Source organism: Mycobacterium hackensackense (assembly GCF_025822555.1).
Classification (GTDB): domain Bacteria; phylum Actinomycetota; class Actinomycetes; order Mycobacteriales; family Mycobacteriaceae; genus Mycobacterium; species Mycobacterium fluoranthenivorans.
Genome location: NZ_JACKUC010000034.1, coordinates 51,340 through 106,095, shown reverse-complemented (window position 1 = coordinate 106,095; position 54,756 = coordinate 51,340). Strand labels below are relative to the sequence as shown.

The 54,756-nt window shown below is 66.9% G+C and carries 63 protein-coding genes (2 of these 63 cut by a window edge); 22 read left to right on the top strand and 41 right to left on the bottom strand.

Features of this window, described 5'->3' with window-relative positions; translation table 11 throughout:
- Together H7J86_RS26660 and H7J86_RS26655 are read right to left on the bottom strand one after the other, a co-directional pair.
- Positions 1–781: the 5' portion of an alpha/beta fold hydrolase gene (locus H7J86_RS26660; RefSeq protein ID WP_090363970.1), read on the bottom strand. The gene continues 47 nt to the left of window position 1, outside the view; 781 of the gene's 828 nt are visible here — the first part of the coding sequence; its start codon is at positions 779–781; its stop codon lies off the left edge, out of view.
- Positions 782–807: 26 nt separating this feature from the next.
- Positions 808–1,893: a cupin domain-containing protein gene (locus tag H7J86_RS26655; RefSeq protein WP_267294676.1), complete on the bottom strand. Its 1,086-nt coding sequence runs from the start codon at positions 1,891–1,893 to the stop codon at positions 808–810.
- Positions 1,894–2,170: 277 nt separating this feature from the next.
- Between H7J86_RS26655 and H7J86_RS26650 the strand changes: the two genes are divergently transcribed.
- Both H7J86_RS26650 and H7J86_RS26645 read left to right on the top strand, forming a co-directional pair.
- Positions 2,171–3,133, top strand: a complete 963-nt coding sequence (locus H7J86_RS26650; protein ID WP_267294674.1) for an alpha/beta hydrolase — start codon at positions 2,171–2,173, stop codon at positions 3,131–3,133.
- Positions 3,130–5,901: a helix-turn-helix transcriptional regulator gene (locus tag H7J86_RS26645; RefSeq protein WP_267294907.1), complete on the top strand. Its 2,772-nt coding sequence runs from the start codon at positions 3,130–3,132 to the stop codon at positions 5,899–5,901. Before H7J86_RS26650 ends, H7J86_RS26645 begins: the two co-directional genes overlap by 4 nt.
- On the opposite strand, the gene H7J86_RS26640 is transcribed toward H7J86_RS26645, so the two are convergent.
- On the bottom strand, positions 5,891–6,862 hold the full coding sequence (locus tag H7J86_RS26640) for an alpha/beta hydrolase (RefSeq protein ID WP_267294672.1): 972 nt from the start codon (positions 6,860–6,862) through the stop codon (positions 5,891–5,893). The two genes, H7J86_RS26645 and H7J86_RS26640, sit on opposite strands and share 11 nt — an antisense overlap.
- Before the next feature lie 200 nt (positions 6,863–7,062).
- Between H7J86_RS26640 and H7J86_RS26635 the strand changes: the two genes are divergently transcribed.
- The 6 genes from H7J86_RS26635 (at position 7,063) to H7J86_RS26610 (ending at position 12,784) form a co-directional block, all read left to right on the top strand.
- Positions 7,063–9,267, top strand: coding sequence for a xanthine dehydrogenase family protein molybdopterin-binding subunit (locus tag H7J86_RS26635; RefSeq protein ID WP_267294670.1), 2,205 nt, complete (start codon positions 7,063–7,065; stop codon positions 9,265–9,267).
- Complete coding sequence (locus H7J86_RS26630; protein WP_267294668.1) at positions 9,257–9,796, top strand: (2Fe-2S)-binding protein; 540 nt, start codon at positions 9,257–9,259, stop codon at positions 9,794–9,796. The genes H7J86_RS26635 and H7J86_RS26630 overlap by 11 nt, the downstream gene beginning before the upstream one ends.
- Positions 9,793–10,809, top strand: a complete 1,017-nt coding sequence (locus H7J86_RS26625; protein ID WP_267294666.1) for an FAD binding domain-containing protein — start codon at positions 9,793–9,795, stop codon at positions 10,807–10,809. The genes H7J86_RS26630 and H7J86_RS26625 overlap by 4 nt, the downstream gene beginning before the upstream one ends.
- A 102-nt stretch (positions 10,810–10,911) precedes the next feature.
- Positions 10,912–11,505: an isochorismatase family protein gene (locus H7J86_RS26620; protein WP_090363960.1), complete on the top strand. Its 594-nt coding sequence runs from the start codon at positions 10,912–10,914 to the stop codon at positions 11,503–11,505.
- Positions 11,506–11,597: 92 nt separating this feature from the next.
- Positions 11,598–12,287, top strand: a complete 690-nt coding sequence (locus tag H7J86_RS26615) for a pyridoxamine 5'-phosphate oxidase family protein (protein WP_090363959.1) — start codon at positions 11,598–11,600, stop codon at positions 12,285–12,287.
- 26 nt (positions 12,288–12,313) lie between these two features.
- Positions 12,314–12,784 carry an Rrf2 family transcriptional regulator gene (locus H7J86_RS26610; RefSeq protein WP_090363957.1) on the top strand — a complete coding sequence of 157 codons (471 nt, stop codon included), beginning with the start codon at positions 12,314–12,316 and terminating at the stop codon, positions 12,782–12,784.
- Here H7J86_RS26610 and H7J86_RS26605 read toward each other — a convergent pair.
- The gene (locus H7J86_RS26605; RefSeq protein ID WP_267294664.1) at positions 12,775–13,398 is read right to left on the bottom strand and encodes a TetR/AcrR family transcriptional regulator; all 624 of its coding nucleotides are present in this window, start codon (positions 13,396–13,398) and stop codon (positions 12,775–12,777) included. The genes H7J86_RS26610 and H7J86_RS26605 overlap by 10 nt on opposite strands.
- Before the next feature lie 79 nt (positions 13,399–13,477).
- Here H7J86_RS26605 and H7J86_RS26600 point away from each other — a divergent pair, with 79 nt between their 5' ends.
- From H7J86_RS26600 to H7J86_RS26590, 3 genes are all read left to right on the top strand, one after another.
- Positions 13,478–14,377 carry an alpha/beta hydrolase gene (locus tag H7J86_RS26600; RefSeq protein ID WP_372517334.1) on the top strand — a complete coding sequence of 300 codons (900 nt, stop codon included), beginning with the start codon at positions 13,478–13,480 and terminating at the stop codon, positions 14,375–14,377.
- Positions 14,364–15,014 carry a maleylpyruvate isomerase family mycothiol-dependent enzyme gene (locus H7J86_RS26595; RefSeq protein ID WP_090363952.1) on the top strand — a complete coding sequence of 217 codons (651 nt, stop codon included), beginning with the start codon at positions 14,364–14,366 and terminating at the stop codon, positions 15,012–15,014. Before H7J86_RS26600 ends, H7J86_RS26595 begins: the two co-directional genes overlap by 14 nt.
- Before the next feature lie 80 nt (positions 15,015–15,094).
- Positions 15,095–16,111, top strand: coding sequence for a nitronate monooxygenase (locus H7J86_RS26590; RefSeq protein WP_267294660.1), 1,017 nt, complete (start codon positions 15,095–15,097; stop codon positions 16,109–16,111).
- Here the strand turns inward: H7J86_RS26590 and H7J86_RS26585 are convergent.
- The 4 genes from H7J86_RS26585 to H7J86_RS26570 form a co-directional block, all read right to left on the bottom strand.
- Positions 16,092–16,976 (bottom strand): DUF4097 family beta strand repeat-containing protein, encoded by an 885-nt coding sequence (locus tag H7J86_RS26585; RefSeq protein WP_267294658.1) that lies wholly within the window; start codon positions 16,974–16,976, stop codon positions 16,092–16,094. The genes H7J86_RS26590 and H7J86_RS26585 overlap by 20 nt on opposite strands.
- Positions 16,977–16,989: 13 nt before the next feature.
- Entirely contained in the window at positions 16,990–17,634 is a 645-nt protein-coding gene (locus tag H7J86_RS26580; protein ID WP_090363948.1) for a response regulator transcription factor, read from the bottom strand.
- Positions 17,622–18,938, bottom strand: coding sequence for a sensor histidine kinase (locus H7J86_RS26575; protein ID WP_267294656.1), 1,317 nt, complete (start codon positions 18,936–18,938; stop codon positions 17,622–17,624). Before H7J86_RS26575 ends, H7J86_RS26580 begins: the two co-directional genes overlap by 13 nt.
- A 74-nt stretch (positions 18,939–19,012) precedes the next feature.
- The gene (locus tag H7J86_RS26570; RefSeq protein WP_187096516.1) at positions 19,013–19,426 is read right to left on the bottom strand and encodes a VOC family protein; all 414 of its coding nucleotides are present in this window, start codon (positions 19,424–19,426) and stop codon (positions 19,013–19,015) included.
- Between the two features lie 54 nt (positions 19,427–19,480).
- Here H7J86_RS26570 and H7J86_RS26565 point away from each other — a divergent pair, with 54 nt between their 5' ends.
- The gene (locus tag H7J86_RS26565; protein ID WP_267294905.1) at positions 19,481–20,362 is read left to right on the top strand and encodes an LLM class flavin-dependent oxidoreductase; all 882 of its coding nucleotides are present in this window, start codon (positions 19,481–19,483) and stop codon (positions 20,360–20,362) included.
- Here the strand turns inward: H7J86_RS26565 and H7J86_RS26560 are convergent.
- Positions 20,355–21,494 carry an acyltransferase family protein gene (locus H7J86_RS26560; protein ID WP_267294654.1) on the bottom strand — a complete coding sequence of 380 codons (1,140 nt, stop codon included), beginning with the start codon at positions 21,492–21,494 and terminating at the stop codon, positions 20,355–20,357. The two genes, H7J86_RS26565 and H7J86_RS26560, sit on opposite strands and share 8 nt — an antisense overlap.
- A gap of 258 nt (positions 21,495–21,752) precedes the next feature.
- On the opposite strand from H7J86_RS26560, the gene H7J86_RS26555 reads away from it, so the two are divergent.
- Both H7J86_RS26555 and H7J86_RS26550 read left to right on the top strand, forming a co-directional pair.
- Positions 21,753–25,982, top strand: coding sequence for a cadherin-like domain-containing protein (locus H7J86_RS26555; RefSeq protein ID WP_267294652.1), 4,230 nt, complete (start codon positions 21,753–21,755; stop codon positions 25,980–25,982).
- A 95-nt stretch (positions 25,983–26,077) separates the two neighbouring features.
- On the top strand, positions 26,078–26,413 hold the full coding sequence (locus H7J86_RS26550) for an RNA polymerase-binding protein RbpA (protein ID WP_090363941.1): 336 nt from the start codon (positions 26,078–26,080) through the stop codon (positions 26,411–26,413).
- 84 nt (positions 26,414–26,497) lie between these two features.
- On the opposite strand, the gene H7J86_RS26545 is transcribed toward H7J86_RS26550, so the two are convergent.
- Positions 26,498–26,791 carry a hypothetical protein gene (locus H7J86_RS26545; protein WP_090363939.1) on the bottom strand — a complete coding sequence of 98 codons (294 nt, stop codon included), beginning with the start codon at positions 26,789–26,791 and terminating at the stop codon, positions 26,498–26,500.
- Positions 26,792–26,995: 204 nt separating this feature from the next.
- Between H7J86_RS26545 and H7J86_RS26540 the strand changes: the two genes are divergently transcribed.
- The 3 genes from H7J86_RS26540 (at position 26,996) to H7J86_RS26530 (ending at position 29,318) form a co-directional block, all read left to right on the top strand.
- Positions 26,996–27,628 carry a GIY-YIG nuclease family protein gene (locus tag H7J86_RS26540; protein WP_267294650.1) on the top strand — a complete coding sequence of 211 codons (633 nt, stop codon included), beginning with the start codon at positions 26,996–26,998 and terminating at the stop codon, positions 27,626–27,628.
- Positions 27,629–27,852: 224 nt separating this feature from the next.
- Complete coding sequence (locus tag H7J86_RS33280) at positions 27,853–28,689, top strand: tyrosine-type recombinase/integrase (RefSeq protein ID WP_276065814.1); 837 nt, start codon at positions 27,853–27,855, stop codon at positions 28,687–28,689.
- Positions 28,690–28,730: 41 nt separating this feature from the next.
- Positions 28,731–29,318 carry a DUF2510 domain-containing protein gene (locus H7J86_RS26530; RefSeq protein WP_267294648.1) on the top strand — a complete coding sequence of 196 codons (588 nt, stop codon included), beginning with the start codon at positions 28,731–28,733 and terminating at the stop codon, positions 29,316–29,318.
- Here the strand turns inward: H7J86_RS26530 and H7J86_RS26525 are convergent.
- The 21 genes from H7J86_RS26525 to H7J86_RS26425 form a co-directional block, all read right to left on the bottom strand.
- Positions 29,315–29,527 carry a hypothetical protein gene (locus H7J86_RS26525; RefSeq protein ID WP_267294646.1) on the bottom strand — a complete coding sequence of 71 codons (213 nt, stop codon included), beginning with the start codon at positions 29,525–29,527 and terminating at the stop codon, positions 29,315–29,317. The two genes, H7J86_RS26530 and H7J86_RS26525, sit on opposite strands and share 4 nt — an antisense overlap.
- A gap of 12 nt (positions 29,528–29,539) precedes the next feature.
- Complete coding sequence (locus H7J86_RS26520) at positions 29,540–30,418, bottom strand: hypothetical protein (RefSeq protein ID WP_267294644.1); 879 nt, start codon at positions 30,416–30,418, stop codon at positions 29,540–29,542.
- Positions 30,419–30,421: 3 nt separating this feature from the next.
- A complete protein-coding gene (locus H7J86_RS26515; RefSeq protein WP_267294642.1) occupies positions 30,422–30,997 on the bottom strand; it encodes a hypothetical protein in 576 nt (191 codons plus the stop codon).
- A gap of 16 nt (positions 30,998–31,013) precedes the next feature.
- Positions 31,014–31,877 (bottom strand): hypothetical protein, encoded by an 864-nt coding sequence (locus H7J86_RS26510; protein WP_267294640.1) that lies wholly within the window; start codon positions 31,875–31,877, stop codon positions 31,014–31,016.
- Positions 31,878–31,880: 3 nt separating this feature from the next.
- Positions 31,881–32,621, bottom strand: a complete 741-nt coding sequence (locus H7J86_RS26505) for a hypothetical protein (RefSeq protein WP_267294638.1) — start codon at positions 32,619–32,621, stop codon at positions 31,881–31,883.
- Positions 32,614–33,012 carry a putative phage holin gene (locus tag H7J86_RS26500; RefSeq protein WP_267294636.1) on the bottom strand — a complete coding sequence of 133 codons (399 nt, stop codon included), beginning with the start codon at positions 33,010–33,012 and terminating at the stop codon, positions 32,614–32,616. The genes H7J86_RS26505 and H7J86_RS26500 overlap by 8 nt, the downstream gene beginning before the upstream one ends.
- Positions 33,013–33,195: a DUF7620 family protein gene (locus H7J86_RS26495; RefSeq protein ID WP_267294634.1), complete on the bottom strand. Its 183-nt coding sequence runs from the start codon at positions 33,193–33,195 to the stop codon at positions 33,013–33,015.
- Positions 33,195–33,461 carry a hypothetical protein gene (locus H7J86_RS26490; protein WP_267294632.1) on the bottom strand — a complete coding sequence of 89 codons (267 nt, stop codon included), beginning with the start codon at positions 33,459–33,461 and terminating at the stop codon, positions 33,195–33,197. The genes H7J86_RS26495 and H7J86_RS26490 overlap by 1 nt, the downstream gene beginning before the upstream one ends.
- A complete protein-coding gene (locus H7J86_RS26485; RefSeq protein ID WP_267294631.1) occupies positions 33,458–33,706 on the bottom strand; it encodes a hypothetical protein in 249 nt (82 codons plus the stop codon). Before H7J86_RS26485 ends, H7J86_RS26490 begins: the two co-directional genes overlap by 4 nt.
- 12 nt (positions 33,707–33,718) lie before the next feature.
- The gene (locus tag H7J86_RS26480; protein ID WP_267294629.1) at positions 33,719–34,825 is read right to left on the bottom strand and encodes a cutinase; all 1,107 of its coding nucleotides are present in this window, start codon (positions 34,823–34,825) and stop codon (positions 33,719–33,721) included.
- Positions 34,825–36,351 carry a peptidoglycan recognition protein family protein gene (locus tag H7J86_RS33450; protein ID WP_267294627.1) on the bottom strand — a complete coding sequence of 509 codons (1,527 nt, stop codon included), beginning with the start codon at positions 36,349–36,351 and terminating at the stop codon, positions 34,825–34,827. Before H7J86_RS33450 ends, H7J86_RS26480 begins: the two co-directional genes overlap by 1 nt.
- A gap of 48 nt (positions 36,352–36,399) precedes the next feature.
- Entirely contained in the window at positions 36,400–36,597 is a 198-nt protein-coding gene (locus H7J86_RS26470) for a hypothetical protein (protein WP_267294625.1), read from the bottom strand.
- Positions 36,597–36,932: a DUF7572 family protein gene (locus H7J86_RS26465; RefSeq protein ID WP_267294623.1), complete on the bottom strand. Its 336-nt coding sequence runs from the start codon at positions 36,930–36,932 to the stop codon at positions 36,597–36,599. Before H7J86_RS26465 ends, H7J86_RS26470 begins: the two co-directional genes overlap by 1 nt.
- A 5-nt stretch (positions 36,933–36,937) precedes the next feature.
- Positions 36,938–38,089 carry a glycine-rich domain-containing protein gene (locus tag H7J86_RS26460; protein WP_267294621.1) on the bottom strand — a complete coding sequence of 384 codons (1,152 nt, stop codon included), beginning with the start codon at positions 38,087–38,089 and terminating at the stop codon, positions 36,938–36,940.
- Positions 38,089–39,186 carry a hypothetical protein gene (locus H7J86_RS26455; protein ID WP_267294619.1) on the bottom strand — a complete coding sequence of 366 codons (1,098 nt, stop codon included), beginning with the start codon at positions 39,184–39,186 and terminating at the stop codon, positions 38,089–38,091. The genes H7J86_RS26460 and H7J86_RS26455 overlap by 1 nt, the downstream gene beginning before the upstream one ends.
- On the bottom strand, positions 39,183–39,767 hold the full coding sequence (locus H7J86_RS26450; protein ID WP_443677665.1) for a phage gene 29 protein family protein: 585 nt from the start codon (positions 39,765–39,767) through the stop codon (positions 39,183–39,185). Before H7J86_RS26450 ends, H7J86_RS26455 begins: the two co-directional genes overlap by 4 nt.
- The gene (locus H7J86_RS26445) at positions 39,767–41,482 is read right to left on the bottom strand and encodes a Gp37-like protein (protein ID WP_267294615.1); all 1,716 of its coding nucleotides are present in this window, start codon (positions 41,480–41,482) and stop codon (positions 39,767–39,769) included. The genes H7J86_RS26450 and H7J86_RS26445 overlap by 1 nt, the downstream gene beginning before the upstream one ends.
- Positions 41,479–42,594: a hypothetical protein gene (locus H7J86_RS26440; protein ID WP_267294613.1), complete on the bottom strand. Its 1,116-nt coding sequence runs from the start codon at positions 42,592–42,594 to the stop codon at positions 41,479–41,481. Before H7J86_RS26440 ends, H7J86_RS26445 begins: the two co-directional genes overlap by 4 nt.
- Before the next feature lie 3 nt (positions 42,595–42,597).
- Positions 42,598–45,717 carry a phage tail tape measure protein gene (locus H7J86_RS26435; RefSeq protein WP_267294612.1) on the bottom strand — a complete coding sequence of 1,040 codons (3,120 nt, stop codon included), beginning with the start codon at positions 45,715–45,717 and terminating at the stop codon, positions 42,598–42,600.
- A 534-nt stretch (positions 45,718–46,251) separates the two neighbouring features.
- A complete protein-coding gene (locus H7J86_RS26430; protein WP_267294610.1) occupies positions 46,252–46,653 on the bottom strand; it encodes a hypothetical protein in 402 nt (133 codons plus the stop codon).
- Positions 46,653–47,480: a hypothetical protein gene (locus tag H7J86_RS26425; RefSeq protein ID WP_267294608.1), complete on the bottom strand. Its 828-nt coding sequence runs from the start codon at positions 47,478–47,480 to the stop codon at positions 46,653–46,655. Before H7J86_RS26425 ends, H7J86_RS26430 begins: the two co-directional genes overlap by 1 nt.
- 271 nt (positions 47,481–47,751) lie before the next feature.
- Here H7J86_RS26425 and H7J86_RS26420 point away from each other — a divergent pair, with 271 nt between their 5' ends.
- The 5 genes from H7J86_RS26420 (at position 47,752) to H7J86_RS26400 (ending at position 49,436) form a co-directional block, all read left to right on the top strand.
- A complete protein-coding gene (locus tag H7J86_RS26420) occupies positions 47,752–48,189 on the top strand; it encodes a hypothetical protein (protein WP_267294606.1) in 438 nt (145 codons plus the stop codon).
- A gap of 35 nt (positions 48,190–48,224) precedes the next feature.
- Positions 48,225–48,458, top strand: a complete 234-nt coding sequence (locus H7J86_RS26415) for a hypothetical protein (protein ID WP_267294604.1) — start codon at positions 48,225–48,227, stop codon at positions 48,456–48,458.
- A gap of 86 nt (positions 48,459–48,544) precedes the next feature.
- Positions 48,545–48,799, top strand: a complete 255-nt coding sequence (locus tag H7J86_RS26410) for a hypothetical protein (protein ID WP_267294602.1) — start codon at positions 48,545–48,547, stop codon at positions 48,797–48,799.
- Complete coding sequence (locus H7J86_RS26405) at positions 48,796–49,128, top strand: hypothetical protein (RefSeq protein WP_267294600.1); 333 nt, start codon at positions 48,796–48,798, stop codon at positions 49,126–49,128. The genes H7J86_RS26410 and H7J86_RS26405 overlap by 4 nt, the downstream gene beginning before the upstream one ends.
- The gene (locus tag H7J86_RS26400; RefSeq protein WP_267294598.1) at positions 49,125–49,436 is read left to right on the top strand and encodes a hypothetical protein; all 312 of its coding nucleotides are present in this window, start codon (positions 49,125–49,127) and stop codon (positions 49,434–49,436) included. The genes H7J86_RS26405 and H7J86_RS26400 overlap by 4 nt, the downstream gene beginning before the upstream one ends.
- Positions 49,437–49,522: 86 nt before the next feature.
- Here H7J86_RS26400 and H7J86_RS26395 read toward each other — a convergent pair whose 3' ends face one another.
- The 10 genes in view from H7J86_RS26395 to H7J86_RS26350 are tightly spaced (at most 36 nt apart) and all read right to left on the bottom strand, a layout consistent with a single transcriptional unit that may run on beyond the window.
- Complete coding sequence (locus tag H7J86_RS26395; RefSeq protein ID WP_267294596.1) at positions 49,523–49,930, bottom strand: hypothetical protein; 408 nt, start codon at positions 49,928–49,930, stop codon at positions 49,523–49,525.
- Between the two features lie 32 nt (positions 49,931–49,962).
- Positions 49,963–50,532, bottom strand: coding sequence for a hypothetical protein (locus H7J86_RS26390; RefSeq protein ID WP_267294594.1), 570 nt, complete (start codon positions 50,530–50,532; stop codon positions 49,963–49,965).
- 19 nt (positions 50,533–50,551) lie between these two features.
- The gene (locus H7J86_RS26385) at positions 50,552–50,959 is read right to left on the bottom strand and encodes a hypothetical protein (RefSeq protein ID WP_267294593.1); all 408 of its coding nucleotides are present in this window, start codon (positions 50,957–50,959) and stop codon (positions 50,552–50,554) included.
- Positions 50,959–51,315 (bottom strand): hypothetical protein, encoded by a 357-nt coding sequence (locus H7J86_RS26380; protein ID WP_267294591.1) that lies wholly within the window; start codon positions 51,313–51,315, stop codon positions 50,959–50,961. The genes H7J86_RS26385 and H7J86_RS26380 overlap by 1 nt, the downstream gene beginning before the upstream one ends.
- The gene (locus H7J86_RS26375; RefSeq protein WP_267294589.1) at positions 51,315–52,016 is read right to left on the bottom strand and encodes a hypothetical protein; all 702 of its coding nucleotides are present in this window, start codon (positions 52,014–52,016) and stop codon (positions 51,315–51,317) included. Before H7J86_RS26375 ends, H7J86_RS26380 begins: the two co-directional genes overlap by 1 nt.
- Positions 52,016–52,402 carry a hypothetical protein gene (locus H7J86_RS26370; protein WP_267294587.1) on the bottom strand — a complete coding sequence of 129 codons (387 nt, stop codon included), beginning with the start codon at positions 52,400–52,402 and terminating at the stop codon, positions 52,016–52,018. Before H7J86_RS26370 ends, H7J86_RS26375 begins: the two co-directional genes overlap by 1 nt.
- A 4-nt stretch (positions 52,403–52,406) precedes the next feature.
- On the bottom strand, positions 52,407–52,892 hold the full coding sequence (locus H7J86_RS26365) for a hypothetical protein (RefSeq protein WP_267294585.1): 486 nt from the start codon (positions 52,890–52,892) through the stop codon (positions 52,407–52,409).
- A gap of 30 nt (positions 52,893–52,922) precedes the next feature.
- The gene (locus tag H7J86_RS26360; RefSeq protein ID WP_267294583.1) at positions 52,923–53,828 is read right to left on the bottom strand and encodes a major capsid protein; all 906 of its coding nucleotides are present in this window, start codon (positions 53,826–53,828) and stop codon (positions 52,923–52,925) included.
- A gap of 21 nt (positions 53,829–53,849) precedes the next feature.
- On the bottom strand, positions 53,850–54,224 hold the full coding sequence (locus H7J86_RS26355) for a capsid cement protein (protein WP_267294581.1): 375 nt from the start codon (positions 54,222–54,224) through the stop codon (positions 53,850–53,852).
- 36 nt (positions 54,225–54,260) lie between these two features.
- Positions 54,261–54,756, bottom strand: the 3' portion of a protein-coding gene (locus tag H7J86_RS26350; RefSeq protein ID WP_267294579.1) for a head maturation protease, ClpP-related. 935 nt of this gene lie beyond the right edge of the window; the window shows 496 of its 1,431 coding nt (coding positions 936–1,431); the start codon falls outside the window, past its right edge — the gene reads right to left on this strand; its stop codon occupies positions 54,261–54,263.

Genomic DNA, 54,756 nt, shown 5'->3' with positions numbered 1-54,756 from the left:
GGGTGGTGGGCATACCGTGCGGGAAGTTGTCGCGATAGGTCTTCAAGGTCCCGTTCTGCAGGAGCGCAGCGGATTTCGGCCCGGACGCGACGTAGGGCACGATCTGGTCGTCCACGCTGTGCATCACCAAGGTGGGGATGGTGATCTTCTTGAGATCCTCGGTGAAGTCGGTCTGCGAGAACGCGACGATCCCGTCATAGTGCGACAGTGCGTCACCCATCATGCCCTGGCGCCACCAGTTTTCGATGATGGCTTCCGACGACTGCACGCCCGGCTTGTCGTAGTTGTAGAACGGCCCTGACGGAAGCGCCCGGTAGAACTCCGAGCGGTTGGCGGCCAACTGGGCCTGCAGGTCGTCGAACACCGATTTGGGCAGGCCTTCGGGGTTGGCCTCGGTCTGCACCATGAGCGGTGGAACTGCACTGATGAGTGCGGCTTTCGCGGCGCGCTGGGCACCGTGGCGCGCCAGGAAGCGGACCACTTCACCACCGCCGGTGGAGTGGCCGACATGGATGGCATCGTGCAGGTCGAGTGCTTCCACCAGGGCAGCCAGGTCATCGGCGTAGTGGTCCAGATCGTGTCCGCCGGGTGTTTGGGTGGAGCGCCCGTGGCCGCGCCGGTCGTGCGCGATGACGCGGTAGCCGTGTGAGAGGAAGAACAACATCTGGTTGTCCCAGTCATCGGAGGACAGCGGCCAGCCGTGGCTGAAGACGATGGGTTGGCCCTGACCCCAGTCCTTGTAGAAGATCTCGGTGCCGTCGGTGGTGGTGATCGTGCTCATGGTCCTGCTCCTCGGTAGGTGGATGGTTACTGGTCGACCGGGTTGATACGGGAGACGATCAGTGGGTCGGCGGGAGTGAAGGGGAAATCCGGCAGGTCGTCGATATGGGTGTCGAAGGCGGCCGCGAGTACGGCGCGCGAGTATGCGCTGGCCGAGGCGCGGTAGCCGATATCCGCGGGGAACGGCTGGTCGAAGAAGATCAGGAAATGCCAGTCGCCCTGGGGGCCGGAGCGCAGCGACTCGGGGGGTTGCTTCAGCTGACCGATGTTCTCGATGTGGTGTGGATAGGCGCGCGGGATGAAGTACACGTCGCCGGTGGTCAGGTTCCAGGTGTCCAGTGTTCCGTCGGGGTTCATGACGGTCATCCGGGCCGCACCGTGTCGGACATACCCCATCTCGGCGGTGACGGGATGCCAGTGCGGTTCGCGCATACTGTCTTCGGTGACACGCAGCGAGTACATCGAGATGTCCTTGAGCGCCGGCCAGTACTGGTCGCGCGCGAAGCGCGCGTTACCGCTGACGTAGTTCAGCCCGGGTTGCTGGGCTTCGATATCGAACTTGTGCGGGTCCTTGAAGTACGCCCCCGACGGCACGACCGGGTCGCCCACGCGGGCGGCCAGTTTGCGGTCGACGGTGGTCCGGCGGATCGTGGCGAAATCCGCGGAAGGCAGGTCATAGGTGTTGCCCAGGACCGCGTCGGAGAAGGCGCCCAACGTGGCGCCGAAGCCGAAGTCCTCGGGGCGTTCGTGGCGGAAGGCGATGATGAATTCGGCCACGTCGTCGCCGATGTTCTCGATGTGGTGCAGGGAGCCGGAGGCGGCGTGGAACATCTGGCCCGCGGTGAGCACGAAGGTGGAGAATCTGCTGCCGTCGTCCAGGATGGAGACGAGGGCGGTACCCGAGACGCAGTAGGTGAGTTCGTCGGCGTTGGCGTGCCAGTGCGGCGTGCGCATGGCGCCGGGGTTCAGCAGCACTCGCTTGATCGACAGGTTCTTCAGGATGGGCAGGTTGTCGGCGGTGATCCGGCGCATCGAACCCAGGTCGTTCTCCTCGACGATCTCACCGTCGTGCAGCGAGGCCGTGTGGATACCGGGGGCGGCGAGCGAGGTCATGCGGTTTCCTCCTGCGTGGTGTTGTCGTTCACTCTCGTCGACCTACCGGCGGTCTGTCATGGATGCTGCCGGTAATCAAGGGGACCGCCAGTGGTACTCCGGTGCTTCCGGTCAGCCACCAATTGCTCGAGTGTCCGTCGGCACCCACGCTCTGGTCATCAGTCGGATGACTGAGGAGTCTCCCGCCTGCGGAAGCCGAGCCGGTGCAGGCGCCCGGGCCTATCATTCGAGGATCACGCGGTCACGATGACCGCGTCTTGGCGACAAGGCGCAACCAGTGAGCTCCCATCAGCACTCCGGCGGGGTGGTCCTCGATCCGGCGACCGCCCGTCTGCTGGCCGCGATGAGAACTCCGCCGACCATGCGTGATCTCGGCCCCGAAGACGGGCGGGTGGCGTTGCGGGAGGCTCAGCAGTCCGGCCTCGATCCGGTCGGCACGGTCGTGCGGTTCCATACCGCGCAGGTGGGACCGTCGGGGCTCACCGGGTTCTGGATCGTGCGCCCGCAGGGAGTGCATGGTCGGCTGCCCGCGGTCTTCTACCTGCACGGCGGCCAGTGGATGTTCGGCGATGCCGACACGCATGCCGACGTGATCGCCGAGTTCGCCCTCAGATGCCGGGTGTCGATGGTGGTACCCGAGTACAGCCGCACCCCGGAGGCGCGTTACCCGGTGGCGCTGGAGGAGTGCTACGCCATGCTGCGGTGGATCCACGCCCACGCCGACGATCTCGAACTGGACGCGAAGGAGTTCGCGATCGCCGGTGACTGTGCGGGCGCGACACTGGCGATCGCGGTGGCGATGTTGACCAAATCCCGCGGCGGGCCGCGCCTTCGGGCGCAACTCGTCTACTACCCGCCCACGGATGCACTGTGCCGCTCCGAATCCCACCGCACGTTCGGCGCGAACTATCTGGTCAGTAGCGACGAACAGGCCTGGTACTGGCAGCAGTATTGCGATGACGACCCCGAATGTCCCACCGTGTCACCGTTGTACGCCGCGGCCGAGGACCTGGCCGGTCTGCCGCCGACGATGGTCGTCACCGCAGAGGCCGATGTGGTTCGCGACGAAGGAGCGGATTTCGCGGCGAAGTTGCGCGCTGCGGGAGTCGACGTGACGGCGTTGCGTTACCTGGGTACCGTGCACGATTTCGTCGTACTCAAGCAGCTCGCCGACACGCCGCCCACCCGGGCTGCCATCGAACAGGGAGCCTGGTTCCTCACCGAGGCGTTGTGGCGATGACAGTGGTGCACAGTGCGCCGCGTCTCATCGGTCGAGACTGCGTCGTCGCCACACTTTCGGCGGTGGTGAATCACGCGCCCGGAGCGCCACCGGCGCTGCTGGTCATCGGGCAGGCGGGGATCGGCAAGACCGCGTTGCTGCGCCGCGCAGCTGCCGGCGCCGATGACGGTGTGCAGGTGCTGTGGCTTGCCGGGGCGTCGAGTTCGCCCGGGCATGTGCGGTTGGCCACGGTGCTGTGGCCGTTTCGCCACCACTGCGAGCAGTTGCCGTGGGGCCTGCAGCGGGTACTGCGCGATCTGTTCGACGGCGGCGGGACGCCACACGCCTATGCGGCGCCGCTGGCCGACGCGGTGGTGGCGTTGCTGGAGGCCGCCGCTGCGCCGATCGTGCTGCTGGTCGACGATATCGACCAATTGGGAAGCGACGCAGGCGAATTTCTCTTCGCCGTGGTCGCGCAGCTGGCGGGGACACGGGTCCGGGCACTGTTCACCGCGCGTCGCCGCGACGTGCTCGGCGGTGTGGCAAGGTCCATCGACAGCATCGACGTGCCACCGCTTTCGGCGGCGTCTTCGGCAGAACTCCTGGACGCGCAACCAGACCAACCGGATCGCAGCGTGCGCGGCGAGGTCATCCGCTGGTCGCGTGGCAATCCGCTGGCGTTGATCGAGTACGCCCGGGCCTATGGCCGCAACAAGACCAGGACGTTCCACGGCGCCACCATGAGCGAACTGGCCGGGTACCATCCGGTCTTCGTCAATCAAATCGCCGGGCTGCCCGCCGACACCCGAAAGCTGCTGCTGGTGGCGGCGGCGGCCACCGGGTACGAGAGCATCGATGCGATCACCCGGGCCGCCGGCCACGCCGACGACTTTGTCCACTGGCAACCCGCCCGCGCCGCCGGCATCGTCGAATTCACCGACGACCGGCGCGTGATCTTCGCCAACGCGATGATCCGGTCGGCGGCATACGCCGCCGGCGACCTGGGCATGCAGCGGGCCGCCCACGTGGCGCTGGCCGCCACCCCAGGGCTGACGGAGAGTCTGCGGGCGTGGCATCTCGCCGCCGCCGCACCCGGGCCGGATGAGGAGATTGCCCAGGCGCTGGAACAGTCGGCCACCATATCATCTTGTCCGGGAACGGAATTGGAGCTGGCACGCGCGCTGCAACGGGCGGCCGAGATGAGTCCGCAGCGCGGTGACGCGGCTCGCCGCTACGCGCAGGCCGCCAGTGCGGCCAACTTCGGGGGCGACCCCGGCTGGGCCATGGCGCTCACCGATGTGCCGCTGCGGGAGGCCCAGGATGCCGATGTCGCCGGGTTCGCCGCGCTGACTCGTGCCTCCACGCTGCTGCAATACGCGCGTCCCACCGAAGCGGTCGACACCGTGCGGTCCGTCCTCGATGGCCGGCGCCCCGTCGACCGGCACCTGGAGTTGGCGCTGCTGTACGCGGCGGCGGGCGCCGCGTACTACTCAGGGGAACTCGACCATCGCCGGGATCTCCGTCGCTGGTTGGAAACCCTCGAATTGCCCACCGCGGCAAGCCGGTTCTCGCTGCCGTTCCCGGTGGGAGTCGCGTCGTTGCAGCGGGCCCATATCGCGATGTACGCCGAGACGGCCGGCTCGGCCGGTGCCCGGCCTCGCGTGTTCGACCGTGCGCTGCTGCGACCGCAGCCCGGAACGCCGGCGGACATGGCACGACGGTTGATCGCCGGTGCGATGGCCTATTCCAGCGAAGACACGGCCGTCGCGGCGCGGGAGCTCGGCATCGTGGTCGGGGATACGGCGAATCTGGAAGGGCTGCGCGGGTTCACGTTCGCACTGGCGCCGCTGGCCTGGGCGCTGCTGGACACCGGTCGATGGGAGGAGTTGACGCACCTGCTCACCGCCGCCGCCTCGATCGGCGCCGTCCGGTCGATCACGTTGGTCGACCGCGAGATCAAGGCCTGCACCGCCGCGCTGCTCGCCTTCCGGGGTGACGTGGACGGTGCGAGCGCTGCCCTGAAGGAGGCCCGCGCCGTCGCCCCAGGGTCTGCAGCCCCGCCGCGGGCCACGGAAGTGGCCCTGATGCGCGCCTCGGGCTGGATCGCGGTCGCATCGGGGGATTTCGAGGAGGCCTACCGGCGCTTCGGGGCGATGTTCCTCAGCAATGCCGATCCTGCGCACTTCGTGATCTCCTACCGCGCGGTCGCCGACCTCGCCTGGGCCGCGACGCGGTGCGGTCGGACCGAGGAGGTGGCGCCGCTCATCGCCAGGATCGGCCGCCAGGTGATGGTCAAACCACCTGCACGCCTTCGCCTTCTGCAACATCAGGCCACCGCACTCGCGACGGCCGGGCACCGGGCCGAACGTCACTACAAGCTCGCGGTGTTCGACCCGGCGGGCGAACAATGGCCACTGGACCGGGCCCGGGCGCGGTTGCACTACGGCGAGTGGTTACGCCGGGCCCGTCGACCCGCTGAGGCCAAACTGTTGCTCAGTGCCGCGCTGGAGGTGTTCGAGCGACTCGGGGTGCAACCTCTGACCGAGATCGCGCGTGCCGAGTTGCGCGCAGCCGGGGTGCCGGATACCGCGTCGGTGGACCGAAATGCGCTGCACGCGTTGACGGCCCAGGAACGTCAGATCGTCGCGTTGGCCGCGTCGGGTCTGACCAATCGGGAGATTGCCGAGCGGCTGAAACTCTCGCCGCGCACCATTGCCTCCCACCTTTATCACGTATATCCGAAACTCGGTGTGACGCGCCGCCACGAACTTCGGGAGTTCACCAGCTGAGCGCGGCAGCCAGAGCGGCCGCCGCCTGTGCGGTGGCCGCTCTGGCCGCACCGGACTCCCGCAGTGCGTTCAACACCACGAAGTCGTGAATCGTGCCCTCGTACCGCACCGCGGCAGAGACAGCGCCGGCCGCGCGCAACCGCGCCGAGAAGGCTTCGCCTTCGTCACGGACGACATCGGCTTCGGCGGTGATGATCAACGACGGGGGAAAGCGGGCCAGGTCGCGGTCCTGGGCGCGTAGCGGGCAGACGGTGTCCAGCGTGCGGTCCTGGGGATTCGGGACGTACTGGTCCCAGTGCCATTGCATGGTGTCCCGGCGCAGGCCGTAGCCTTGCGCGAAGGTGAGGTAGGACGGCGTCGCGAAATCCACGTCCGTGACCGGCGTGAACGCCACCAGTTGGCGGAATTGAAAAGACTTGCGCTGCAATGCCAGCAGTATCACGGCGATCGCGAGGTTGGCGCCCTCGGAGTCGCCCGCGACAGCGAGCCGGGCGGAGTCCAGACCGTGCTCGGCGCCGCGGGTGATCACCCATTGCGCGGTGGCGTAGACCTGCTCCAGGGCGACGGGATAGCGCGCCTCTGGGCACAGCGCATATTCGGGGAAGATCACGGCGGCGCCCGACCTGATCGCCAACTCACGAACGATCCTGTCGTGGGTCGCTGCGTCTCCGCGGACCCAACCGCCGCCGTGCAGATACAGCACTGCCGCCGAGGGGGCGGTGCGATCCGATCGCTCGACGATGCGGACTCGCAGGGCCCCGTGATCGGGTGTCTCGACTGTGGTCCAGCGTTCGGAGATCGGTGCGGCGGTGTCCGTTGCGTGTGTATCCCGTTGCAGCTCGGCCCAGGCGGTACGCTGGGCGGCCGCGGCGTGGGTGTGCGTGAGCGGGTGGGATCCGGCGGACACCAGGAACGCCTGCGCGGCAGGATCGAGTGCGAGGCCATGCGGGTTCGCCGTCACGTCGCTGCCCTCCCCGGTTCGGACGCGGACCTCAGTGTGAGAGCACCATCGGACACCCGTCATCAGTCACATGACTGATGACGGCGCACCGCGCACCGGCGACCCTGGAGTGCGCAGACACGGAGGAGAGGTCACAGGATATGCCGACGGCGTCGGAAAGCGTGGGGCGACCGGTCAGCCGTGTCGAAGGCGTGGACAAAGTGACCGGTCGCGCCCACTACGCCGCCGACTTTGCCGTGCCCGGTCTGGTGCACGCGGTGCTGGTGCAATCGGAGATCCCGCACGGCCGGGTCACCGAGGATTCCCTGCGCTCCGGTGCCGACCGGGTCGGCCGGGCGCCCGGAGTGCTGCATGTGCTGACCCCACTGAACTGCCCTGCGCTCAAGGTGTTACCCGATGAGCTGACGTACGACCTGCCGCTGGAGCGTCGCCCGCCGTTGTCGGATCTGACGGTGCAGTATGTGGGTCAGCACATGGCCGTGGTGGTCGCCGACAGCCTGGAGAACGCCACCGGCGCCGCGTCGTTGTTCGAACTGGCCTATCAGGCCGCGCCCGCACTGCTGAACGCTGCCGCGGTGCTCGCCGAACCGGCGGCGCCGGACGAGAAGGGCGGCCAGATCAGGCACGGCAGTTATCGTCCCGACCATTTCGTGAAGCTGGAAGAAGAGAAACTCCAGGATCAGCGCGGTGTCGCACCGTTGCCGGAGAGCGCGGTCACGCGCGTCGATGCGCGCTACACCACACCGATGAACGCGCATTACCCCATCGAACTGTCGGCGACGATCGCGCAGTGGGACGGCGATCACCTGACGATCCACGACTCCACACGATGGATCGCCGGGGAACGGATGGCCCTGGCCGCCTACCTCGGGATACCGGAGGATCACATTCGCATCCTGTCGCCCTTGGTGGGTGGTGCTTTCGGGTCGAAGAGCTTCCTGTGGATGCATGTCGTCCTGTGCGCGGTGGTGGCCCGGGAGGTGCAACGGCCGGTCAAGCTGGTCCTCACCCGCGATCAGATGTTCACCTCGACAGGTCATCGCCCGCGCACCCACCAGGAGGTGACGCTGATCGCCGACGGCGACGGACATATCGGTAGTACCGAGCACCACACCGTGACCGAGACCTCGACCGTCGCGCATTTCTGCGAGCCGGCAGGATTGTCGACCCGGTTTCTCTACCAGTCCGAGCACCTGGTCGTGTCGCACCGGACGGCTCGGATCAACGCGCCGACACCATGTTTCATGCGTGGCCCGGGCGAGGCGCCCGGACTGTTCGCTCTCGAGGTGGCCATCGACGAACTCGCCGAGCGCGCGCACATCGATCCGCTCGACCTGCGGATCCGCAATCACGCCGATCTCGATCAGGCCAGCGGCAAGCCGTGGTCGGGTAAGCACCTGCTCGACTGCTACGCACAAGGGGCGCAGCGCTTCGGTTGGCGCGACCGGCCCGCGGCGCCGCGCTCACTACAGCGCGGCGGTGTCCAGGTCGGCTGGGGGATGGCCACCGCCACGTATCCCGGCCGGCGCATGCCCGCCGGCTGCCGGGTGCTGACGTCTGCCGATGGTCATGTCGAATTCTCCTCGGCCACACACGAAGTCGGTACCGGGGTGCGCACCGTGATGACGCAGGTCGCCGCGGATGCCACCGGACTGCCGATGCACCGGGTGAGTTTTCTGTCCGGCGATTCCGAATTCCCCGCCGCACCCTACAGCGGAGCCTCGCAGACCACCGCCACCGTCGGCTCCGCAGTCTTCGCCGCCGCCACCGAGTGGAAGCGCCGATTGCTGGTCCTGCTCACCGAGGACCCCGACTCGCCGTACTTCGGCGCCGACCCCGCCGGGGTGGATATCGCCGCCTGCGCACCCGCGGCGGTCGGCGCCTTCGCAGACCAGTTGACGTTCGTCGCCGGCAGCGACGCGGGGGACCAGAGCGCGCAGGCTTTTCAGTCCTTCGGCGTGCACTTCTGTGAGGTCGAGGTCGACGAGCACCTCGGCCGTGCCAGCGTGATCCGGTGGGTCGCGGTGATGGATTGCGGGCGGGTGCTCAACCCGAAACTCGCCCGCAATCAGGTGATGGGCGGTATCACCTTCGGACTCGGCATGGCCTTGCTCGAACAGGTGCCCTACGACGACCGGACGGCGCTGCCGATCGGTGAGTACTACGTGCCCACACAGGCCGACCGGCCCGAATTCGACATCTCCTTCGTCGACGCGCCCGACTACGGCCTCGATCCGATCGGCGTACGCGGCATCGGTGAGATCGGCACCTGCGGAGTCCCCGCCGCCATCGCCAACGCCATCCACCACGCCACCGGCAAGCGGTTGCGTGACCTGCCGATCACCTTGGAGGACCTGATGATCCCGTACCGGCCGGTGGACACGAGGTCACCCGATGAGCGGTGAGACCGAGGTGGAGCTGCACATCAACGGCCAAACCCACCGGATGACGGTCGATATCAGGTCGACGTTGCTGGACCTGCTCCGAGAGCGGTTGCACATGACCGGGACCAAGAAGGGGTGCGATCACGGTCTGTGCGGCGCGTGCACCGTGTCGCTGGACGGCGAACGTGTGCTCAGCTGCCTGACCTTGGCGGCTTCGGTCGACGGAAGCGATGTCCTCACCATCGAGGGCATCGCCGACGGCGTCGACCTGCACCCGCTGCAGCAGGCCTTTCTGGACTGTGACGGATTCCAGTGCGGGTATTGCACACCCGGGCAGATCTCCTCCGCCCACGCCATGCTCGCCGAGTACCAGCGAGGTGACCTGAGCATGGCCACCTTCGAGGGATCCCGGGCCGACGTGGTCACCGGCTGCCCCCGACTCACCGCACCCGAGATCCGGGAACGGATGGCGGGCAACATCTGTCGGTGCGGTGCCTACGCCAACATCGCCGAAGCGATCGAGAGCGTCGCCGGGGAGCGGCGTCCGTGAAAACCTTCGAGTTCCGGCACGCGTCCAGCATCGGGGACGCGATCGACGCGGCCACGACCACGGGAGCGAAGTACCTCGCCGGCGGGACCAACCTCATCGACCTGATGAAGGGGGGTGTCGAGCAGCCGTCCGGTGTGATCGATCTGCGGCGTCTGGGCCTGACGTCGATCACCTCGACCGAGAGCGGCGGGGTGTTCATCGAGGCCGGGGTGACCAACAGCGCACTCGCCAACCACCCACTGATCCGCACCCAGTACCCGGTGCTGTCACACGCGATCCTCAGCGGGGCCACCACACAGTTGCGCAACATGGCCACCGCGGGTGGAAATCTGTTGCAGCGCACCCGCTGCCCCTACTTCATGCAGACGGTGTTCGCCGCCTGCAACAAGCGCGACCCGGGTAGTGGCTGCGCCGCGCAGCACGGTTTCAACCGTGAGCACGCCATCTTCGGTGCGAGCGCCGACTGTGTCGCGATCAACCCGTCGGATATGGCCGTGGCGCTGGCCGTACTCGATGCCGTCGTGCATGTGCAGAACGAGACGGGGCGGCGCACCATCCCGATCGATCGGTTCTTCGTGCTGCCCGGCCGCACCCCGGACATCGACAACGCGCTGGACCCACACGATCTGATCGTCGGGATCGAACTGCCGCCCTCCGCTTTCGCCGAGCACTCCTGGTACCTGAAAGTCCGCGACCGCCACAGCTACGCGTTCGCCCTGGTATCGGTCGCGGCGGGACTCGTCATCGAGAACGGGGTCATCACCGCCGCCGCCCTGGCATTGGGGGCGGTGGCGGCCATGCCGTGGCGACTCCCCGAGGCCGAGGCAAGTCTCCTCGGCAAGACGCCCACGGCGGCCACGTTCGACACCGCAGCACAACTAGCGATGGTGAACGCACAACCCCTTTCCCAGAACGGCTTCAAAGTCGACCTGGGTCGCCACAGCGTGGTGCGCGCGCTCACCCTGGCCGCCGTCGACCGAGGGGCCGAGCCCGCCCCGGATACCTCCGGGTGATCCCGCTCTCGTCCATCGTGTCTTGGACAGGGCGACCGACTCGCCGGACCGGCGGCGCACCTGGTCACGCGGAATTCATCGAGGCCTGGCTACTGTGCAGGCATGACCCGACCGACCCTGCGTGAACTGGCCAGTCTGCCCGCCCGGCCGGCGGCCTTGTCCGAGTCCACCCTTGTCCTGATCGACTGCCAGAACACCTATACGCAGGGCGTGATGGAGTTGGACGGCGTGCAGGCGGCGCTGGACGAGGCCGCGGCACTGTTGGATCGCGCTCGCAGCGCCGGCATACCGGTCATCCACATCCAGCACGATGACGGCCCCGGCTCGCTGTATGACATCGCGGGGGAGTCGGGTGCGATCGCCGGCCAGGTCGCCCCGCGCGGCGGGGAGCCCGTGATCGTGAAGAATTTCCCGAACTCGTTCGTGCAGACCGACCTCGAGAACGAACTGAAGACCGTCGGGGCGACGAACCTCATCCTGGCCGGGTTCATGACACACATGTGCGTCAACTCGACCGCCCGTGGGGCCTTCAATCTGGGTTTCGCGCCGACGGTGGTCGCCGCGGCGACGGCCACCCGCTCGCTGCCCGGCCCCGACGGACCGGTGCCCGCGGCGGCCCTCCAGGCGGCCAGCCTGGCGGCGCTGTCCGACTTGTTCGCCGTGGTGGTCGCCGACGGCGCCGGCATCCCGGACTGAGTACCGGCCACGGCACGTCCATGACCGCGTCGTGACGGAGCGGACAGGAAAATGGCAGGCGCAGGCGTGCGTCATCGGCGAAGCTTGAGGGTGTGAACACCCAGTCGCCGACGTCCCCGCCCAGTACCCGCGTCACCCGGCTCCGCGAGAAACAGGACACCTCGCGAGACGGACTGGACGAACTGCTCGACAGCACACCACTGGCCACGGTCGCCCTGGTGCGCGACGGGCATCCCATCGCGTTCCCGATCGGATTCGCGCGTCTGGCAGACGAATTGGTGATCCACGGTTCCACGGGGTCGCCGTGGCTGCGCGCGCTGGCCGACGGGGCGGCTGCGGCGGTGTCGGTGACCACCCTGGACGGGGTGGTGGTGGCGCGCAGCGGTTTCGAATCCTCGTTCCGCTACCGCAGTGCCGTTCTGTTCGGGACCTTCGAGGCGATCCCCGAGACGGAGAAAGGCGACTACCTGAACGCCCTGACGGACACCTTCATCCCGGGACGGGTGGCCGAACTCCGACCGAGCACCCGTAGGGAGCTGGTCGCCAGCATGGTGCTGCGGATGCCGATCGGTGCCGACAACTGGTCGCTCAAGGTCAGCGCGGGCTGGTCGGAGGATCCCGAATCGGATGTCGAGGCCGGCGCCTGGGCGGGACTGGTACCGCTGTCGCTGTCCTACGGGACGCCCGAGGCGGCGCCGGACTGTGACCCGTCGATTCCGGTGCCCGACTCGGTGCGCGCCATGACCGGGACCGTGCGCAACGTCGCGCCGCCGCTGCGCTGATCGGCGCGCCTGGCAGAATCCGCAGTATGCGCATGTCGGCGAAGGCGGAGTACGCCGTGCGTGCCATGGTGCAGCTGGCCACCGTCGGCGACGGTGGCCTGGTCAAGACCGATGACCTGGCCAAGGCCCAGGGCATCCCGGCCCAGTTCCTCGTCGACATCCTCTCCGACCTGCGCACCGACCGGCTGGTGCGCAGTCATCGCGGCCGCGACGGCGGATACGAGCTGGCCCGCCCCGCCGCCGAGATCAGCATCGCCGATGTGCTGCGCTGTATCGACGGGCCGCTGGCCAGCGTGCGCGATATCGGCCTGGGCGACCTGCCGTACTCCGGTCCGACCGCGGCGCTCACCGATGTGTGGCGGGCGCTGCGCGCCAGCATGCGCTCGGTGCTGGAACAGACCACCCTCGCCGATGTGGCCACCGGTGAGCTGCCCGCCCATGTGGCGACCCTGGCCGCCGACTACCTCGGGCAGGAGACCGAACGCGGTCACGGCTGAACGTGACAGGCGATCCCGTCGATGAGCATGCGCAATCCGCGGGCGAAATCGTCCTCGACGGGGGTGGTGATCGCCACCTTCGCCAGCGCGGCGATGTGCGGATGCTCTGCGCCGGCCACCGAACCGATGCGATCAGCTGCTTCGGTCGCGCTCCCGGTCAGCGGCCCGGCCAGGGTGCTCTGGGCGCCACCGATGACGAAACCGAACACCCCGTGGAATGCGGCAAGCAGCCCGGTGTCGGTGAGGCCCGCACGCCCCAGCGCGGCGACCAGCGCATCGACGATGGCGAATCCGGTCGGCGAGGACATCCGGCGGGTGAGCACCAGCGGGACCGCAGCGGGATGCGCGCGTACGCCCTCCCACATGGCGTACGCGATGGCGTGCACGTCGTGGCGCCAGTCATCGGTCTGCGCGGGCAGCGGGATCTCGGCGACGACGGCCGCCACCACGAGTTCTTCCAGTCCGGCCTTGTCGGCCACATAGTTGTAGACGGTCATCGGACCGGTACCCAGGGCGGTCGCCAACGATCGCATGCTCAGCGCCGCCAAGCCCTGTTCGTCGACGATGCGCAGTGCGGCACCGGCGATTTCGTGCACCGTGAATCTTGCTCGCATCCGAATCCCCTTGACAAGTACGACGTACGTATTGCAGTCTAGCTCATACGTACATCGTACTTATGAAGGTGGTTCCCCCATGCAGACAATCCCTACCGAGCGCATCGACTTTCAGTCCGGAGGCACGCGTTGCGCGGCCTGGCTGACCCTGCCGGACGGGCCGGGACCGCATCCGGCCGTCGTGCTGGCCCACGGCCTGGGCGCGACCCACGACATGATGCTGGCGGTCTACGAGCAGCATTTCGCGGCGGCCGGTATCGCCACCCTGGCCTTTGACTACCGACACACTGGTGCCTCCGATGGTCAACCCCGGCAACGGATTTCCCTGCACGCTCAGGGTGAGGACGTGCACGCCGCACTGGCCCGTCTGCGCACCCACCCCGCGATCGACAGCACCCGTCTCGGGCTGTGGGGCACCAGTCTCGGCGCGATGAATGTGGTGCGGGTGGCCGCGCAGCGTGCCGATATCGCGGCCGCCGTCGTGCAGTGCCCGATCGTGCACGGGCCCGGTGCGGCACGCAGCCTGGGCATCCTCGGACCGTTGCGGCTGGTGCCGGCCGTCGTCGAGGACACGCTGCGGACGCTGATCCGCCGCGGTCGGCGGTACATCCCGATCGTCGGGCCGTCCGGCGGATTCGCGATGGTGACGGCCGACGGCGCTGAAGCGGGGTGGAACTCCACCGTGCCTGCTGACGCCGTCTTCGACAACCGCATTGCCGCTGGCGGAGCGGTCGCCATCGTCACCACCTCGGCGCTGCGGCATGCGGCTCGGGTGCGCGCGCCACTACTGGTCTGCGTCTGCGACCGGGAGAATCTGATGGACCCCCGCTATGGTGAACTCGTCGCACAGCGTGCTCCGAATGGTATTGCCCGCCACTATGATTCAGACCATTTTGCCATCTACCACCCGCCGCTGGTGGATCGGGTGCTGGCCGACCAAACGGCCTTCCTGAAGGAGCATCTGCGTGTCGGCGCGTGAACGGCTGCGGGTCAACGATGAACGGCTGCTCGCCGTCCTGGCAGAGCTGTCCGCCGACGACTGGGCCGCACCGAGTCTGTGCGCCGCATGGTCCAACCGCGATGTCCTGGCGCACCTGGTCGTCGGATATGGCTGCACCGTCGGCGGGTTCGCCGCCGAACTGCTCCGCCGTCGTAGTTTCGACCCGGCCAACACCGCGCTGGCCGTCCGGCTCAGCGTCCGCCGCTCGCCGCAGCAACTGCTCGACGACCTGGCCCGACTGATCGCCGTCCCGACCGGCACGGGCCGCGCTTTCCCCCGCCGGCTGCTGCTGGGTGACCACGTCACCCATGAACTCGACATCGTCTATGCGCTGGGCCGTGAACCGCAGATCCCCGCCGACATCCTGGCCGCCGTGCTCGACACTCAAGTGACACTGCCCAACCCGTTCGTTCCCGCCTATCGCCACAGCCGGGGGCTACGGCTGGAGGCCACCGACGCAGACTGGACGTACGGTCACGGGCCCGCGGTGTCGGGGCGCGCCGCGGAATTGGTCTCGGTGTTGGGCAACCGCCCGCGGATGCTGGGGGCGCTCAGCGGGGACGGCGTGGTGATCCTCGAAGCGCGCGTCAGCCAGTCGGCCAATCACCGTCCGTGAGCCGTGCCCAGGATGGGATGATCGCTACGCCCGGTGGTGTTCTTCGGATGCGATGACGCACGAAGCGAAGGCGGTGTGTGATGGGTGAGTTCAACCTGAACGACCTGGCGGTCCCGATTCTGGTGGCGCCGATGGCAGGTGGTCCGTCCACCCCGGCGCTTGCGGCGGCAGGGTCGGAGGCCGGTGGTCTGGGGTTCATCGCCGCCGGCTATCTCTCGGCCGACACGTTCGCCGAACGGCTGACTGCCGCCCGTAAGCTCACGACGCGACCTCTCGGGGTGAATCTCTTTGCGCCCCAGCCCAGCGCCGTGCAACCCGGCGATATCGATCGGTATATCGCGGAGTTGGCCGGTGAGGCGGCGCGCTATGGCGTGTCCCTGGGCGAGCCGAAGTTCAACGATGACGACTGGGCGGCAAAGCTCGAGGTCGTGCTCGACATCCGGCCGGAGGTGGTGTCGTTCACCTTCGGTTCGCCCAGCGCCGAGGAGTCCGCCCGGCTCCGCGCCGCGGGCATCACGACCGTCGCCACCGTCACCACACTCGCGGAGGCGCAGGAAGCGGTGAGCAAGGGTGTCGACGCGTTGGCGGTGCAGGGCCCGGCCGCCGGCGGACACCGCGGCACCTACGACCCCGCCGCCCGGCCGGCCGCTCAACCCCTCGATGAGCTGCTGGCCGAGGTACTCGCGGCGACGGGGGTGCCGGTGGTGGCCGCCGGTGGCCTGGTGACGGCGCAGGATGTGGGCCGGGTGCTGGACGCCGGTGCCGCCGCGGCCCAGCTGGGCACCGCCTTCCTGCTCGCCGACGAGGCCGGTAGCAGCCCGGTGCACCGTGCCGCGCTGCAGAACCCCGCATTCACCGAAACCGTTGTCACAAAGGCCTTCTCGGGACGATACGCGCGCGGCTTACGCAACAGGTTCATCGACGAGCATGACGAGAGGGCGCCGCTGGGATACCCGGAGGTGCACTACCTGACCAGCCCGGTACGCGCCGCATCGGTGCGGGCCGGGGACCCGCAGGCCACCAATATCTGGGCCGGCACCGGATTCCGGGGTATCACGACGGGCCCGGCCGCCCAGATCATCGGCGGGCTGATCTGAGCGTATCGACGGTCACGTCGCCGTCGTCGGAGCGGACGTTGATCTGGGCTGCGGCGCGTGCGGCATCGCTGGTCTCGGGTACCCGCACGGTGGCCGACCCGCCGGACTGGGCGTGTACCAGGTAGGGGCCGGGGGTGGGCAGCGAGAGCGAGATGTCACCGTCGCGGGTCACCGCGTCCACCCGCCGTGGCGCCACATCCGCGAATTTCACCGCGATCTCACCGTCGGTGGTGGCCGCATCGAAGGACTCACCGACCGAAATCGGTTCCCGCGCGGTGATATCCCCGTCCTGCGCGCGCACCTCGACGCGACGGACCGCGCCGCGCAGCACGACCGCGCCGTCCGAGGTGCTCGCGGTCAGCTGATCCAGGTCGGCCTGGGCGAGCAACACACCGGTGTTCTGGCGCACCGTCAGCGCGAGCCGGCGCCCGGTCTCGGGCGGCAGGGTGACCGTGACCTCGCCCGGATCGCCGAAGTCCAGGATCCCGTCGGCGGCTCCGTCCACGGTGACATGAGTGCCGTTGGCGTCATTGGTGACTCGCAGGTACTGATTGCTGTTGCGGCTGGAGGCCACCATGCGCAGATCGATGCGGGGTTCGGTGGCGTTGCGGTCGGCGGTGATGCGCACGGCCACCGGAGAATCAGCGGTGTCCAGGGTGAGCGACCGGATCGCGGCGGGCAGCGTCTGGTGGTCGGTCACCACCCGGAAGGCGCTGAGCCCCCAGGCCAGCGTCCCGAAGGAGGCGATCGCACCCGACATGACGACGACGGCGATGCCGACCAGCAGGACTCGGATGACGTTGCGCGCGCCGCCAGACACCGGGGGTGGTCCGGCGGGTGCCTGGGGCGGGGTGAGAATGCTCATGGGGCAGTACCTTTCAGGATTCGAGGTAGCGCAAGACGGCCAGCACCCGGCGGTTCTCGCTGTCATCGGGGGTCAGTTGCAATTTGGCGAAGATCGACGCGATGTGCTTCTCGGCCGACCCGACCGAGACATGCAGTGCGGCACTGATCGCCGAGTTCGACTTACCCTCGGCCATGAGCTGCAGCACCTCCCGTTCGCGTGGTGTCAGTTCGTCGAGCACGACACGGCGTCGCGAACGCACCAGGATCTGCGAGACCACTTCGGGGTCGAGGACGGTTCCGCCGCCGCCGACCACCTCGACCGCATCGAGGAAGGCGGGCACGTCGGCCACCCGATCCTTCAGCAGGTAGCCGAATCCCTTGGTATCCGAGGCGATCAGGTCGGCGGCGTAACGCTCTTCGACGTAGTGGGAGAGCACCAGAACCGCGGACTCCGGGTTCTGGGAGCGGAGCAGGGCGGCGGCGCGGATGCCCTCATCGGTGAACGTCGGCGGCATCCGGACGTCCACGATGGCCAGATCGGGGTGTTCGGAGTTGACGATGTTCAGCAGTCCGGTGGCATCTGGCACACCGGCGACGACCTGGTGTCCGGCGTCGGCGAGGATGCGTTCGATACCGGCGCGCAGCAGGGCCGAATCCTCGGCGATCACGATCCGCATGGCAGCACCGCCGTCACGATGGTGGGGCCGGTGGCCGGACTGGACACCGTGAACGTGCCGCCGGCGGCACGGACCCGCTCTGTGAGGCCGCGCAGGCCGGTGGCGTCGTTGTCGGCGCCGATCTCGGCGCCACCGCACCCGTCGTCGAACACCGATACGTGCAGCACCCGCGCCGCCTCGTCCAGGCGCACCGTCACCACCGCCTGACCGGCGCCGGCGTGTTTGGCCACATTGGTCAGTGCTTCCGCCACCACGAAATAGGCGACCGATTCGACCTCGTCGGGCAGCCTGACGGGCAAATGGACATCGAGAGTGGTCGGCACGCCCGAGATCTGGGTGCGCTGCACCACCGCCGAGAGCGCGGCATCGAGCCCGCGGTCGCTGAGGATGGTCGGGGCGATTCCGCGCACCACATTGCGCAGCTCGGCCAGCGCGCTCATCGCATCGGCGTGTGCCTCGCCGATGAGGGCTTTGGCCGAGGCCGGGTCTGTGTCCAGTTTGGTCTGCGCCAGCCCGATGGTCATCGCCAACGAGACCAGTCGCGGCTGGACACTGTCGTGCAGGTCCCGTTCGATGCGGTGGCGCTCGGTCTGCGCCGAGGACACCGCACCTTGCCGCGCGTCGGCCAGCGCGCTGACCTGGGACTGCAGCGCTGCTGTGGGGGAGGCGGCCAGCAGCCAGCGATCGATCTTCGCGTCGACTGCGGGGGCGAACACCAGGAGCGCGATCGCGGCGAGCAGTGCGACCACGGCCAGCAGCCAGGCCAGCGGTGGCGAGAGGAAGGACAGTCCGGAGTCGGCGTCGCTGCGCCGGATCGCCGAGGCGAACGCCGGGGCCAGGAAGGCGAAGGCCAGCAGCGCCAGGGCGAGTCCACAGACCAGCAGGTCGTATGTCATCCGCAGGTAGTGCTGGCCCACCGCTTTCCAGAACCGGCTGCCGCTGATGTCGAGCCACAGCTGGTGTGCCCAGCGCTGGAATCCGGTGTAGGGCGACATGGCGCGGGGCGGCACGGGGATGTGCAGGCCGAACACCGCCTCGCTGCGCACCCGTTCGACCCACTCCACGCCCCGCATCAGGTAGACGAACACCACTGCGGACAGTGCGAATCCGATCACCGACGGGATGGAGGAGATGCCGATCACCAAGATGGACAACGGAATCCACAACCACACGGTGGCGAGCGCGGCGCCGGTGATCATCGACGCGGTGGGGATCACCCCGAGATCACGCCACCGGTGGACCGCCGTGGTGTCATCGACGGTGTCGACGGTGTCGTTTGCAGTGCCGGACCAGATTGCGACCATGGGTCCAACCTATGGACAGTCGACGTCCGGCGACACCACGTTTTCCGCCGAACCGGGCGGGGGATAACCCCCGGTTACTTGGGCGCGGTGAGTTCCAGCGCGATGTTGTCGGGATCGCGGAACTCCAGGATGTAGGCCGGCCCGATGTCCTTGACCGGCCCGTGCTCGATACCGAGTGCGTCCAGGTGTGCGCCCGCCGCGTCCAGGGCGGCCCGGTCGGCCAGCCGGAACGCCAGATGATCCAGGCCGGTGCGGTCCTCGTGGAAGTCGCCGTCGCCGACGGGCCGCAACCCGATCAGGGCGCCACCCAGGTCGTAGATGACCCCGCCGTAGAGAAACGCCAGCGCCTCTCGTGTCGCGGTATCGGCCCCTGGCGGCAATTCCACCAGCACGGGCCAACCGAAGACACCCTCGTAGAACTGCCGCGAGCGTTCGATATCGGTGACCGTGAGCCGCACATGTGCGATGGATGTCGTGGAGATCGCCATGACCACATACTGGCAGTCCGCGCCCGTGCCAGAATCCCCGACGTGCATGTGGGAATGACGATGCCGGTGATGGAACCGGATCTGAACGCGGCGGTGCTCAAAGAGTGGGCGAAGGTCATCGACGAAGGACCGTTCTCGTCGCTGTGCTGGGGTGAGCGCATCGCGTTCGACAACCCGGACTCACTGACCCTGCTCGGGGCGTTGTCGGCCTGGACCGAGCGGGTACGCCTGGTGACCACGGTGGTGGTACCCCAGCTGCACGACCCCGTGCTGCTGGCCAAAGGACTCGCGACCGGCGACCTGCTCAGTGGTGGCCGGCTCACCGTCGGTCTGGGGGTCGGTGGGCGAAACGAGGACTATGTCGCCGCCGGTGCGGACCCGGCGACCCAGACCATGCGGCAGATGGCCGACCGGGTCGCGGTGATGAAGCGGGTGTGGAACGGCGAGAAGGTGACCGATTCGGTGCTGCCGGTGGGGCCCGCGCCGGTGCAACCCGGTGGCCCGGAGCTTCTGGTCGGCACGATCGGCCCCAAGACGGTGCGCAGCGCCGCGCCGTGGGCGGCCGGATTGGCCGGTATCACCATGGATCTCGACGTGGACAAACAGAACGAGCTCTTCGATGTCGCCCGGGCTGCGTGGGCGCAGGCCGGACGGCCGGCGCCGCACCTGGCCACCTCGTTCTGGTTCGCACTCGGCGACCAGGACACCGCCCGCGCCCAGGTACACCACCACCTGCGGCGGTACATGAACTGGATCCCGGCCGAGTACGTCGACGCCATGGCGCCGACGACCGGGTGGGCCGGGACCGAGGACGAATTGGTCGAGGTGCTGCACCGGTTCGCCGAGATCGGCACCGACGAAGTGCATCTCATCCCGACGTCCTCGGATATCGGACAGCTGCGCCGCGTCGCCGAGGCGGTGCGGGAGTTCAGCTAGATCCGTGCCGGCCGATGTTGGCGTCCAACGGCTTTCGGGTCCCGGTGACTTCGCGCAGCAGCCACGCCAGCGGCACGGTGGTGGCCAGTGTCGCGATGACGAGCACCGGTGTCGAGCCGGTGAAGAGTTGCCAGCCCAGCACCAGGTGCATCGTGATCGCCATCATCACCACGTGCAGCAGGAACAGCTCGTAGGAGATGTTGCCGATCCACACCATCGGCCGGCTGCCGAGCAGCCGTGTCCACCGTCCGGTATCGCCGAGCGCAAGTGGAGCCGTGACCAGCATCGCGACCGCCGCGTACAACAGCGCCCTGGACACCGGATGCGCACCGGCCGGCGTGGCGGCGACCAGATAGGCCACTGCCGCAGCCGGGAGGGTGGCCACCGCGCGTACCCGGATCCCGTTCTCCTGCAGCACCGCAAGTGCCATTCCGGCCGCGAACGCGGCGAGATGGGCGGGCAGCCACATGCCTGCGGAGTTGGGCAGCCAGTCGGTGTGCGATGCCAGGAGCAGCCACAGGGGTGCGATCGCGGCGAGCGCGCCGAGGCCGGCCAGCACCGGACCGGGCCGCCACCGCCGTCCCATGAGCAGGTGGGCCAGCAGTGGTAGGACGGCGTAGAAGGAGGCTTCCACGGCCAGGCTCCACATCTGCGACAGGCCCGGATGCAGATAGGTCACCAGGAAGTTGTCGGTGTAGATCTGGGTCAGCGTCAGGTGGCGCAGCAAGCCCAGCCACGTCTGGCCGGGATTCGGTTCCGGGGTGAAGTAGAGGAAGACCACATAGGTGAACAGCACGGCGGTCACATAGCCCGGCATGATGCGCCGGATCCGGGCCCGGGCGTAGCGACCCGGCCGGGGCGCCGGGGCACCGGCGGCCGCCGATCGGACGTACGGCCGGAACAACAGCAAGCCCGACAACGCGAAGAAGATCGGCACCCCGATGTCCAGATGGCCCAGCAGCGAGCCGAGGTAACCGAGGTTCAGGGCGCCTGTGGCGAACGCGGCGTGCGTGGCGACCACCATCAGGGCGGCAAGCGCTCGCAAGCCCGTGAGCGAGGCCTGCCGAGGTACGGGTTCGAGGGCCGGCAGGGTGTCCGGCCCGCGCAGCGGTGTGGACGGCCCGGCAGACATCTCGTCAAGGGTAGTGAGTCATCTGTCTGAGCGCCCGGGACCAGATGCGCCGGCAACCTCGCTTCCCGGGCTTGCGGGGCGCGGCCCATCCGGTCGAACCGGCTGGTGAAACTCGCCGGGTAAACCGTTTACAGCAAATGCGCAAAGCGAACTCGAGGGTGGAAAGCCGGAGTTACACTCGCGACACTTGCTGTCGTTTCGCAGAGTCAAGCCAACGCTCGCGCTCAACAGTACGGCCACCGAGCAGTGGGAGAGATGATGCAACTGCGCTATGGCAAACACGTCGGCAGGGTCGGCGCATTGGCCGTGGCGTTGGGCATCGGATCGGCGATCGGGGTGCCGGTGGGCATCGCCTCCGCTACTCCCGACGACTCGACCGTCTCCGCTCCGGCGGATACCGGGGCGACCACCGGATCCGGATCCACCGGGTCCTCGGGTTCGGGTGGCAGCACGCCGGCAGGTGGAGCCGTCACCACCGCACCGACGACGACAGGTGAACCCACCGGTTCGGTCACCGAAGAGGTGGCCCCCGGTGCGGTCGTATCCGGTTCGGGCGGTGCCCACGCCCGTGCCGACGATTCGGTGCCCACTCCCAAGCCCACTCCGAAGCCCAAGGCCAAGAAGAAGCAGACACCCACGCCGCGCCCCTCTGTCGCCGAATCCGCCAAGGTGACAAGCCGGTCCGTCGCGCAGGCGGCTACCGGTGGCTCCGCCGCGGAGAATGAGCCGCCGTCGACCGCCAGAGTCGCCGCCGCCGTGGCGCAACAGGCGGTCACCGAGGCCCCGGCGGCACTCGCGGTGACGCGACCGGTCGTACCGAACCCGATACAGACCTTCGGCACGTTGGTCAGCGGTATCGCTCATCAGGTGGCCTCGTCGTTCCTGGGCGCGCTGCGTGGCGCGCTGGCGGACTCACCGCTGGGGTGGGTGATGCTCGGTGCGGCACGACGTGAAGTAGGGACGACCGAGGACACGACCACCGAAGTCGCCGCACGGGCGATGGCGGCCACCCAAACCGTCGCCGCGGCCAACCAGCCGCCGACCGCGTCGGTCACCTGGGGCCGGCCCGACGCGACCACCGGCACCGTCCTCGGGAAACTGACCACGAGCGACCCCGAGGGGAAGGCGGTCACCGTCGGACTCGGGAACGCGCCGGCCACGGGCACGTTGACCTACAACGCCAAGACGGCCACGCTCACCTACACCCCCACCACGGCCCAGCGGTTCAACGCTTCCGCCACACCCGCCGACGACATCGTGGGGATGACGCTCACCGTGACCGACGGCGTCAACACCGTGGCGGTGCCGGTGAACATCCCGGTGAGTCCGTCGCCGTTCTACACGGCGGCCACCGTCACGAACATCACCGACCCCAGTGCGGTCGTCACCTCGGGCACCCGGGCCTATGTCGCCGATCGCAGCACCGGGAAGATCACCGTCTTCGACACGACCACGAACACCGTCATCACCACGTTCGCGGCGGGAACCGGTCCCGACGGTCTTGCCGTCAAGGCCGACGGCACCCGGTTGTACGTGTCCAGTTCGACCGGTAACACCGTCACCGTCATCGACACCAAGACCAATACGGTGAAGGCCACCGTCGCGGTCACCAATCCCACTGCCCTCACCATCAACCCCGGCAGCAGCACGGTGTACGTGGCCAACGGCGCCACCGGCACGGTGACCAAGATCAGCACGTCCACCAACAAGACCGCCGGTACCGTCGCCCTCGCCGGGGGCCTGACACCCGGTGAACTCGCGGTGAGTGCCGACGGTAAGACGATCTTCGTCGTGAGCGCGAAAGCGACTGGCGGCGGCACCATCTCGTCGTTCTCGTCCACCGGTTCGGCGGCCACGTCGATCGCCGATATCGGCGGCACCCCCGTCGGGCTGGCCGTCGACTCGGTCTACAAGTTGGTCTACGTCGCCGATGCGAGCGGTGGCCTCACCGTCGTCGATCTCGGCGCACACACCACGGGCACACTGGATCTCGGCCAGCCACTGTCCGGTATCGCGCTCACCAAAGACCGCAGCGCCTTGATGGTCACCACCTCGACCGGCCTGGTGGCGGCGCTGCGCACCAGCGACGGCGCGGTCGTCGGCGTCGCCGACAGCGGCGTCGCCGCGACATCGACGCAATCCGGCACGGTGCTCACCCCGGACGGGACGCAGATGTGGGTGACCGATCCCCTCAACGGCACCGTCCGCGTGGTGTCCCTGGTTCCGCAGAACAAGGCGCCCTTCCTCAACGATCCGGTTGCGGCCGTGTCGAATCCGGCCACCGGCGCGCTCGCCGGACGCGTCGGTGTCGTCGACTTCGACGGTGATCCACTGACCTACGCGGTGACCGCCAAGCCCACCAAGGGCACCTTGGTGCTCAACGCCGACGGGACCTACACCTACACGCCCACCGCCGCCGCCCGGCACGCGGCAGCCGTGCCCGGTGCGCCCGATTCGGTGACCAAGGATTCGTTCACCGTGACGGTCTCCGACGGTCGGTACGGCACGATGACCACCATCGTCGCGCTGGCCATCGCCCCCGAGAACAAGATCCCGACCGTCACCACGACCATCGGCAACCCGAACGCATCGACCGGTGTGGTCAAGGGCACGATCGCGACCGCCGACGGCAACAAGGACAAGCTCACCTACACGGTGAGCGGGCAGCCGGCGAAGGGCACCGTCGGCGTCACGACGGCCGGGGCGTTCACCTACACACCCACGGCGACGGCCCGTACCGCGGCGCTGGCGCCCGGCGCCACCCACGACCAGAAGATGGACACCTTCACGGTCACCGTGGACGACGGCCACGGCGGTGTCGTGCCGGTCACGGTGAACGTCAAGATCGGCGCGGCCAACGTCAAACCCGGTGGGGCCAAAGCCGTCATCGCGGAGACGAACCCTCGTTCGGGCCTCGTCACCGGATCGGTCACCGCGACCGACTCCGACGGCGACACGCTCACCTACACCGCGGGCAAGACCACCAAGGGCGCCGTCGTCGTCAACGCCGACGGATCGTTCACCTACACGCCGACGGCCGCTGCCCGGTTGGCGGCCTCGAAAGCCGGAGCCAGTGCGGCGACCAAGACCGAGACCGTCACCTTCACCATCGGTGACGGATTCGGAGGCACCACAACGACATCCGTGAAGGTGTCCATCGCCCCGAACCCGACCACGAACAACGCGCCGACCAACGGCCAAGCGACCGTGGACGACACGTCGAGCGCCATCGGCACCGTGACCGGCACGGTCACCGCCGGCGATCCGGACGGCGACACGCTGACCTACAGCCTGGGCAGCGGTCCGGCATTCGGTGCGGCCACGGTGACGTCCGACGGAAAGTTCACCTACACCCCGGATGTCGACGCCCGGTATCGCGCCCTGGTGACCCCCGGGGACGATACGGACACGTTCACCGTCACGGTCACCGATGCGTTCGGCGCGACCACCACGGCCACGGTCGGGGTCACGATTGCGCCGCCGTCGGCCACCGCCGTTGATCAGCGGCCCACCGAGATCGCCGTCAATGCCCAGCAGATGTACTTCTATTCGCAGACCGACACCGACAAGGCCATGGGGTTGCTCAAGGATGCCGGTATCACCACCATTCGGATCATGTTGCCCTGGGCGGGAATCGAGCCCGCCGACGGTACGTATGACTGGACCGCCGTGGACCGCGTCGTCGACAGCGCCCAGAGCAACGGCATCACGGTGCTCGGTGTGCTGGGTACGACTCCGGACTGGGCTGCGGTTCCCGGTCAAGCGCAGTACCAAGGCCGCCCGGCAGACCTGGACGCATTCGCGGAGTTCGTCACCGAGGTGGCGACCCACTTTCAGGGCCGGGTCTCCGACTACGAGGTCTGGAATGAGCCCAATGCCGGCATCTTCTGGGCGCCGGCTCCCGACGCCGCGCAGTACACCGCGCTGTTGAAGGTGGCCTACACCGCCATCAAGGGTGCCGACCCGGATGCCGTCGTGATCGCGGCGTCGGTCGGCGCCGGGCCGGAGGACCCGGGAGTGGCGATCAACCCGGTGACGTTCCTGGCCCAGATGTACGCGGCCGGTGCGGGCGGATACTTCGACGCGGTGTCGTTCCACCCCTATCAGTACGCGCTGTTGTTCTCGGTGGGGGAGGGCCATGCCGGCACGCCGATCACTCAGGCCGAGCAGATGTACGCGGTCATGGTGGCCAACGGTGACGGGAACAAGAAGATCTGGGCCACCGAGTACGGCGAGCCGACCTCGGATGTCTCCGAGACCGCGCAGGCCGCCTACATCGGTGACTTCCTGCGCACCTGGCGCACCCTGGAGTTCGCCGGGCCGGCGTTCCTGCACACCTTCGCGGACTACCCCGACCCCGACCCGACCCAGGCCTCGTTCGGCTTGTTCCGGCAGGACTGGACGCCCAAACCGGCGGTCGCCACCGTCGAGCAGGTGATCGCGGAGAACCAGGCGATCGAGGCCGCCGCCGCGGCGAGCGTCCTGTAGCGCATCGCTGCTGAGGTCGTCGCGGGAACGGGAGCGCCGTATCAGGGCGTAGTCTTGCGGGGAAGCCCCGTTACGTGAAATGAGGATTGTTGGCTATGTCGAATCGCGTGATGAAGGGCAGCCGCCTCGGCGGAGTCAGCTACGAGACCGACCGTGACCACAACCTGGCACCGCGCCAGGTGGCGCGTTACCGCACCGACAACGGCGAAGAATTCGATGTGCCGTTCGCCGACGACGCCGACCTTCCGGGTACCTGGGCATGCCGCAACGGGCAGGAGGGCATCCTCATCAACGGTGAGGCCGCCGAGCAGAAGCCGGTGAAGGCCGTGCGCACCCACTGGGACATGCTGCTGGAGCGCCGCTCGGTGGAAGAACTCGAAGACCTGCTCAAAGAACGTCTGGAAGTCATCAAGACCCGTCGCCGCGGCTAGCTCGGCGACCCGCAACGTTGTCCGCGCCACGGCGGTTCGACGTACTGCTTTTGGTGCCGAACAGTCATCGATGATCGCCCTGCGCTAAGACGTGGCGCGGACCCGAGCGGCATCGAGTTCGGCCAGGAGCGCGTCGACTTCGGCGCGTTTCTCGGCGGGCACCATCAGCGAGTAGAAGGTGCCGACTCCGATGGTGAGTTGAAGCAGGTGCTCGCGTTCGCCGCCGAACAGCTTCTTGCGCCGGCTGATCTCCTTGACGTCGGTGCCCGAGTATTTGTCGGCGGGGTTGCGCCCTATCGAGTTGTTGGTTCTCAGCTTCTCCACCCACACGCCGTCGACCACGATGCTCTCGCCGTTGATCCCGTCGATGCGAAACATCAGCAGATCCTAGCCGGGGCCCGCGTCCACCGAGAAAGGTACGGGACCTGGTCATAGTGACATCAGATGCACCACGTGCGCGTCGCCTTCGGCACCGGTCGAGATGTGGCGTGGTAGCCGTGGGCGGTGACGTTCGTGATGGTGTCGCACGGTCACCGCGCGACAGTGCGCAACGTCAGTGCAACCGCGACTACGCTGGGCGATATGGCTGAGTCGATGTCCGAGAAGCGCCGCGCCAACGCGGTCGTGAATTTCCTTGCTGCTCAGCGGTATACACGTGCCGAGGTGTTCGCCGACCCGTGCCCGGTGCCGAGTGCGGCGGGCGCGTACGGCTGGTGGTTCCGGGATATCCCGGGCGGTATCGATGTCTCCGGCTGTGAACAACGCGACGGCTGGACATTGCTCTACGTCGGTATCAGCCCCGGGCCGCCTCGGACAGACGGCAAACCGTACGTCCCGCAGGATCTGCGCAAACGTGTCCGGTACCACTTCGGTGCGGGCAATGCGGGCGCGGACGGCTCCACGCTGCGCAAGTCGCTGGGCGTGCTTCTCGGTGATCAGCTGGGCTTCGCCCTGCGCCGCATCGGGTCGGGCAAGCGGCAGACCTTCGCCGGCGGGGAAGCCGTCCTGACCCAGTGGATGGCCGAGAATGCCGCGGTGTCCTGGGTGCTGCACCCCGAGCCCTGGTATCTCGAACCCAAGCTGATCGATGCCCTGAATCTGCCGCTGAACTTCCAGGAGAACGGGCGGAACGCCTTCGCGCCCGAGCTGAAGCGGCGGCGCCGAGAGGCGGCGGTGAAGGCCGGCAAGATGCGCGTGCTCGCCGAGTGGTCGTAGGCGGCCGCGGGAAGCCCGCGCAAACCTGCCTGAACTGCTAGAACAAGGGTGCCCCCGGCAGGATTCGAACCTGCGGCCTTCTGCTCCGAAGAACTACAGCCCGAAAACGTTATCAACCTGCGTGAATGGGCACAAGGGCCTATGGCGTGTCCCACAAAGAAGACGGCCTAACTTTGAACAGGTTCACAGCAACGCGACAGCCGCCTAGCAACGAACTACCAAGTATGGACATCGCACACTTGGAAAACTGGATCCTGGCCATGCACGGCGAACACCGCTCGTTCACCGTGATCTCAGAACGCGCGCGAATCGTCACGCAGTTCGCCCACGAGACAGGCGTCCAGCCTTGCCAAGCGAAGCCGATGGACATCGTTGCGTGGATGGCTTCACACCGTCTCGACTGGTCCCCGGGCACGGCGTGCACCTATCACGGCTACCTCAAAGCGTGGTTCCACTGGTTGCAATTCACGGACTTGCGCCACGACAACCCCATGATTAAGGTCCGCCGCCCGAAAGAACCGGACCGTGAGCCGCGCCCCGTCTCCGACAACGGTCTGCTGCGTCTGCTCACGGTCCGTATGCATCACCGCACCCGCGTGATGATTCTGCTGATGACACTGGCTGGCATGCGGTGCGCCGAGGTCGCGGGCGTCCGTGGCGAGCACGTAGACGCGTCCGTGCCGTCGATATGGGTCGACGGAAAGAACCGGAAGTCGCGAACGATCCCTCTGCATCCGCTCCTAATCGAAGCTGCCGCCACGATGCCGACACACGGGATCTGGTTTCCCGGGAACTCGATGCGTCCGGGTGAACCGATCTTGCCGAAATCGGTATCGCATGTGGTCAGCTTGGCGATGCGGCGGGCCGACGTGGCGGGCACGCCGCACAAGCTGCGCCATTGGTTTGGCACGACGCTGCTCGATGACGGGACCGACATCCGTACCGTGCAAGATCTGCTTCGACATGCGTCGCTGTCGACCACCCAGGGTTACCTCAAGGTGCCCGACCGGAAGCGACACGCGGCGATCAACCGACTTGATCCGTTCCGCGCCGCTGCCTAACTGCTGCGGAGTCCCTGTGGGTCGCGATAGCCTGTCCGGCTATGAGCGCTCCGACGCCGCCGCCGGGCTGGTATCGCGATCCGTCGGGCGTGCCGCAGCAGCGGTACTGGGACGGCAAGGCATGGGCACCCGCGCCACCACCGCCGGCGCGCGCCAAGACGTCGACCCTCGTCGCGGGAACTGTCGTTGGTGTCGTCGGGGCGTTCTTCGTGATCATGATGATCGGGCTACTCTCGGGCGGCGGTGACGATGACAAGCCGTCAGCGGCGCCGAGCTCGTCGACGCGGAGCGCCTATTCGCGGCCGACGTTCAGTGTCGAGGAAACCACATCCACTGTGATCAGCACGTGCCAGGAATCGGCGAAGAAGAGCCTGCGGGATCCCGACTCAGCGAAGTTCGACGATTGGAAGGCATGGCCGGCGCCGAACTCGACACCGGCGCCAGGCTTCGAATTCGATCCGGCGGCAGGCGACAAGTATTGGTCGGCCGCCGGGACGGTGAACGCGAAGAACGGCTTCGGCGGGTACGCGGGGCCGGAGCCGTATGCGTGCGAAGCGGTGGTCACGGCGGGCGGGCATATCGACGCCCGGGCGCACTCGATCGCCGACGTCCTTTCGCCGCCGCGCTAGTCGGCGGGTGTCACCTGCGCGGCGGCGAGTGATTCGTCGGTCGGATCCGGATCGTGCGGATCCTTCAGCCAGTCGCGGCCGAGGTGGGCCCACGCGCCGGGACCGTCACCGCCGGCCGGCGGTGGGTAGTGCCGGATGGCGCCGCCGCACGTCTTGCAGGTGCCGTTGCGGACCGGCCGCGTCGACGTCGAATCAGGATGACCAGGCATAGCGGGTGCTCCTTACGTGTAGAAGACGGTCACGTCGACTGCGCTCGCGAGCGCCACGGCGCCGCCGCGTGCGGTGGTGGCCGCCACCGAGACAGCGGTGCCGAAGGCGACACCCACGTCGAGCGGCAGACCGATCCGCTGGTTGGCGGGAACTGGAATCGTGAACAGCGGGACATCGGTGCCGAGCACCACGCCCGCGGCGGCTTTGTTGAAGAAACCCACGTAGGCGATAGCGGCGTTCGGGTTGTGCAGCTCATAGGCGTAGATCTGGCCAGGGCCCGCTTTGATCGCCGCGGCGGCGTTCGTCACGGCCGCACTGAACGCCGAGTTGCCACCGCTGCCGCGCGGCGCCAACTGCGCCGTCGCATTCAAGTTCGCCGGTGTCGGCTGCCCAACCTGCACGATCGGCCACACATACGGCGCTGGGCTCAGTGTGGCGATCGCCGATATCGAGCCGCCAGCCCCGGTGAACGCGGTCGAGATGCGCACCCGGAAGTAGCGGTAGGGGATCGCGCCCTGCAAGAACCGTGTGGTGCCCGCCGCGATGGTGACGCCGGCCGCGGTGGCGTTACCGGTGGCCGCCGCGCCGTCCACGTAGGGCAGGACAACCCAGTTCGTGACGCCGTCGTTGGATCCTTCGAACACGATCGCACCCGCGGTAATCCCGGCGGTGCCTGTCACCTGGACGTAGAACGATCGGTAGGTCGGAAGCCCTGCGCCGGCCATGGTGTCGATCGCGGCGCCGCCGGCAACGAGGATGTTGTTCGATGCGGTGAGCCCGGCAGGGCCCGTGTACTGCACGTCCTGGACCTGCTCGGCGGCCAGCGCGACGGGAAGCGAATACTGCTGCGACTGCTGGCCGAGGCCGGTCGGTGTGCGGCGCCATGACATTCTCTATGCTCCGTTCGCCGTGAGGGTGTACAGGAACCGCGGGTTGGTGCCGCCGGTGAAGAACGAACCTTGGTTGTTCACTCGCATGCCCTGTGGGAAGAACTTCATCGTGCGGCGCACGACGATCGGGTTGGCGAACATCCCTGTCACGGGGTTGTAGCCGGTTGTGTTCTGGTCGGCGATGATGCCGTCCCCGACGCCGGTGATCGGGTCGACGACGACAGACGATTCGCGTCCGGGCCCGAACAGTGGCATCCCTTCGACGATGTGCGTGGCGACTTCGTCTTCGGTCATGTTGTGCCACGCGGACGACTGGTGTCGGTATGTCTGTCCGGAGTGCGGCCGCTTGTATTCGAAGCGGGCCTTGAGGGCGAACGCGGCGGGCAGTGCGTTCGCCGGCGCGCCCGGCAGCCCGCCGTCGGTGATTCCACGGATGGCGAGCTGCCACACGACGTAGTTGTCGTAGTTCGATCGCCAGTCGAATCGGTTGGGCGGCTGGATGAGTGGTACGGATCCGCCGATCCGGAGCCCGCCATTCCAGTCCTGGGCGATGAACACGTGTGTGCGTGCGTTACCCATGCTGTGCCCGCCTTTCTCAGTAGGCCTTCGATGCGGACACGACGATGTTGTCGGCCATCAGTTGGCACCCGTCGGCGATGGCGATGTTGCGGCCGATGCCGAGCCCGATATTGAAACCCCCAGCGAAGTCGTCGATATCGATACCGGTGCCACCTTGGATGGGCTCGGTCGACTTGCCTGCCCCCAACGTCGATAGGTCGAAGACGTGCTCGCCGACCTGTAATTCCTTGTATCCGCCCAAGCCGGCGTTGGCCTTCAAATCGACTGTGAGGCGGACGTACTGGAAGTTCTGCTTGTTCTCGTTGTCGCCGACATGCATATGGGCCGACCCCGGAATTCGGATCATCCGCTGCTCCGGCGTTGCGCCGGTATCGCCGCGGATGAGCCAAGGACCATGCTCGTTGACCAGCGTGACGCCCTGGTAAGTACCCGACAGCACGCGGGAGCACCGCAGAAAGTAGAAGGAACGAGAGCTGTTGTCCTGCTTCTGGGTATCGATGTACATCAGGAACGATTCCCACGCCCCGTTGTAGTTTCCGATCCCCACAGCGAGAAACGCGGAATAGCTCACGTACCGGAAGTCGTCCGAGTGGCGAGCAAGCCGCTTGAACGCCGACACGAAACTCGAAACATCGTCGGCTGGCGGCGCCGCATGCTCGCCGGTAGAGAGCATCAGGCAGTGCGACCCGGTATGGCAGATCTCACTCGTTCGGCCGATCGCCAGTTGCGGCGCGTAGCCTCCCCAGTGGTCGATCCAACCGTCCATACCTTGGTCGAAATTCGACTGGTAAAGCACCGCGCCGCCGGAGCGAACCGATGCACGAAGGTCGAGCGCGCGAGCCTGTCCGGCTGAAGTGGCGACATCCCTTGCGATCCCCATCGTTTATGCCTCCTCAATCAGGATGTCGTCGATCTCGCCGTTCTCGTCCAATACGATTCGAGCTCGCTTCGTCGTTACCGGGTTGCCCGCGGAGTCGACCACAACCCCGAATAGAGCGCCGGTGAGCTCGCGGATCTCTTCGGCCGTGTCGGCGCGCACCACATCCTTGCCCGTGGTGCCGGCGTCGAGCAGAAAGTCCGTGTTCGTCGATTGGATGACGAGTTCGGTGCGCTCTGGCCGCGGCGGTAAGTCGAGCCGCTCGACGGTCGTCAGGTGGACGCGCGTGGCGGTGGTGGGCGCAGGAAAGACGAAGTCGTCGAACTGGTATGTGCCGCCGTTGATTTTCATCGGCCCGAACTTGACTTCGTATACCAGGTGCACGCCGTCGTGGAGTTCCAATGCGGCCGTCTCGGCGGTCAGCGGGACACCGACCGAATCTCTCTGCTCGTTGTACTCGTCGGCCGTCGGGGTGTCCTCACCGGTCGCCGGTGCGGCGCCCCGGACCGCCTTCAGCACACCCGACTCGAGGCGGGCGGGCACCGGCAGCAGCAGCAGTGTCAGCTTGGGGTTCTGCTCAATGATCGGGATTTCTTGGGAGTCCTGCCCGATGAGCTTCGGTGTGAACTGGACATCGCACCACGGTTTGAACGCGTCCGGGTTGAAGCCTGGATCGTAGGTGTCGCCGATGATTCCGCGCGCCTGCCAGTCGACGAAGAACGTGGTCAGAAAGGCCAGGTCAGCCATCCGAAGACTCCTCCTTCTCGCGGCGCCGCTTCCGGTCGCGCTGCTGCTCGCGGATCAGTTGCACCACCATCGACGCGTACGTCCAGGCGCCCGCCGTGTAGAGGATGAAGCGGATCGGCTGGCGGAAGGGGTAATCGGAGTCCCACCAGGCCGAGAGAACGATCTGCCACAGCACCAAGGACAGGAACGCGCACTTGATCAGGAACACCTTGCCGACGCGGCTGGATCGCCAATTCGAGCGAAACCCGTACAACAGAGCGAAGATCGTGACCAACGCGGCCAGATAGAGCAGGGACACGTTCGCGTCCAGCTCGTAGTCGACCGTCAACCAGATGTCGGCAACGAACGTGCCGACGATTGCGGCGATCCCGGCCACGTACAGCCAGCGCATCTAGGTACCCCTCTGCATCGCTTGGGTCAACAAGTCGGTGAAGCCGTTCTTCTCGATCTCCTGGCGCATCCGATTCGTCACGCGCCGAGACTGATTCACCAGCTCGTCGACACCACGCTTACGCTCTTGCGCCTCGGCGAGTTGCTGTTCCGCTTCGGCGACACGGCGCCGCCACGGCCACATCACGTGCCACCCTTCGTCACTGCGGACTCTCGAATGGTGGTGAGAAGCTGCATCGCGAGCATTTCGCCACCAGTCTTCTTCGCCATCTCCAGAGACAGGACACGGACCGATTCGGCGTCGATCTCGGCCTTCTTCACAACGGCATCGTGTTGCTTGCCGGTGACGAGCCTGCCGGTCGCCAGCGCCCAAACGAACGCCGCGGCCACGAGGACAGCAAGGCCCGGACCTGTGATCTGAGACCAGAACGCGGCATTCCAGACCGTCACTTCGCCGGGCTCTCAGGGACGGTCGGCTTCGGGGCACGCCGCCGCCGAGGGGTCGCACGCTTCTTGTTGGCCGGACCCTGCCACACGAGCCAGGTGCCGAGTGCAGTGGTCAGCAGGAACCGCGCCCACTGGCCGCCATCGACCGGCCACGGCACGCCGACCGTCGTCAACTGCACGGCGACGTTGGTGGTAAACAGCGCGAGGAACGCGAGGATCGATTTCCACGATTCAGTGAGCGCGGACATGCTGCCTTCTCTCTATTGCAGTCGGAGCGCGACGTCGAACTGAAAGCCCTGATTCCAGATCGCCCACGAGCCAGGGAATAGTAGAAGCGTTGCGTTGGGCACCATCTCGCGGATCAGCGCGGCCGCTTTGTCGACGCCCGTCATGCCGTCCCACAGCGCGTGGCCTGGGTCGCCGTACATGCCGTGTGCACCGGTGGCCGCGAACTTGAGCGCATCGACGATCAGCTCGACGAGCTGCGGCAGCAGCAACAGCAGTTGCAGCGGACCGGCCGCGGCACCACTGAACTTCGCCAGCCCGGACAGCACACCGGCGATCGGATCGTCGGACGGCGCCTGGCCCATGAGCTGCTGCATCGCCATGGTCGGGAACTTCGTGAACAGCCATGTCGCGAACTCGATGGTGAGCTCAGCACGGGCGATGATCTCGAATAGGAAGAACAGCAGGCCGCGCGCCTGCGGGTACATGTCGCCTTCGATCGCGAACGAGTACAGGCGATCCCGACACCAATCGGGCTGCGGCATCGACGAGATCCCGCGGCCCGGCCGGTCGCCGAGCAGCGATCCGCCTTCGGGCATCGACGGATCACCGAACGTGATGACCATCTTCACGTCGTCACGCCACTCCGGCGGCACCTTCGTGAGGTACTGCTGCACCGACGTGCCGCCCATCGAGTAGCCGATCGGGATGATCGGCGCGGGACCGTTGGCGCGCAAGATGGTGTGCAGCCGGTTGCCTTCCGCGCCGAACGCGGCGACGTCCTTCAGAAACGAGGGTGCATCCGGTGGCATCAGGTACGCGCGGCTGTCCGCGTTGCCGACGCCTTGGATCGGGAAGCGCTTCGGTGCTGGCCCGTGCTCGATCAGGCCGAGCGTGTCCTGCGTGCGGTAGTCGAGCACGCCGTCGATCCGCATCGGTGTCTTCCCGGCTTTCACCAGCTCGACGTTCTTCTTCACCTGGTACGTGGCGAGCGCCGCCTGAAATGCGGGATCGGCGACGGGGGTGTCGTCGAGACCGGCCGCGTAAGAGAACTTCCGTCGGAGCTCACGTTTCGCTGCGCGCACAGGCTCGCCGGAGTCGCCCGGCCCGTAGCCGATCCACTTGCCGCTCGGGCCGTTCATCAGCCCGCCGCCGCGGTCTTGAACACCGCTTGGAACTTCGGCTTGAACGCGACGAGCGCCTTGCACATGTCCTGGCCGAACTCAGCGACGAACGGGTTTGACGCGGCGTACGAGTCCGGCGCGACACCGTCTTTCGCGACGCGCTCGACGTGCTCGACGGCGTACGGAACGTCGAGCAGGTAGGCCATTGCGTTGCGGCCGTCCCAGATGTTGCCGTCGATGTTGTAGATGTAGCCGAGCATCGTTTCGATGTCCTTGCCGTCCTCGGCCAGGGCAGCGCGCGACGGGCCGCGCTTCATCACCTCGTCGTAGAGCTCTTGCTGCTGCTTATCGGTGAGTGCCATGAGGAAGCCTCCGGTCGTCGTCGGTTTGCGGTTGATCTGCGCCTGGATGTCGTTGCGCAGGGTTGGCATGTCGATCGCTCCGGGATCCCACTTGCCCTCGGCAGTCGGCGGGTCGCCCTGGTCGTATTCCTTGTGCGACAGGCAGTGCGACGCATCTGCATCGATGCGCCGGCAGAACGCGGCGTTCAGCTTCACGAGCGCGTCATACTGGGCGTCCGGCCAGGATGAGCGGTGCGGCTTACCGGGCGATCCGCCGCCGTCGTTCTGGCATTCGATCCCGATCATCCGCTGATTCGCGACGTGCCGGCCGAGGCCTGGCCAGTACCCGGTCCCGCCGTGCCAGCACGATCCGACAGCGACCAGCTCGACGACACCGTCGCGCCGCAGGTGGATATTCGCCAGCGGCCCAGCGAGATCCGGGCGACCGTAGCGGATCGACGTCCACGTCGAGCCATTCGATCCGGTGTGGTGATTCAGCACACCCCACAGCGAGCCCATGTCGCCGTGCCCGGATGCCAGCCAGCCCGGCGTTTCGACGACAGTGAGACCTTCAGCGCGCAGCACGTCGGCCAGCCAGATCGGGTCACCGGTCCAGGGCCCGTGCTCGTACTCGATGGCATCCGGTGGCGGCGGGACGGTGACCGGGGCGCCGGCCTTCACTTCGTTGTACAGGCGGATCGCGTCGCCCCACCACTGCGCGTACGCCTCGGGGACGCCGGAGCGCTGCACACCCTGCACGACATCGTTCGCGGACTTCGCGGCCGCGATGAAGTGACCGGCGTCGACGCCGTCGTTGGCGTGGAATTCCTTCGGCAACCGCAGCATGAAGTTGCGGATCGCGGTGCGCGGGTTCATCTCGTCGGCGACGGTGCCCCACCACAGTTCACCGTTCGGGCCGCGCTGCTGCTGGCAGATGCCGCATGATCGGCCGTCGTTGGACTCGCTGTCGTGCGGGTAGTTCACGCTCGACGGTTCCCGGGTCGGGTTGGCCGGGCACCAGATTCGCCGCTCGAAGGGCGCATCGTTGTCCTTCACGCCGGCTTCCTGCATGGTGCACATGCCGGCGAGCACCGCGGCCGGTTTCTCTTCGAGCCCGAGTTCGTTCGCGACGTCGATGAAGATGCGCATGTAGTCGGCCCGCGTCAGCAGCGGGTCGTCTTGGAGGAAGCGGGTGAAGCTCACGCGTTGAGCACAGCACGCGACTGTGACTCTGAGCGAACCGATCCGAGGTCAGCCGACGTCGACGACCGGGACGGTCAACGTCCATCCGGCGAGCTGAACTTCTTTCACGCCGCCGCCGCCGGCGTCGATCGTCATGACCCCGTAATCGCCGAGCGGGTGCCCGTCGTAGCGCTTCACCGCGATCGCGCCGAAAGTGGGCGAGTCCTCGCGTAAATCCTGATAGGTCAGCGGCCGTTCTCGTGCCATCAGGTGCCCTCCGTGGTGAGCGTGTATCCGCGCGCCGCAAGGGCTGCCGCGTGATCTGGACAGGTGTCGACGTCGAACTGAGCGAGCGGCGTCATCCCGTTCGCGAGATCACCGTCGGCGTCGAGCACATTCTGATCTTCGTCGGATAGGTAGACGTCGACCGTAGTGGGCAGATGTGATACCGAGATCGGCACCTTCACACCGAACATCTCCAGCGACCCGACCGAATCCATCGCGGGGACCGTGACGAGAAGGAACGTCCCGTCGCTGCACGCGTAGTGATTGGTGATCGGGCAAAACTGAGAAAGGTTCTCCGTCAACAATGTTGCTTCCATCGCCCCTACCTGTAGAAGAGCCAGACGACACCCGCAGCGCCCGCACCGCCGGACTTCTGAGTGGCCGCGTTGCTCGACCCGCTGCCCCCGCCACCGCCGCCTGGATAGCCGCCGGCGCCGCCCTTGCCGCCCTGGTTGAAGGACGTGTTCGCCTTCCCGCCGCCACCGCCGCCACCGCCGCCGCATTTGATCTGGGAGCCGGCCGAGACGTTGCCCCCGTTGCCGCCAGATCCGCCGAATGTGCCGTTGTTGCCCGCGGTGCCCCCAACTCCGAGGGCGGATGCCTCACCCGGGGTCGAGTTCGTGGACCCCACGGCGCCCTGGCCGCCCGAGCCGGGAGTCGATGCCGAAGCCGTCAATCCGAACGGGCCCGCGATGCCTCCCGGTGCGCCCGGTGCCGCGGATTCAGCCAGGACAGTTCCAGTGTGCGGCGTGGTGGTATTCGCGACGCGCACATACGACTTGTTGCCCGGGGCGCCCACCTGAATGTCCAGAGCGGTGACGCCGGTTAAGTCGACGGGCAACGCGATGTACGAGCCGTGCAGACCGGGATCCCCGCTGCCGCCAGCGCCGCCGTCGTGGCCCCCTCCGATCAGAATCGCCGTGAACTCCGTCGGCACGGGGATCGGTACTGCCCAGTTCGTCTCACTCGACGTGATGGTGTGCACGGTGTAGCCGTTGATCACCGCGTCTTTGATCGCCTCGATGGTGTAGGTGAGCTGTGTCGTCGAGCCGTCGCCGTCGGTGCGGCCGAACCACGTGTCGAAGAAGCTCTTGAAGCCGGCCGTCACGTTGCTGAACAGCCCAGGCAGGTTCAGGATCTTCGACGGATCCAGGATCGGGATCTTGAAGATGTTCGCGAATCCGTCGACCAGGTCAACGAAGTGCTCGCCGAGGCTGCCGAGGAAGTCGACGGCGCCGGCGATGACGGTCCCGATGCCGTTGGCCACACCGGCGACGATCTCTTCCGGCGACGGCAACCCGAACAGCTTCCCGATTGAGCTGTACACGGTGCGCCACGGGCCGCCGATCTCCCGCATGTCGGACCCGATCGCCGACATCGGATCCTCATACGACGCGACGCCGGACCGCAGCGGGTTGAAGATCGCGTTCCCAGTGCCCCGCTTCTGCGGGTGCTTGTCAACGGCTCTGGGCATCAGGAAACCGGGATCAGCTCGATCGACAGGTGCGAATCGGTGGTGATGAACTTGTACGAGCCGGATCCGCCCTGCCGCACCAGCATCACGTAGATGTCGATGCCCGCGTCTTTCGAGATCCGGCCGATCGCCGACTCTGGGTTCACCGCCCGGGTGGGGTCAGCATTCGACGACCAGTGATCCCGGATGTGCGCCACCGTCTCACTGTCGAGCGTGGCCGGATCGTAAATCGCCTTGCCGATCAGCTCGCCGGACTCCGGTGCATCCGTGGATCCCTGCGGCAGCATCCGCACTTCGACGCACACCTGCGCCGAGTTGAAGAGTCCGTACCGCTGCCAGCGCAGGTGACCGCCGACCTTCGGATAGAACGCGTAGTCGAGCGGGCCGACGGACGGCGCCGCGATGACGGTGCGCGCCGACGAGTACACCCCGGCCGGACCGAAGCTGCCCTGCGGGATCGTGATGTACTGCATCACCTGCTGCGTCGGGTCGCCCGGGATGAAGCGGCCTTCGCCGCCGTGCGCCGAGGCATCCCAGATGAGCGTCTGCCCGTCCTGCATCTCGCCTTCGAAGTCCAACGACTCTGCGATGCGGGAGTTGTCGCCCTTCGGGCCCACGATGCCCGGGATCAGCAGGTGGAACGTCGGGTTCTCGTCGGTGCCGCCTTCCTGCACGACGATCTCGCCGTACGGGGTGGCACCCGACATCACCACCTGCTCGGCGGTCATCGAGATATTCGGGGTCGGTCCGGGCGGGCCCGGGATCGAGCCGAGCAGCACTTGCCAGTTGTCGCCGTCCCAGATATGCCAGAAACCGGCGATGTACCAGGCGCGGCCGGCGTCGGCCTCGAGCAGCCCGTCCGGCAGATCTGCCGGATTGGTGATCGTCGACTGAAATTCCGGGCGCCAGAACGGCGCCGGGAGACCGCGCGGGCCCTGCGGACCGATCAGCGCGTCGAGCGTGAGGGCCGCTTCGTCGGGCATCAGGGTCAGCGTCCCGGCGATCATCTGCGGATCGCCGGGGTTGCGTGGCATCGCGTAGAACTTGATGTTGACGAATCGCGTACCGAGGTAGATCGGTTCGATCGGGATCGTCATAGCTGGCCTTCCTGTCGGAGCCGCTGCGCTTGTGCGCGCAGTTCTTTCGCTTCGTCGGTTTCTTCAGCGGCGGCGTCGAGATCCGCGGCCGCGCGTTCGGCGCCGAGTTCGAAGGCCTGCCGCGCGACAGGTTCGAACTGCCGCTCGAATGCCGCCCGCGCTTCGGGAGTCATCTGCGCGACCTGGACATCGAATGCGGCCTTGCGCAGCCGCGCTTCCTCTTCGAGGTCGGCGAGTCGCGCTTCCTCGGTGTCGAACCGCTTGATCACCCATTCCTGCGAGTCGGCCAGGCGGCCGGCTTCGTCGGGCAGCACCTTCGCGCGGATCAGCGCGAGCTCGTCGTCCTGCGTGACGCCGGCGAGCACGCCGTGCAGCATCAGGAATTGCAGGGTGGCTTCGTCGATCCCGATGATCGTGCCGTCAGTGATCTTCACGGCGTCGCGGAAGTATTTCGCGAGGTCGTCGGCGCGGGCCCGGATGTCATCCCACTCGGCCGGGGTGAACGCGTCGGAGTATGGCGAATCCGGAATCCCGGGGATCGTCGGACGTGACTTCCGTTTCAGCCGTGCACCTTTGCCCATCAGAACAGATCCCCGCTTCCTGCTAGTAGTGCCGCGAAGTTGGCGACGTTGCCGATCGTGCGGAAACCTCGGGCGATCGGGTTCTCTTCGCGCGAGTCATCGCCGAAGCTGACCTGGATGTCGCCGGCCAGGTCGCGCGTGCCTTCGGCCCGGGCCGCGAGGATCTGATCGACGTAGAGGATTCCGCGGATCTCACCGCCGACCCGGTCGCCCAGCGTGTAGTCCTGGCCGTAGACGTACGGGCCATCGCCGACGTCGAACTTCATCGACGAGTAGGCCTTGACCTCTTCGTCGGCGATCGCGATGCCGGATATCGCGTTCAGGACATACGCGGTTCCGGTGTTCTGCGCGAAGTGTTCACGGAACGCGTACGGTCCGGCTTCCGCTGAACGCAAAGGGTTTACGAACCGCTGGAAGGCCAGGAACACATCGTCGAGCTGGCCTTGATACAGGTTGTCGAGGCCTTCGACGCCGTACGCTTCCTGACCCAACACGACTTGTGCGAGTTGGGATATCGCGTATCTGATCGCGAATGTTATTGCCTGGTTGACCCATTGGGGACTCTTGCCACCAACCACAATGTCGGTGGCCTGAGATTTGTGTATTACCCGGCGTTTTCGCTTGATGTTGCCGTAGCCGACATCGCGGTAGACGATCGGCGGCGGTTTCGGCGCGACCGAGAGCAGCTTCCGGAAGAACGGGTCCGTCTCGCCGTCTTTGTTCGCGTCGAGCGGGATGATCGTCTCAGTGATCAGATCGTCCAAAGTTGCTGCGATCAGGTTCAATCCGCCGTCGATGATCGTGCCCGTCGGGCCGCCGACCCCGGACTTGTCCTCGAAGGACAGGATCACGCATGCCCGGGTCGGCTTCAGCGCGTTCGCGAGCGGCCCGAACATGGTGTACGGCGGCGGGTCGCCGGGCAGCCACGTGTACGCGCGGCAGATGACGCCGGCATCCTTCATCACCGGGCCGAGCACGGTTTGCGCGTCCTTCCAGCGCGAACCGATCGTGCACCAACGCGACTGATCGGTGACCGGGTTGATCGGCATCACCTGCACCGGCCAGTTCAGCGGCGAGATGTTCTCCAGCCAGGTTTCCGGCGCGAACATGTTCCGCGGGATCGGGAACCAACCGTTCAGGGTGTAGAGGCGGAACAGGTTGATGAACACCGAGCTCGCGCACGTGAAAGCCGTTGGGCCGCCCCACAGGTACATCTTCGGGAGCTGGACTTCCATCGGGAAGATGGGGTTCGCGGCCAGGTAGATTCCGCGCATGTGGCGGCGATTCGAGACGCACTTGATCGTGGTAACCGGTGCCTCGCCGGCCGTTTCGTCGTCTTCGAGGGTGACGACCTTCCCGCCCCAGCGGTTCTTCCAATCGTGCGGATCATCGGGGTCCGGGTCGATGGTGATGTGCAGGTCGGCCCCGATCGGTGTTTCCACCATGAGGATGTCGCGGAGCCAGTCCTGGTGACTGCCAGAGAACGTGATCTCGGCCGTGCCGTCGTCGGTGGCGAGCTCTTCCCACATCCACCGGTCGACGTCTTCGATACTGGTGATGAAGTGGAATTCCTTATCCCACAACCGGATGAGCGGCTTCTTCACCTTCCGCGACATGTACGCGTGGCGGCGTTCGAGCAACTGCATGTACACCTGCTCGGTGAGCTCACCGTCGAGCGTCTTCGCCTGTAGCCCGGCGTCGAGAGTGACCGTCATGCGAGCGCCATTTCGAAGCGCTGCGGCACCTGCACGTAGATCTTCCCGCCAGCCTTCGAGTGCTTGATCGGCAACGTCGCGACACTGCGCGGCGGGATCGGCGTCGTGAAACCCTGCCCTTTGAACCGGCGCAGCAAAGGAATCCCGCTATCGCCGTACTCGCCGAGAATCCACGACAGCAGATCGCTATTGCGGATGAACTTCTTCACCAGCGTGTCGACGGGATCCTTCGCGGTGATAGCGAGCCGGTGCGACGGATCGGTGTCGATGATGGCGTGCTCGCCGGGCATCAGCTCCGGGACGTCGATCATGCGGGTATCGGTGCGCTGCCGGGTCAGCGTCCCGAGAATGTCGTCGACGATCGGGATCCCGTAGAGGCGGCCGAGCTGCGGCCAGTCGGACAAGATGTCGGACTCGAGGACCGGCGTGGTGAACGCGTTCGGCCCATCGGGTAGCGATATCTGCCCGGGTGCGCTGATGACGAAGATCGGCCAAGCCGGCTCGGTGCCGCGGTTGACCGCGCGCAGCACACCGTTGTTCAGCTTCTTATTCGTGCCCGGTGGCCGGATGAACGGCGCCGGCCGCACGTCGGGCCGCCGCCAGCACGGGTCGCCGTCGACAGCGAGCACGATGTCGTGAATCGAGAACCGCTGCCGCACCGGGTCATCGGCGAGCGTGCACTTCGCCGACAACAGTTGCATCGGAATGTAGAGCTCACCGAAGCGCCGCGTCGTCACAGTGAAGAAGCCGGTCGAGTCCTTCTTGCATCCGCGCCACCACCGCCCACCGGTGTCGAGCCAGCCCAGCGACGTGTCCGACATCAGGCCCAGCGGGAACGAGATCTCTTTTCGGCCGCGGATAGCGCGCTGGAAGCGGGGTGGGCCGTACGCGGGTTTCGTCCAGATCGTGTCGAACGGGATGTGAACGAGCCCTTCGATATCGCCGGCGATGAACGCACCTTCGACACCACCGTCGAGCCCGGCCAGCGGCCACACCGTGCCGTCTGATCCGATCCACTTCAGCGTGACCGCTTCGTCTCGGATCTCCGGCGGAAGCGAGCGCCACGGGTGATCGTCGGTGTGCGGGAATCCCGGCAGTTGAATCGTCGTCATCGATCAGGCCCCCTTCGGCACGTAGGTGTGAAGGCGGTCGACGTTGGCGACCTGCTTGCGCACGACGTCGCCGATCTCTCCGCTCGTGGGACCGGAGTCGACCTGGATCGACACGTTGCGGCTCATGTCGACAGGGCCGGGAGCTGGCCCGGATCCGATGCCGGACGCCGGCGTTCCCGGGGGCGCCATACCAGCGCGCGCGTATCCGGCGGCGTCGATGGCAGACGGGATCATCCCGAACGGCAGACCGGACGTCGCCGCGGCTTCACCGGGCGCCCCGGCCGGTGCGAACGGCGACCCAGACCACGGCGTACCGTCACCGTTCGCGTAGCCGGTCTGCCACGGAAAGCCCTTGCCCTGCGGCGTGTACTTGATCCCCGCGATCGCATTGAGAAGCTGGACGACGCCGAGCTGCGAGATGTCCGGGAACATCGAACCGTCGAGCCCCAGCGTTTCCTTGAAGAACGATCCGACGATCCCGCCGATCGGGTCAGTCGCGTTGCCCTGGCCGTTGACACCCTTGCCGGACTTCAGCTTCGTGAACTTGCCCTTCGCCGCGTCGTCGCGGTCCGCACGGGCATCAGCCGCTTCGCGCTTCGCTTCGTCGAGTTCGTCTTGCGCGGCCTGCTTCTGAGATTCCTTCGCTGTGGCCTTCAGTTCGGATTGCCGCTGCTCGGCCCGCGCGACCCGCTTGTCCGCGTCGGCGACCCGCTGGTCGGCTTCGCGCATCTTGCGCGGATCCTGCGTGTAGTAGCCGGATTCACCGGTCGTCGGATCAACACCGGCGACCGAGCCAGCCGGGATGCTGCCGCCGCCCATCCCGTAGCCGCCGACACCGCCGTCGGATCCGCGGCCTTCGCCGTACATACCCTGCACCGGCAGGAACATGTGCTGGTCGAATTGGGGATCGCTGGCCTTCGCCGCACCCGATCCGACAGTGAATTCGCCGTTCTTCCCGCCAGCTTCGGCGCCCATCCCGTTGGACAGCGTCATCGCCATATGGCCGTCGTTCGGGTTCGGGCCGTGGTCGTACCAACCGACCGTGATCGCGCCGGGCCCGCCCATGCCAGGCTGGAAGCCGCGCTCGGCGAGCCACTGCGCGGCGTTCTTCGTCGACATCAGACCGGAGTCGGGCAGGCCGAGCGCACGGTTGATGACGCGGGCAGCCATACCCGAGCAGTCGGTGCGGTTGCCCTGGCTGTAGCCGGTTCCGGCCAGCGCCTCGGCGGCCACCACATCGGGGGAGAATCCGCCCTGATCGAAGGCCATCACGCCATGGACGCCGAGACGACTTCCGGTTTCCTGCCAGATATCGAGGGAGCGCTGCGATCCGTTCAGTGGGATGTACGCTTCGCCTCCGGTCGACGGTTCGCGGTATCGGACAAGGCCGTTCGGGTAGACCGGTGATCCGATGTGCGCGTCGCGGCCGATGCCGTCGATACCGCCGCGGGCCCGAGGCGGGACTGGAAGTAAAAGCTGGTCTCGTGTTGTCGGGCTGGGCGCTTGGTTCGGGGCAAGTACGTTGACGGGTGCGGAGATCGCGGTCTTCCATTTGGCGATCCAGGCGCTCATCGCATCGTCTGCTGGCCCGAGTTCGGGATGAACGTTGGGATTGATCGTCTGCCCGGACTGCTCGGCGCGCCACGCTTCGAGCTGATTGCCGGCTTCTTCGGTGTTGGGGATGATCGTCAAATGCGTCGGATCCCCGGCGATCGCCATCAACCGATAGCCCATCGCGGCGAGCTTCTGCTGAACCTCCGGCGTGTTGTCCTTGACGTCGATCGTGACGTCCTTGCCGTTGGCCGCAAGCGTTTTCACCGAGTCGCCTAGGCCGTCGGTGAACTTCTTCGCCTCCGCGGTGCGCTTGCCGTAGAGCTCCAGTCCGAGGCGGGCCTTACCCATCGAGTTGACCGCTTGGTCGGAGGATTCCTCAACAAACTTCAGCGATTTGGCCATGTCGTCGAGTCCGACGGCGCCAGCGAGTGTGCCGAGTATCCCCGCCGCGCGCGCAACAGATCCAGCGATCACCTGGCCCATCCGCAGGGCGGCGTCGCCCATCGTGACGAAGAACTGGACGACCTCGGCCTTGTGTGTGGTGAGGAAGGTGACGAACTCGTTCAGACCGCCCGTTAATGCTGGGCCGAGGGCATCGAACGCGTCGAGCTTGATCGACTCCGTCGTGTTCTTGAAGGATTCGACCGCGCCGGGCAGCCCTTGCATCTGGGCGTTGGCCATCTCGCCGGCGGCGCCGACACGTTGCAGCTTCGTGTACATGTCGTCGAAGGCCTGCGCGTTGCCGAGCATCGCCGACCGCATCGCGTCCGAGCCGAACAGGATGTTCGTGTCGGCTTGGAAGTCCTCCGACGTCATCCGCTTCTTCGCTTCGTCGAGCTGCCGGAACAGATCTCGGAAGCCGACGAACTGCTTGTCGCCCTGCTGATTCAGTTTGTAGAGCTCCAAGCCGAGCGACTGGATAGCGCCCTGCGCCGGGTTGCCCTGGTCGGTGATCGACTGCATCGTCGTCTTCAGCAGCGTTCCGGCGTCGCTGCCCTTCACACCCGCGTTCGCGAACATCGCCAGCGCTGCGACCGTGTCGTCCAGGTTCTCGCCGAATCCCTTCGCGACGCCGCCGACCTGTGCGAGCGCCTGCGCCAGATCAGGGATGTCAGCCGACGACGCGATCGCAGCGTTCGCTAGGACATCCGCGGTGTGCGCAGCCGAATCGGCGTTGAGGCCGAACGCATTCATCGCGTTCGCCTGAATCTCGGCTGCCTGCGCGGATTCAATCTGACCGGCGGTCGCGAGCTGCATCGTGCCGCGGGCCGCGCCGATGGCCTGGTCGACGCTGAAGCCTGCCTTCGCGAGCTCGGTCATCGCGGTTGCCGCGCCGGACGCGGACGCGCCGGCGAGCGTGGTATCCGCGCCGAGATCCCGCGCGGCCTTCTGCATCTTCGCCATGTCCGCCGGGGCGGCGCGGGTCACGCCCTGGAAGTTGTTCATCGTCTTCGAGAAGTCGAGCCCGGTGTCGATGATCGACTCGAAGCCCTTCAGCACCAGCCCGGCGGCCTTCTCGCCCGCTTCCAGCAGCGCGCCCGCACCGATCGCGGCCACGGCACCGACCACGAACGCACCGCCGGCGCCCTTGCCGATGTTCCCGAATCGCCCAGTGATCCCGTCGAGTTGACCGCCGAGCCCCTGTAGGAAGTCGACATCGCGACCAGGCTTGAACGGCTTCGCGTTCTGCGCGTCGACGAGATCCTTCTGCGCCCGCGTCAGCCTGCGCGTCTCGGATTCGACCTCCGAGATCGCCGACTTCTGCGCCCGCAACGCCGAATTGCGTTGCGCCTCGGCCCGCGCGAACGCCGACCCGCCCTTGTCGCGGGTCTCGTTCATCCGCTCTTCGGCGACCTTGAGTTTGTCGACCGCGGCCGCTTCCTTCTCGCGGAGCTTCGCGATCTTCGTCGACGACTTCTCGACGGCCGCCTCCGCGGCCTTCACACCGTCGGCGACACCGTCAGCCAGCGCAGCACTAGCGGACTTCGAGATCCCCGCGAACGCCCGGCCGAGCGTCTTGTCGATCTTCGGTCCGATGCCTTCGATCGAAGGCATGATCGGCAGGACGTACCGCCCTACCTCTGCGCCGGCTGCCATCGTCGGTTACTTCTTCTCGGCCGCGCCCGGGGCGCGCTCGAAGCCGGCCGCTCGGGCGAAGATCGTGAAGAACTCCCAGAAGTCTTCGATGAGCGGTGCGACGTCGAGGAATTCGTCCCACTGCTCGGCGCCGAGCATGAGTTCGACGGCGTCGGGATAGCGTTCCATCACGCCGCGCTGGAAGATCTGCATCGCCCGGGTGGGCCACTTCGCGCGGGCTCGCGGGAAGCTGAACTTCCGGCCGCGGAAGTCGATGGTGTTCTTCGTCGTGGTCCGCTTGATGAACTTGTCGAGCGCAGCGAATTCGGCAGCGGCGTCATCTTCCTCGGACTGCTCGGCATCCTTGGGCTTCGTGTCTTCGGCCGCGGTGTCCTCGGCGTCGGTAGTGCGTTCATCGGTAGCGGTCATCAGCCGGCCTTTCGTGGTTGCCGATCGCGAAGGCGGTTCGCCATCGCCTTTTCCAGCGCGGCCATCGCGACCGCGGGAGGTTCATCGATTCGGGCGGCGGCCGCTGGCGCCGCGGCGACGGCGCGACCGACCTCGGCCTTCTTCCGTTGCGCCGCTTCCCAACGCGCCCGGCTCGCGGCCGGCGAGTAGTAGTCCTCTTTCGCCGCCAGATCGGCCATCGTCTTGTCGTTCTCGGCCTTCTTCGCGAGCGCGGCGCCGATCTCTTCGGCCGTCATCGGGCGGCCGACGTACACCTGACCGGCGAGCCGTTCCCACACCTGCGCGGTGAGGATGTGCTGCTTCGTCCACAGCTCGCGGCCGCCGTTGCGTGCGATGGCCAGCGCTGATTCCGGTGGCAGGCGGCGCACGTAGACCCAGATCTGTCGCAGCGTGAGACCGCCGCGCCAGCGGTCGAGATAGTCAACGTTGCGGAATGTCCGCAGATCGGACGCGATGTCGTCCTCGTATTTGTCGAGCAGCCACAGCAGGATCGGGACGGCGCCGAACGATCCGAATGCGCTGTCGCGGTTGATCTTCGATTCGGGTAGCCGCGTGACTCCGACCGCGGCGGCCATGGCATCGGCCAGGTCCATGACGTCGCCGTAGTGGGGGATCGGCGCGGTCTGGACGCCGAGCAGATCGACGACGGCGTCGACGTAGCGGCCAGCGCGGATCGCTTCGAGCGGCCACTCTTCGAGTGCCCGTCGAATGATCAGTTCGTGGTCACGCCAGACGAATCGGACTGTGGATTCGCCGAGCGCTTCCGATCGCGCCGCGTCGCTGCTCACCTATCGACATAGCTCCGAGCTTTCGCTTCCGCCGTGTCCTCGCTCCGGTCGCCAGCGGGCGCGACCGTGCCGGGTAGGTCTCCGAGCAGAGGATAGAAGTTCCGGATTTCGTCTGCCGACGAACTCACAAGCGGGAGAAGAGATCAACGATAAAGTCGTGTTTGTGCCTTCCAAACGCGCGTGTGCAAAATGCGGAGAATTCAACTACATCGGGCGTGGAACCCTCCCCGAAGGGCAGTACCTATGCCGGAGCTGCCGCCGTGGTCGAAGGATGGCCAAGCGGATGACAATGCGCCACTACCTGACGGCCGAGCAGATCGAAGACCGGATCGGCGCCGCGCGCGGGAGCCTGAGCGACGGTGATCTACCGCCTGTTGACGCTGTCGTCGGGCCAGTCAACGACGACGGAACGCTGCCCACAGGTTCGATCCGAATCTGGCTCGTTAGCACGATCGACACATGGCAAACCGGCGTGAAGGCAGCGCAGCGCGTGCACCAGGTCTACCGCGCCGACCACGCCACGAAAGAACTGCTCAGCGCGTATGACTTGGAGATGATCACCGGAATCCCTTCGGGAACATGGCGGTACTGGGTCACCGTGGATCAGGCGCCGCCGTCGCAGAAGATTGGTCGGCGTCGCCTCTATCCCCGCGTGACCACTATGGAGTGGTTGCGCGACAAGGGGATTAAGCTAGATGTAAATGAGTAGTTGACAGCATCGACGTGTAAACGTATCATTTACGTATGGAGATCAAAGACAGCGCCCGCAAGCACGACATCGCGGACGCCGACATGCTCCATGCATTCGAGAACGCGCTGCGCTACATCGAGCAGGAATACAACGGTGAGCTGCAACTTCTCGTGATCGGACCCAGCCGCACCGGCGCGCTGCTGGAACTGATCGTTCCCTGCGACGAACCGCAGCGGATCATTCACGCGGACGTGCTCCGCGCGAAGTTCTACCCCTACCTGCGGTAGGGCCGTGTCGGCGGCAGGAAGCCGCCGACACAACAGGACGCGGGATTGACCCGCCGACACGGCAGATGAGAGCCGAGGTAACTGACATGGCAAAGGTGAAGGAACAGAAGGATCTCGAAGACTTCCTCGACAACGTCGAAGTGAAGCCAGCCGATGCGCGCGACGCAACGCACATCCGGCGGATCATCGCCGCGGCGAAGGCGGTCACCGCCGCGGACGCCGAGCTCGTCGCAGCGGTGAAGGCGGCCCGCGACGCCGGCGACACCTGGGACGCGATCGGCGTCGCGCTCGGCACGTCACGACAGGGCGCCTACCAGCGATTCGGTAAGGCGGTCGCGTGAAGTTCCCACACGATCCGGCCGAGGTCGCCGTCTACGATCTCGGGACGATCATGAATCAGCAGGCCGAGCAGGCGGCAGCCGCCGAAGCGGGCCCGCCGATGATCTGGTTTTGGACGCTGAAGACACAACACCCGGACCGGTACGGCGAAGGTGCCCACACGACGTGGGATGGTGCCTGGCAGGCGATGCGGGACAAGGCGATTGAAATGGCTGGCGGGAAGCTGTCGTTTCCGGCCGGTGGCGACGCAAATCAAGAGATCGCACTGATCCAGGAAGTGATTCCCGGAGTCGCGATCCGGCTCAACACGATTCCGCTCCACACGCCGTGACACCGCTCGAATGGGTCGACGACGACGGTTGGCTCGTCGCCCGAGACGGCGCGGTGACCTACTTCATCGCGTCATCGTGGAAGGTGCTTCCGACCGCCGAGAAGTTCGACGTGTTGCTGACACATGCCGAGATGGAACGGGGCGATGACGGCGAGCCGGTGCTGCTGTATCGGGGATGGGGTCATGATGTCGACGATGCGAAACGGCTCGTCGAGCTGATCCGCAATGCGCCGGTCGGCGATGACAGCGCCCGGCTGGAATGGATGCGGCAGCACCAGCGCGAGCTCGCGGCGGAAGTCGCGCGGTAACGTCGCAATCGGAGATAGCGAGCGACTGGCGAAACAGAACGGGCCCCGATCCGCGTGACTGGATCGGGGCCCGTTCGTTGTTCGGTCTACGCCGGGGGGTTCGATTCGGGGGGCGTCTCCGGCTGACCGACGTTCTCGGCCGACTTCCCCCGCTTCGAGGCAGGGGTGTCGGCGGTCTTCTCGTCCTTCTTCGGCTCGGTGTCCGGCGGTGGCAGCTCGCCGGTGTGCACGTCGCCCTGGCCGTCGACCACCTCGGCGGCATCACCGGTTTCGCCTTCGGCCGGCTCGCCGGCAACAGCATTCGGGTCGTCGGCGTCGGCGACCTGCTGCACGATGACGTTGCCGCGGCGCGCGGCCGACCGCAGTACCTCCGCTTCGTCCCGGCTCTCGACGATCTCGCCGACCTCCTTCTCGACGAGCGACGCAGCGGACCCATCGTCAACCCTGATGATCTCACCGGCCTGCCGGTTGTTGACCTGCTTATTCAGCTTCACGTACTTCACGATTCAGGTTCTCCGATCCGGCTCTAGGCGGCTTCGCCGTGCTGCCACGTGAACAGCTCACGGGCACTGTTCGGGAAGATCCGCGCCGACAACTCACTCGGGGTGTTGTCGCCTTCGACGTCCTTATCGCCCGGAATCCACAGCCGCGCGGGCCGCTTCGTGATCCGGCGATCGATATAGCCGTCGGCCGTGCGCTTCTCGAATCCGAAGAACAGGTGAGCCGGATCCGGAACCACGAGCGTGGTATCGGACGAGCCCGGCCAGAGGATCGACTGCACGACGGCGTTGTCCTCGCGCGCCTGCACGGTCGTGGTCGCCTTGAAGTCCTTCGACGCGACCAGGATCGTGCCGTAACCCCAACCAGGGATGTCGGTTTCGTCCCATTCACGCTGGGTGTCGATACCTTCGGCGCCGACGAGGATACCGAGGTATCCCCACTTGACCGACGCCTGGTTGGCTGCGTCCCATGCGACTGTGGTGTCGAATGGCTCGGTGATATCCGCGGGGATATCAGCAGTCGCGAGTACCGGCTGCTTGTAGACGAAAACGTCGGCCTCGGTGAAAAGCCGGACATTGCTCGGGTTGCCCGCCATGCTCGTATCTCCCTGTCACTCAGGCGATGATCTCTGTCCGAATCACCACGTTCACAGTTCCGGACGCAAGGTCCGCTCCGGTCGCTCGGTGCTGCGTCTCGGTCAGCGCTTGCCCGAATGGCCGGACTACTGCTAGTCCTTCCGGGACTGTAGCGAGAATGTGACCTAAGCACTTGCGAGCTATCCGCCGACTCGTCGGCACGTCATCCGACCCGACCGTGATGCGAATCGTGTGGTCCGACTTCACCGGCCAGTCCAGCGGCCCGCCGTCGTCCGCGATCAGCACCAGCGGCCGCGCTTCGGCCAGCGTCCAGTCCTTCGGCCACTTATGCGTCGCGATCCGCGGAACGACTGCCTCGTCGGCCAGCAGCGCCACCAGCGATGCCTTCACCGCGTCGACGGGCTCGCCCTGCACTCGGGTTGTCATCACTTCCCCCGATGCTCGGGCAGGCCGCGGTATCCCACGTCGGTCGCCCGGGCCCGCTCATGCGCATCTTCGTCCTTCTGCGCGAACGCTCTTCGCCACTGCCGCCGCGACCGGAATGCCATAGCCGCCTCACTCACCGCCCGCGTACCGACTCCGTCGACCGCCTGCTCTTCGGCGTCCACTTCCAGCGACGCCACATGCCGATCCGTGGTGTACGTCCGCACGGTGGCGTCGCCACCAACCCGCCGCCGAGCATCTTCGGCGATCTCATCGACCGCAGCGACTACGCCCGGATCGTGCTTCAGGATGTTGCCGATCACCTTGCGGTTCGGCTTGAAACCCTGCCGCGGCGCCATCAGCCGCCACCACCGCGGAACCTGGCCAGCACCACGTCCTCGTTGCGTTCGGCATGCTGGCTGAAGTGTCGCTGTATCCGGGCCACGCACCGCATGCCGCGCACGAGAATCCAATCGCCGTCGCGGATCCCAGTGCCCAGCGGCAGGACCACGGTGAAGTCCGCTTCCTCCGTAGTGCCCTCGGCCCCATAGCGTTCGACGGTGTTGCCCGCGTCGATCGCCGTGGCCACGACGGTAAACGGCTCACTATCGGGCAGGCGGGCGCCGTCATCGTCCTGGCCGCCGCGCGGCGTGATCGTCACCTGCTCGCCGATACCAGCCGTGTGCTCCTCGCGTGAGCAGAACACGCGCACATGGTGCTCGATGCGGTCGATCAGGGTCCGCTTCACCCGCGCGTCGGCCAGCAGTTCGAACACCTTGCCGTCGTGCTCGATCGCGTCCTTCTCGGCCAGCGCGCGCGTGTCAGCGTCAACCGGCAATGCGCACTTCGCGTTGTAGACCGCCACTGGCGCGGCCGGCTGGCCCGTGGCCGACGTGTGCGATATCCCGGTGATGGTGAACTTCGCGCGTGTCTTCGTGATTCGACGATCCTGATATACCGGCCGACCGTCGGCATCGACTGTCTGCTGGCCGGCGCCATCAAGTACGGGATCGCGGAAGATCAGGTCGACATCGTCCGGGCCCAGCGGGAACGCGGGCATCAGTAGTCGTTCACCGGGAAGCATCCGCGTGGGGAAGCGGTGAGATCGAAGCCGAGATCTCGCCACTGCGCGTCGGTGATGCTCACGTAGGCAGCGGGATTGGCCAGCACGCGCGCTTCGGTTGCGTCATCGGTCGTGATGGTCACCGACGAATAGCCGGCGAAGTCACCCATCCGCAGGACAGAGGCGACAACGTCGCGGATCAGCAGACGCACTTCGGGATCTGATTCGTCGAGCGTGCGGTCGTTCTCGGCGTACTTGCGGCGGACCTTGTTCGATGCCGCCATCAGCAGATCGTCGGTCAGCGTGTCCTCGGTGCCGACGAGCGGGCGGAACCGGGCGACGAACTCCGTCTTGGACAGGATCGGCGTGACGAGCCCTGCCACAAGGTCACTCGGCCTTCAGCGGCACGGCCTTCAGCTCGTCCTTCGTCATGTCGTCGACCTGGTCGGCGAGATCCGGACGAACCTGCCGCACGTAGTCGCGCCAAACCTCCACGCTCTGAGCGGTCTTGGGTCGCTCGACGGGGCCGGGCTCGGTGACCGATTCTGTCTTGACGATCTCGGGCTGGGCACCGCCGACCGCGGACTGCTCGATCGGCGCCAGGATCGGCGTCGGTTCGGGTTCGGGCAGGGTGACGGTTCCGGTCACATCGTGCGGCGGGACCGGTGCGGGGCCGCCCGTCTGTACCGGTGCGGGCGTGTGGTCGACGACGGTGCCGTCGGGCAGGGGCGCAGAGCCGAAGACGCCCTGCGCCTCACCCCTTTCGATCTCGGACGCCGGCAGGTCGACCTCCTGGCCGAAGAATGCCCGCCGACGCTGACCCTTCGCGTCGCGGTACTCCCACAGCGCGGCCCGGACAACTCGCTTCGCCATCGTTCGATGCTCCGTTTCTCGTCGTCAGGGTCAGCCGGCCAGGCCGGTGACCTTCTTGACCGCGTAGGGGTCGGTGACGCCCATGATCGGAAGCACGCTGGACTGCACCCAGTTCTGCTTCGTGGCAGGCGTACGCCAGGTCTCGGTGGTCAGCATCTGCTCGTAGCCGAGGAAGCCGACACCGCCGCGCACAGCCGCGTACGCGGTGCCCGCAGTGACCCGGTTGGACCGGAACATCGAGATATCGGCGTCGGCCAGGATGGCATCGATGTCGGGGCCGTAGGCGATGCGCAGATCCGCGTACTGCTGCGGGTTGACCACCCACACGCCGTAGACGTAGCCGAGCTCTTCGACGTCGGCGGCCAACTGGGCGCGGATGATGTCGGCGAACGGCCGCTCAGCGTTCGGGGTGGGCGTGTTGCCCGTCAGGGTGACATTCGACCAGTCCGAACCCGGGATGGTGCCCGCGCCGCCGAGATTGGCGATCACGTCGTCGAGCACAGCGACGGTCCGCTGATTGACCTTGCGCACGATGGTGTTCGCGAGCTGCGTGGTCAGGCGGTCCATCTCGGCGGAATCGTTGCGGCGCACCGCACCGTCTTCCATCCAGAACTTGCCACCCCAGTCCTCGGACTGCGCGACCTTCGGCTGCTGCCGCTCGCCCTGGACGACCGGGTACTCGGTCGCCGCCGCGCGCTGCTCCACGTCGTTCTTCGTGTACAGCTCGTTGATGGTGATGACGTCGTAGATGATCGCGCCGGTCGACGTGGTGGTGCCGGCTTCACCGAAGATCTCAGAAGCGATGAACTTCTGCTTCGTGAGGTCAGCGAGCCGCTTGTTGATTCGGCCGGGCTGCTTCAGCGCCATGTCGACGGTGATGCCGTTGTTCGCGACGACCGGGGCGCCCAATGGGTAGGCGACGGGGGAGATAGCCATGGTTCAGAGTGCCTTTCCTGGTCAGTACAGCGAGATTTCGGCGTCGGCTCCGTCGGCCGCCGCGGTGAGTGCGTATCCGACCGCCTTACCGGCGCCGATGGTCTTCGCCTTTCCGGCGGTGCCGACTTCGACTTCGACGAAAGCGGCGATGGCGCCGTCGGCGGTCACGGGGACCACGCGGTCCTTACCGCGGGCGATGCCGACCACCGCGCCGGAAGCGGCGTCGGAGGTGGCCACACCGCACGTCCGGCCACCGGCATCGGCCGGGGCGACGGCGATGTTGCCGCCGGAGCGATTCCCCGAGATTTTCAGGAAGCGCTTCCCGGTGACCGCGGCCGACGCGCGGCCGGTGATATCGGTGCCCGGCTTGTAGATGTCGATCAGTTCGTTCGCCATGTCGGAAGTCCTTCTCGTGTCGCTGCGCTGGTGGGGTTACTCGCCGGCGCTGCCGGTCGACGGCTCGGTCGCCGCGGTGTCGAACCACGACAGGTCGTCCGGAGCGACCATCGAGGCGCCCGGATCCGGGTTCATCGCAGTGCCGATCTCCTGCACGGGGAACACCGCTTCGGCCGTCTTCAGCGCCTCGGCATATCCGAGCTTGCCGCCCGAATCCCGGTCCAGCTTCAGGTTCTTCGTCCACTTCTCGCGATCAGCGGGCTTGATCTTGCCGCCGCGGATCGCCTCGTTGACCGTCTTCAGGTCGTTCTCGGCCGCGATGGTCTCGAAGGCGGCCGAGCCCTGCTGGCCCTGCTGCTTGAGCGCGTCCAGCGCGGAAGTCTCGATGACGGCGAAGCCGAGGCCCTTCAGTGTCGCGGCGGCCGCGGCCAGGGCGCCATCTGCGGCGGGATCAGCCGCGGCGGGGTCATCGGCCGGCGGCGCATCGGTGTCTTCGCTTTCCGCGGCGACGGCGGCATCGAGTGCGGCCGCG

Bases quoted from the DNA above. Each gene is read 5' to 3' on its own strand.
- H7J86_RS26545 (WP_090363939.1), bottom strand. From the start codon at position 26,791: ATGTTTCGCATCGACGGGATCAACGGCGAGAGCATCGTGGTCGACGGC.
- H7J86_RS26465 (WP_267294623.1), bottom strand. From the start codon at position 36,932: ATGGAAGCAACATTGTTGACGGAGAACCTTTCTCAGTTTTGCCCGATC.
- H7J86_RS26560 (WP_267294654.1), bottom strand. From the start codon at position 21,494: ATGTCTGCCGGGCCGTCCACACCGCTGCGCGGGCCGGACACCCTGCCG.
- H7J86_RS26470 (WP_267294625.1), bottom strand. From the start codon at position 36,597: ATGGCACGAGAACGGCCGCTGACCTATCAGGATTTACGCGAGGACTCG.
- H7J86_RS26645 (WP_267294907.1), top strand. From the start codon at position 3,130: ATGACAGTGGTGCACAGTGCGCCGCGTCTCATCGGTCGAGACTGCGTC.
- H7J86_RS26550 (WP_090363941.1), top strand. From the start codon at position 26,078: ATGTCGAATCGCGTGATGAAGGGCAGCCGCCTCGGCGGAGTCAGCTAC.
- H7J86_RS26540 (WP_267294650.1), top strand. From the start codon at position 26,996: ATGGCTGAGTCGATGTCCGAGAAGCGCCGCGCCAACGCGGTCGTGAAT.
- H7J86_RS26430 (WP_267294610.1), bottom strand. From the start codon at position 46,653: ATGACCGCTACCGATGAACGCACTACCGACGCCGAGGACACCGCGGCC.
- H7J86_RS26575 (WP_267294656.1), bottom strand. From the start codon at position 18,938: ATGGTCGCAATCTGGTCCGGCACTGCAAACGACACCGTCGACACCGTC.
- H7J86_RS26600 (WP_372517334.1), top strand. From the start codon at position 13,478: ATGCAGACAATCCCTACCGAGCGCATCGACTTTCAGTCCGGAGGCACG.
- H7J86_RS26530 (WP_267294648.1), top strand. From the start codon at position 28,731: ATGAGCGCTCCGACGCCGCCGCCGGGCTGGTATCGCGATCCGTCGGGC.
- H7J86_RS26585 (WP_267294658.1), bottom strand. From the start codon at position 16,976: ATGAGCATTCTCACCCCGCCCCAGGCACCCGCCGGACCACCCCCGGTG.
- H7J86_RS26590 (WP_267294660.1), top strand. From the start codon at position 15,095: ATGGGTGAGTTCAACCTGAACGACCTGGCGGTCCCGATTCTGGTGGCG.
- H7J86_RS26410 (WP_267294602.1), top strand. From the start codon at position 48,545: ATGGCAAAGGTGAAGGAACAGAAGGATCTCGAAGACTTCCTCGACAAC.
- H7J86_RS26570 (WP_187096516.1), bottom strand. From the start codon at position 19,426: ATGGCGATCTCCACGACATCCATCGCACATGTGCGGCTCACGGTCACC.
- H7J86_RS26460 (WP_267294621.1), bottom strand. From the start codon at position 38,089: ATGCCCAGAGCCGTTGACAAGCACCCGCAGAAGCGGGGCACTGGGAAC.
- H7J86_RS26620 (WP_090363960.1), top strand. From the start codon at position 10,912: ATGACCCGACCGACCCTGCGTGAACTGGCCAGTCTGCCCGCCCGGCCG.
- H7J86_RS26390 (WP_267294594.1), bottom strand. From the start codon at position 50,532: ATGGCGGGCAACCCGAGCAATGTCCGGCTTTTCACCGAGGCCGACGTT.
- H7J86_RS26365 (WP_267294585.1), bottom strand. From the start codon at position 52,892: ATGGCGAAGCGAGTTGTCCGGGCCGCGCTGTGGGAGTACCGCGACGCG.
- H7J86_RS26525 (WP_267294646.1), bottom strand. From the start codon at position 29,527: ATGCCTGGTCATCCTGATTCGACGTCGACGCGGCCGGTCCGCAACGGC.
- H7J86_RS26520 (WP_267294644.1), bottom strand. From the start codon at position 30,418: ATGTCATGGCGCCGCACACCGACCGGCCTCGGCCAGCAGTCGCAGCAG.
- H7J86_RS26380 (WP_267294591.1), bottom strand. From the start codon at position 51,315: ATGGCGCCGCGGCAGGGTTTCAAGCCGAACCGCAAGGTGATCGGCAAC.
- H7J86_RS33280 (WP_276065814.1), top strand. From the start codon at position 27,853: ATGGACATCGCACACTTGGAAAACTGGATCCTGGCCATGCACGGCGAA.
- H7J86_RS26495 (WP_267294634.1), bottom strand. From the start codon at position 33,195: ATGTGGCCGTGGCGGCGCCGTGTCGCCGAAGCGGAACAGCAACTCGCC.
- H7J86_RS26605 (WP_267294664.1), bottom strand. From the start codon at position 13,398: ATGCGAGCAAGATTCACGGTGCACGAAATCGCCGGTGCCGCACTGCGC.
- H7J86_RS26360 (WP_267294583.1), bottom strand. From the start codon at position 53,828: ATGGCTATCTCCCCCGTCGCCTACCCATTGGGCGCCCCGGTCGTCGCG.
- H7J86_RS26655 (WP_267294676.1), bottom strand. From the start codon at position 1,893: ATGACCTCGCTCGCCGCCCCCGGTATCCACACGGCCTCGCTGCACGAC.
- H7J86_RS26515 (WP_267294642.1), bottom strand. From the start codon at position 30,997: ATGGGTAACGCACGCACACACGTGTTCATCGCCCAGGACTGGAATGGC.
- H7J86_RS26555 (WP_267294652.1), top strand. From the start codon at position 21,753: ATGCAACTGCGCTATGGCAAACACGTCGGCAGGGTCGGCGCATTGGCC.
- H7J86_RS26580 (WP_090363948.1), bottom strand. From the start codon at position 17,634: ATGCGGATCGTGATCGCCGAGGATTCGGCCCTGCTGCGCGCCGGTATC.
- H7J86_RS26385 (WP_267294593.1), bottom strand. From the start codon at position 50,959: ATGACAACCCGAGTGCAGGGCGAGCCCGTCGACGCGGTGAAGGCATCG.
- H7J86_RS26630 (WP_267294668.1), top strand. From the start codon at position 9,257: ATGAGCGGTGAGACCGAGGTGGAGCTGCACATCAACGGCCAAACCCAC.
- H7J86_RS26500 (WP_267294636.1), bottom strand. From the start codon at position 33,012: ATGCGCTGGCTGTACGTGGCCGGGATCGCCGCAATCGTCGGCACGTTC.
- H7J86_RS26565 (WP_267294905.1), top strand. From the start codon at position 19,481: ATGACGATGCCGGTGATGGAACCGGATCTGAACGCGGCGGTGCTCAAA.
- H7J86_RS26355 (WP_267294581.1), bottom strand. From the start codon at position 54,224: ATGGCGAACGAACTGATCGACATCTACAAGCCGGGCACCGATATCACC.
- H7J86_RS26505 (WP_267294638.1), bottom strand. From the start codon at position 32,621: ATGGCTGACCTGGCCTTTCTGACCACGTTCTTCGTCGACTGGCAGGCG.
- H7J86_RS26455 (WP_267294619.1), bottom strand. From the start codon at position 39,186: ATGACGATCCCGATCGAACCGATCTACCTCGGTACGCGATTCGTCAAC.
- H7J86_RS26440 (WP_267294613.1), bottom strand. From the start codon at position 42,594: ATGACGACGATTCAACTGCCGGGATTCCCGCACACCGACGATCACCCG.
- H7J86_RS26420 (WP_267294606.1), top strand. From the start codon at position 47,752: ATGGCCAAGCGGATGACAATGCGCCACTACCTGACGGCCGAGCAGATC.
- H7J86_RS26485 (WP_267294631.1), bottom strand. From the start codon at position 33,706: ATGTCCGCGCTCACTGAATCGTGGAAATCGATCCTCGCGTTCCTCGCG.
- H7J86_RS26375 (WP_267294589.1), bottom strand. From the start codon at position 52,016: ATGCCCGCGTTCCCGCTGGGCCCGGACGATGTCGACCTGATCTTCCGC.
- H7J86_RS26480 (WP_267294629.1), bottom strand. From the start codon at position 34,825: ATGAACGGCCCGAGCGGCAAGTGGATCGGCTACGGGCCGGGCGACTCC.
- H7J86_RS26445 (WP_267294615.1), bottom strand. From the start codon at position 41,482: ATGACGGTCACTCTCGACGCCGGGCTACAGGCGAAGACGCTCGACGGT.
- H7J86_RS26510 (WP_267294640.1), bottom strand. From the start codon at position 31,877: ATGGGGATCGCAAGGGATGTCGCCACTTCAGCCGGACAGGCTCGCGCG.
- H7J86_RS26450 (WP_443677665.1), bottom strand. From the start codon at position 39,767: ATGGGCAAAGGTGCACGGCTGAAACGGAAGTCACGTCCGACGATCCCC.
- H7J86_RS26610 (WP_090363957.1), top strand. From the start codon at position 12,314: ATGCGCATGTCGGCGAAGGCGGAGTACGCCGTGCGTGCCATGGTGCAG.
- H7J86_RS26415 (WP_267294604.1), top strand. From the start codon at position 48,225: ATGGAGATCAAAGACAGCGCCCGCAAGCACGACATCGCGGACGCCGAC.